Annotated in this window: 45 protein-coding genes, 3 tRNA genes and 1 pseudogene (1 of these 49 cut by a window edge); 29 read left to right on the forward strand and 20 right to left on the reverse strand. The window is 64.9% G+C overall.

Annotation, left to right across the window (positions count from 1 at the left end):
* Together F1654_RS13470 and F1654_RS13955 are read right to left on the reverse strand one after the other, a co-directional pair.
* Positions 1-184, reverse strand: the start of a protein-coding gene (locus tag F1654_RS13470) for an STY4851/ECs_5259 family protein (protein WP_233205314.1). The gene continues 3,050 nt to the left of window position 1, outside the view; 184 of the gene's 3,234 nt are visible here — the first part of the coding sequence; the start codon lies at positions 182-184; its stop codon lies off the left edge, out of view.
* A 78-nt stretch (positions 185-262) separates the two neighbouring features.
* Entirely contained in the window at positions 263-439 is a 177-nt protein-coding gene (locus F1654_RS13955) for a hypothetical protein (protein ID WP_199200588.1), read from the reverse strand.
* A gap of 223 nt (positions 440-662) precedes the next feature.
* Here F1654_RS13955 and F1654_RS13475 point away from each other — a divergent pair, with 223 nt between their 5' ends.
* Genes F1654_RS13475 through F1654_RS13490 form a run of 4 tightly spaced genes read left to right on the forward strand, consistent with a single transcriptional unit; the run spans position 663 to position 7,154 of the window.
* A complete protein-coding gene (locus F1654_RS13475) occupies positions 663-3,422 on the forward strand; it encodes a type I restriction endonuclease subunit R (RefSeq protein ID WP_150024081.1) in 2,760 nt (919 codons plus the stop codon).
* Positions 3,422-4,795: a restriction endonuclease subunit S gene (locus F1654_RS13480; protein WP_150024082.1), complete on the forward strand. Its 1,374-nt coding sequence runs from the start codon at positions 3,422-3,424 to the stop codon at positions 4,793-4,795. The genes F1654_RS13475 and F1654_RS13480 overlap by 1 nt, the downstream gene beginning before the upstream one ends.
* Positions 4,792-5,703 (forward strand): GIY-YIG nuclease family protein, encoded by a 912-nt coding sequence (locus F1654_RS13485; protein WP_150024083.1) that lies wholly within the window; start codon positions 4,792-4,794, stop codon positions 5,701-5,703. The genes F1654_RS13480 and F1654_RS13485 overlap by 4 nt, the downstream gene beginning before the upstream one ends.
* Positions 5,703-7,154, forward strand: coding sequence for a type I restriction-modification system subunit M (locus F1654_RS13490; RefSeq protein WP_150024084.1), 1,452 nt, complete (start codon positions 5,703-5,705; stop codon positions 7,152-7,154). The genes F1654_RS13485 and F1654_RS13490 overlap by 1 nt, the downstream gene beginning before the upstream one ends.
* Here the strand turns inward: F1654_RS13490 and F1654_RS13495 are convergent.
* From F1654_RS13495 to lpdA, 6 genes are all read right to left on the reverse strand, one after another.
* Complete coding sequence (locus tag F1654_RS13495) at positions 7,106-7,681, reverse strand: recombinase family protein (protein WP_150024085.1); 576 nt, start codon at positions 7,679-7,681, stop codon at positions 7,106-7,108. The two genes, F1654_RS13490 and F1654_RS13495, sit on opposite strands and share 49 nt — an antisense overlap.
* Before the next feature lie 1,332 nt (positions 7,682-9,013).
* Positions 9,014-9,142 (reverse strand): hypothetical protein, encoded by a 129-nt coding sequence (locus F1654_RS14135; protein ID WP_269844619.1) that lies wholly within the window; start codon positions 9,140-9,142, stop codon positions 9,014-9,016.
* Between the two features lie 314 nt (positions 9,143-9,456).
* Positions 9,457-9,533: transfer RNA gene (locus F1654_RS13500), tRNA-Met, on the reverse strand.
* 104 nt (positions 9,534-9,637) lie between these two features.
* Positions 9,638-11,677 (reverse strand): methyl-accepting chemotaxis protein, encoded by a 2,040-nt coding sequence (locus F1654_RS13505; RefSeq protein WP_150024086.1) that lies wholly within the window; start codon positions 11,675-11,677, stop codon positions 9,638-9,640.
* 80 nt (positions 11,678-11,757) lie between these two features.
* Positions 11,758-12,090: an energy transducer TonB gene (locus F1654_RS13510; protein WP_150024087.1), complete on the reverse strand. Its 333-nt coding sequence runs from the start codon at positions 12,088-12,090 to the stop codon at positions 11,758-11,760.
* Positions 12,091-12,335: 245 nt separating this feature from the next.
* The gene (gene lpdA, locus F1654_RS13515; protein ID WP_150024088.1) at positions 12,336-13,763 is read right to left on the reverse strand and encodes a dihydrolipoyl dehydrogenase; all 1,428 of its coding nucleotides are present in this window, start codon (positions 13,761-13,763) and stop codon (positions 12,336-12,338) included.
* 182 nt (positions 13,764-13,945) lie between these two features.
* Here lpdA and F1654_RS13520 point away from each other — a divergent pair, with 182 nt between their 5' ends.
* Positions 13,946-15,319 carry a glutamate--cysteine ligase gene (locus F1654_RS13520; protein WP_150024089.1) on the forward strand — a complete coding sequence of 458 codons (1,374 nt, stop codon included), beginning with the start codon at positions 13,946-13,948 and terminating at the stop codon, positions 15,317-15,319.
* A gap of 6 nt (positions 15,320-15,325) precedes the next feature.
* Here the strand turns inward: F1654_RS13520 and F1654_RS13525 are convergent, their stop codons facing one another.
* Positions 15,326-15,769 carry a YcgN family cysteine cluster protein gene (locus tag F1654_RS13525; protein ID WP_150024090.1) on the reverse strand — a complete coding sequence of 148 codons (444 nt, stop codon included), beginning with the start codon at positions 15,767-15,769 and terminating at the stop codon, positions 15,326-15,328.
* A gap of 160 nt (positions 15,770-15,929) precedes the next feature.
* Here F1654_RS13525 and F1654_RS13530 point away from each other — a divergent pair, with 160 nt between their 5' ends.
* Entirely contained in the window at positions 15,930-17,807 is a 1,878-nt protein-coding gene (locus F1654_RS13530; RefSeq protein ID WP_269844620.1) for a transglycosylase domain-containing protein, read from the forward strand.
* On the opposite strand, the gene F1654_RS13535 is transcribed toward F1654_RS13530, so the two are convergent.
* The 5 genes from F1654_RS13535 to F1654_RS13555 all read right to left on the reverse strand — a co-directional run bounded on the left by F1654_RS13535 (position 17,753) and on the right by F1654_RS13555 (position 22,644).
* Positions 17,753-18,622, reverse strand: coding sequence for an ion transporter (locus F1654_RS13535; protein ID WP_150024091.1), 870 nt, complete (start codon positions 18,620-18,622; stop codon positions 17,753-17,755). The genes F1654_RS13530 and F1654_RS13535 overlap by 55 nt on opposite strands.
* Before the next feature lie 72 nt (positions 18,623-18,694).
* Entirely contained in the window at positions 18,695-19,753 is a 1,059-nt protein-coding gene (locus F1654_RS13540; protein WP_233205307.1) for an ABC transporter ATP-binding protein, read from the reverse strand.
* Entirely contained in the window at positions 19,750-21,345 is a 1,596-nt protein-coding gene (locus tag F1654_RS13545; protein ID WP_150024092.1) for an ABC transporter permease, read from the reverse strand. The genes F1654_RS13540 and F1654_RS13545 overlap by 4 nt, the downstream gene beginning before the upstream one ends.
* Complete coding sequence (locus F1654_RS13550; RefSeq protein WP_150024093.1) at positions 21,336-22,373, reverse strand: extracellular solute-binding protein; 1,038 nt, start codon at positions 22,371-22,373, stop codon at positions 21,336-21,338. Before F1654_RS13550 ends, F1654_RS13545 begins: the two co-directional genes overlap by 10 nt.
* Positions 22,374-22,569: 196 nt before the next feature.
* Positions 22,570-22,644, reverse strand: a tRNA-Val gene (locus F1654_RS13555).
* A 235-nt stretch (positions 22,645-22,879) separates the two neighbouring features.
* Here F1654_RS13555 and F1654_RS13560 point away from each other — a divergent pair.
* On the forward strand, positions 22,880-23,098 hold the full coding sequence (locus F1654_RS13560; protein WP_150024094.1) for a phosphoglycolate phosphatase: 219 nt from the start codon (positions 22,880-22,882) through the stop codon (positions 23,096-23,098).
* On the opposite strand, the gene F1654_RS13565 is transcribed toward F1654_RS13560, so the two are convergent.
* Positions 23,077-23,787 (reverse strand): HAD hydrolase-like protein, encoded by a 711-nt coding sequence (locus F1654_RS13565; RefSeq protein ID WP_233205309.1) that lies wholly within the window; start codon positions 23,785-23,787, stop codon positions 23,077-23,079. The genes F1654_RS13560 and F1654_RS13565 overlap by 22 nt on opposite strands.
* A 139-nt stretch (positions 23,788-23,926) precedes the next feature.
* Here F1654_RS13565 and glmU point away from each other — a divergent pair, with 139 nt between their 5' ends.
* Genes glmU through rpiA form a run of 3 tightly spaced genes read left to right on the forward strand, consistent with a single transcriptional unit; the run spans position 23,927 to position 27,464 of the window.
* Entirely contained in the window at positions 23,927-25,279 is a 1,353-nt protein-coding gene (gene glmU, locus F1654_RS13570) for a bifunctional UDP-N-acetylglucosamine diphosphorylase/glucosamine-1-phosphate N-acetyltransferase GlmU (RefSeq protein ID WP_150024096.1), read from the forward strand.
* Between the two features lie 2 nt (positions 25,280-25,281).
* On the forward strand, positions 25,282-26,760 hold the full coding sequence (locus F1654_RS13575; RefSeq protein WP_150024097.1) for an NAD-dependent succinate-semialdehyde dehydrogenase: 1,479 nt from the start codon (positions 25,282-25,284) through the stop codon (positions 26,758-26,760).
* Entirely contained in the window at positions 26,757-27,464 is a 708-nt protein-coding gene (gene rpiA / locus F1654_RS13580) for a ribose-5-phosphate isomerase RpiA (protein ID WP_233205310.1), read from the forward strand. Before F1654_RS13575 ends, rpiA begins: the two co-directional genes overlap by 4 nt.
* Before the next feature lie 233 nt (positions 27,465-27,697).
* Here rpiA and F1654_RS13585 read toward each other — a convergent pair whose 3' ends face one another.
* Together F1654_RS13585 and F1654_RS13590 are read right to left on the reverse strand one after the other, a co-directional pair.
* On the reverse strand, positions 27,698-28,822 hold the full coding sequence (locus F1654_RS13585) for a PQQ-dependent sugar dehydrogenase (RefSeq protein WP_150024098.1): 1,125 nt from the start codon (positions 28,820-28,822) through the stop codon (positions 27,698-27,700).
* Between the two features lie 81 nt (positions 28,823-28,903).
* Positions 28,904-30,040 (reverse strand): GNAT family N-acetyltransferase, encoded by a 1,137-nt coding sequence (locus F1654_RS13590; protein WP_199200589.1) that lies wholly within the window; start codon positions 30,038-30,040, stop codon positions 28,904-28,906.
* An 86-nt stretch (positions 30,041-30,126) separates the two neighbouring features.
* Here F1654_RS13590 and def point away from each other — a divergent pair, with 86 nt between their 5' ends.
* Both def and F1654_RS13600 read left to right on the forward strand, forming a co-directional pair.
* Positions 30,127-30,642 (forward strand): peptide deformylase, encoded by a 516-nt coding sequence (def, locus tag F1654_RS13595; RefSeq protein WP_150024100.1) that lies wholly within the window; start codon positions 30,127-30,129, stop codon positions 30,640-30,642.
* 1 nt (position 30,643) lies between these two features.
* Entirely contained in the window at positions 30,644-31,366 is a 723-nt protein-coding gene (locus F1654_RS13600) for a hypothetical protein (RefSeq protein ID WP_150024101.1), read from the forward strand.
* 62 nt (positions 31,367-31,428) lie between these two features.
* Here F1654_RS13600 and F1654_RS13605 read toward each other — a convergent pair whose 3' ends face one another.
* Positions 31,429-32,049 (reverse strand): DUF3299 domain-containing protein, encoded by a 621-nt coding sequence (locus F1654_RS13605; RefSeq protein WP_233205311.1) that lies wholly within the window; start codon positions 32,047-32,049, stop codon positions 31,429-31,431.
* 90 nt (positions 32,050-32,139) lie between these two features.
* On the opposite strand from F1654_RS13605, the gene F1654_RS13610 reads away from it, so the two are divergent.
* Complete coding sequence (locus tag F1654_RS13610; RefSeq protein ID WP_199200590.1) at positions 32,140-33,987, forward strand: ATP-binding protein; 1,848 nt, start codon at positions 32,140-32,142, stop codon at positions 33,985-33,987.
* 15 nt (positions 33,988-34,002) lie between these two features.
* Here F1654_RS13610 and cutA read toward each other — a convergent pair whose 3' ends face one another.
* A complete protein-coding gene (gene cutA / locus F1654_RS13615) occupies positions 34,003-34,344 on the reverse strand; it encodes a divalent-cation tolerance protein CutA (protein WP_199200591.1) in 342 nt (113 codons plus the stop codon).
* A 62-nt stretch (positions 34,345-34,406) separates the two neighbouring features.
* Between cutA and queC the strand changes: the two genes are divergently transcribed.
* From queC to lon, 3 genes are all read left to right on the forward strand, one after another.
* Positions 34,407-35,117, forward strand: coding sequence for a 7-cyano-7-deazaguanine synthase QueC (queC, locus tag F1654_RS13620; RefSeq protein WP_150024104.1), 711 nt, complete (start codon positions 34,407-34,409; stop codon positions 35,115-35,117).
* Entirely contained in the window at positions 35,114-35,743 is a 630-nt protein-coding gene (queE, locus tag F1654_RS13625; RefSeq protein WP_150024130.1) for a 7-carboxy-7-deazaguanine synthase, read from the forward strand. The genes queC and queE overlap by 4 nt, the downstream gene beginning before the upstream one ends.
* Before the next feature lie 161 nt (positions 35,744-35,904).
* Positions 35,905-38,304, forward strand: coding sequence for an endopeptidase La (gene lon, locus F1654_RS13630; RefSeq protein ID WP_150024105.1), 2,400 nt, complete (start codon positions 35,905-35,907; stop codon positions 38,302-38,304).
* 91 nt (positions 38,305-38,395) lie between these two features.
* Here the strand turns inward: lon and F1654_RS13635 are convergent, their stop codons facing one another.
* Complete coding sequence (locus F1654_RS13635; RefSeq protein WP_150024106.1) at positions 38,396-39,616, reverse strand: dipeptidase; 1,221 nt, start codon at positions 39,614-39,616, stop codon at positions 38,396-38,398.
* 643 nt (positions 39,617-40,259) lie between these two features.
* On the opposite strand from F1654_RS13635, the gene F1654_RS13640 reads away from it, so the two are divergent.
* From F1654_RS13640 to F1654_RS13700, 13 genes and pseudogenes are all read left to right on the forward strand, one after another.
* Positions 40,260-40,335: transfer RNA gene (locus F1654_RS13640), tRNA-Trp, on the forward strand.
* 56 nt (positions 40,336-40,391) lie between these two features.
* Positions 40,392-40,682, forward strand: a complete 291-nt coding sequence (gene secE / locus F1654_RS13645) for a preprotein translocase subunit SecE (protein WP_150024107.1) — start codon at positions 40,392-40,394, stop codon at positions 40,680-40,682.
* 7 nt (positions 40,683-40,689) lie between these two features.
* Entirely contained in the window at positions 40,690-41,223 is a 534-nt protein-coding gene (gene nusG, locus F1654_RS13650) for a transcription termination/antitermination protein NusG (RefSeq protein ID WP_150024108.1), read from the forward strand.
* Between the two features lie 129 nt (positions 41,224-41,352).
* Positions 41,353-41,784 carry a 50S ribosomal protein L11 gene (gene rplK / locus F1654_RS13655; protein WP_150024109.1) on the forward strand — a complete coding sequence of 144 codons (432 nt, stop codon included), beginning with the start codon at positions 41,353-41,355 and terminating at the stop codon, positions 41,782-41,784.
* A gap of 5 nt (positions 41,785-41,789) precedes the next feature.
* On the forward strand, positions 41,790-42,509 hold the full coding sequence (rplA, locus tag F1654_RS13660) for a 50S ribosomal protein L1 (RefSeq protein ID WP_150024110.1): 720 nt from the start codon (positions 41,790-41,792) through the stop codon (positions 42,507-42,509).
* Between the two features lie 323 nt (positions 42,510-42,832).
* Positions 42,833-43,351: a 50S ribosomal protein L10 gene (rplJ, locus tag F1654_RS13665; RefSeq protein WP_150024111.1), complete on the forward strand. Its 519-nt coding sequence runs from the start codon at positions 42,833-42,835 to the stop codon at positions 43,349-43,351.
* A gap of 54 nt (positions 43,352-43,405) precedes the next feature.
* Positions 43,406-43,783, forward strand: a complete 378-nt coding sequence (gene rplL, locus F1654_RS13670) for a 50S ribosomal protein L7/L12 (protein ID WP_150024112.1) — start codon at positions 43,406-43,408, stop codon at positions 43,781-43,783.
* Between the two features lie 267 nt (positions 43,784-44,050).
* The gene (rpoB, locus tag F1654_RS13675) at positions 44,051-48,130 is read left to right on the forward strand and encodes a DNA-directed RNA polymerase subunit beta (RefSeq protein ID WP_150024113.1); all 4,080 of its coding nucleotides are present in this window, start codon (positions 44,051-44,053) and stop codon (positions 48,128-48,130) included.
* Positions 48,131-48,226: 96 nt separating this feature from the next.
* Positions 48,227-52,438 carry a DNA-directed RNA polymerase subunit beta' gene (gene rpoC / locus F1654_RS13680; protein ID WP_150024114.1) on the forward strand — a complete coding sequence of 1,404 codons (4,212 nt, stop codon included), beginning with the start codon at positions 48,227-48,229 and terminating at the stop codon, positions 52,436-52,438.
* A gap of 327 nt (positions 52,439-52,765) precedes the next feature.
* Positions 52,766-53,137 carry a 30S ribosomal protein S12 gene (gene rpsL, locus F1654_RS13685; protein ID WP_144254309.1) on the forward strand — a complete coding sequence of 124 codons (372 nt, stop codon included), beginning with the start codon at positions 52,766-52,768 and terminating at the stop codon, positions 53,135-53,137.
* 12 nt (positions 53,138-53,149) lie between these two features.
* A complete protein-coding gene (rpsG, locus tag F1654_RS13690; protein WP_150024115.1) occupies positions 53,150-53,620 on the forward strand; it encodes a 30S ribosomal protein S7 in 471 nt (156 codons plus the stop codon).
* A 36-nt stretch (positions 53,621-53,656) separates the two neighbouring features.
* Positions 53,657-55,732: an elongation factor G gene (gene fusA, locus F1654_RS13695; RefSeq protein WP_150024116.1), complete on the forward strand. Its 2,076-nt coding sequence runs from the start codon at positions 53,657-53,659 to the stop codon at positions 55,730-55,732.
* Between the two features lie 49 nt (positions 55,733-55,781).
* A pseudogene (locus tag F1654_RS13700) lies at positions 55,782-55,858 on the forward strand (GTP-binding protein); the annotation flags it as partial.

The raw sequence follows: 55,858 nt of genomic DNA on the forward strand, positions 1-55,858 counted from the left end.
CGCGGTCACGGCGGAACCACTCCGCAAGCGCCATCACGAACAGCGCGCAGCCCTCAGGCTCGTCAAGCGCCCGCTTTCCGTCGCTCTCAAGCTTGGCGCAGGCGCGCTGATACTCCTGTGAAGTGAAACGGTACCGATATAAAGGACGTCCGTCCGGCCTTGCAATTCGATGACGAAAAAGCATCGCCTTCAAGGCTATCGAGTATCGATTATCCAATCAGCCCCCCACTTCCGACCAACTAACACAACCCCGCAATCCGAATCATGAGTTATTATATGCAGTTCGTTTTTGTTTCTGGGTTGACGTTTTTGGCCAAGTCCGTCCCGCAAAGAGTGTGCGCAGTTCAATCGAAGCTGATCCGCCCAGCGCCTGCAGCCCCTCAATGACCAGCGGCATCAGCTCGGAGAATTTCGGCAGATCGTTCGGCTTTCCTGTCATCACTCAGCGTGTCCTCTCAACGTCCTCGACCTTCCCGATCAAGCCCTGCACACGCTAGCGCGGGCGCCAGGCCCAACGCCAGAGCGTAAAGCGCCTGGAAAAGGCGCTAATGCGGAATGCGCATGCCACCCTCATCGGCGCTGCGGGACGCAATACGCACGGCGCTTGTACTCAGCCTGTAGCGAGCTTTAAAGTTACATCCTGATCAATCCCGGGGGGTTAGGTGACATCGCCTGAAGCGCTGGCGCGCGTACAGATCGACGCTTTGCTGGCCGCCGCCGGATGGGTGGTGCAGGACCGGGCCGCGTTTGACCGGCAGGCCGCGCTTGGTGTTGCCGTGCGCGAGTTTCAGCTGCCGTCCGGGCCTTGCGACTATCTCCTGTTTGTGGCGGGCAAGGCGTGCGGCGTCATCGAGGCCAAGAAAGAGGGCGTCACGCTCAGCGGCGTGGCCGAGCAATCAGAAAAATACATGGGCGCGCTGCCCGAGCATCTGGCGCGCTGGGCCGACACGCTGCGCTTTGACTATGAAAGCACCGGCGCCGAGACCTTCTTCCGGGACCTTGACGACCCGAGGCCGCGCTCGCGCCGGGTGTTCGCCTTTCATCGGCCCGAAACCCTTCATCACTGGCTGCAGACGCCCGGCACGCTGCGCGGCAGGCTGCAGAGCCTGCCGCCGCTAGACACAAAAGGGCTGCGGGACTGTCAGATCGAAGCCATTACGGGGCTGGAGACATCCTTTGCGGAAGATCGCCCGCGCGCCCTGATCCAGCTGGCCACAGGCGCGGGCAAGACGTTCACGGCCTGCTCCTTCTCCTACCGCCTGATCCGCTATGCAGAGGCCAGGCGCATCCTGTTCCTGGTCGACCGCAAGAATCTGGGTGACCAGACCCTCAAGGAATTCCAGCAATTCCAGCCGCCCGGAGCGGCCAACCGCTTTACCGACACCTATATCGTTCAGCACCTCAGTTCCCACCGGATCGATCCGGACGCCAAGGTCGTCATCACCACCATACAGCGCCTCTATTCCATGCTGCGCGGCGAGGAGCTGGACCCGGACGCGGAAGAGGCCTCGGGCTTCGAGAGCCCTCTGGCCGAAGGCGAGCTGCCGCCGCTGGCCTATAACGCCGATTTCCCCATCGAGCTGTTCGACTTCATCGTCACGGACGAGTGTCACCGCTCGATCTATGGGCTCTGGCGCCAGGTGCTGGAGTATTTCGACGCCTCGATCATCGGGCTGACGGCGACGCCGTCCAAGCACACGCTGGGCTTCTTCAACCAGAACCTCGTCGCCGAATACCCCTATGAGCGCTCTGTCGCAGACGGCGTGAACGTGGGCTACGAGATTTACCGCATCCGCACGCGCGTCACCGAGCAGGGCGGACTTGTGGAGACAGAGGAGGCCGGCTTCCAGGTGCCTGTGCGCGACAAGCGCACGCGCAAGGTCCGCTATCAGCAGCTCGACGCCGATCTGGAATACGCCGCCAGGGAGCTTGACCGCTCCGTCGTCAACCCGAACCAGATCAGGACCGTGCTGCAGACCTACAAGGACCGGGTCTTCACAGAGCTCTTCCCCGACCGTACCGGCGAATGGCTGCCCAAGACGCTGATCTTCGCCAAGGACGACAACCACGCCGAAGAGATCGTCCATGCCGTGCGCGAGGTGTTCGGCGAAGGCAATGACTTCGCCAAGAAGATCACCTATCGCAATACCGGCGAGGATCCCAAGGCGCTGATCAAGGCGTTCCGGGTCGACCCTTTTCCGCGCGTCGCCGTCACCGTCGACATGATCGCCACCGGCACCGATATCAAGCCGGTCGAGGTGCTGATCTTCATGCGCGATGTGAAATCCGAGGGCTATTACGAGCAGATGAAGGGGCGCGGCGTGCGCACCATTCCGGACGCGGACCTGAAGGCCGTCACACCGGACGCGAAGACCAAGACCCGCTTCATCCTGATCGACGCCGTGGGCGTCTCGGAGACCAGGAAGAACGCTTCCCAGCCCCTGGAGCGCAAGAAGACGGTCAGTTTCGAGGCCCTGATCGAACAGATCGCCATGGGGCGGCGCGACGAGGACGCGCTGTCCTCTCTGGCCGCCCGTCTCGCCGTGCTCGACCGCAAGCTGGCGGACGAGGACCGCGTGCGCATCGCCGATATCACGGGCGGCAAGACCCCGCGTGATCTGGCCAACGCCCTCCTGGACGCCATCGACGCCGACCGGCAGGCGGCCGCTATCGATGCGCATCATGGCGCCATGGCCACGCCCGAACAGGAAGAGGCGGTGATCGGGGGGCTCGCCGAAACCGCCTGCCGCCCCTTTGACAATCCGGCGGTGCGCACCCTTTTGAAGGACATCAAGCAGAAGACCGATATCGTCATTGACGAGTTTACCACCGACAAGGTGATGAGCGCGGGCTTCGACATGAAGCGGGCCGAAGAGACCATCACCAGCTTCCGCACCTTCATCGACGACAACCGCGATGAGCTGACCGCGCTGCAAATCCTCTATAACCAGCCCTATGGCGCACAGCGCCTGACCTATGGCGCCATCCGCGACCTGGTCCAGCGCCTGACCGACCCGCCGTACTACCTGACCACCGCCAATGTCTGGCAGGCCTACCGGCGGCTGGACGCGGCGAAAGTACGCGGCGCGCCGGTGGATGAGCAATTGACCGAGGTGGTCAGCCTGGTCCGCTTCGCGCTGGGCCAGACCGATACGCTGGAGCCCTTCGCCGCCGTCGTGGAGCAGCGCTTTAACCTGTGGATGGGACGCGAAAAGCGCGCCGGACGTCTCTATACGCCTGAGCAGGAGGACTGGCTGCGCGCCATCGCGGCCTTCATCGCCGCCAATGCCGAAATCGCGCCGCGTGATTTCCAGGAGGCGCCGGGCTTTGCTGACCGGGGCGGGATATTGCAGGCACGCAAGGTATTAGGGCCGGGGCTGAACGACATGCTGGATGAGTTGCAGGGGGCGCTGGTCGCGTAATGGACGGAGACGCGCAAAGCATTCCGAGAGGATGGGCAATCGCAAGATTAGGAGATGTAATCCCGAAGGCGCGCCCGAAAATTCAAGCCGACCCAAAGAGTTCACTTCCATTCATCGGGATGGATCATATTGAGCCGGAGTCTTTTCATCTGATTGGGCAAGATAGCTTCGCGAAGATGAAGAGCGCAGGCAGCTACTTTCGACCAGGTGATGTTCTCTATGGCCGCCTTCGCCCTTACCTGAACAAGATTCATCGCGCGAAATTTGAGGGCGTGGCCTCTGCTGAGTTCATCGTCTTGCCTTCGTCGGAGTTCTATGACGGCGACTTCGTGAAGTATCTATTGCATCAAAGGAAGTTTGTTGACTTCGCGATGAGCCGGTCATCGGGTGATCGCCCAAGGGTGAAGTTCGATGGTATTTCGGATTTTGAATTCCCCCTCCCACCCCTCAATGAACAATGTCGCATTGTCGAGAAGATCGAGACGCTGTTCGCCCGGCTGGACAAGGGCGAAGAGGCGCTGCGCGACGTGCAGAGACTGCTCGCCCGCTATCGCCAGTCCGTCCTGAAGGCCGCCGTCACCGGCCAGCTCACCGCCGATTGGCGCGCCGAGAACGCCGACCGCCTCGAACACGGCCGCGACCTGCTCGCCCGCATCCTGCAAACCCGCCGCGAAACCTGGGACGGCCGGGGCAAATACAAGGAACCCACCGCCCCCGACACCACGGACCTGCCTGAACTCCCGGAGGGCTGGGTGTGGGCGTCTGGGAACCAGCTCTTTTCATGGTCAAGCGGCAAGTTTCTTCCGACCAAGAAGCAGGCAGGCGGAGAAATCCCAGTTTACGGCGGGAACGGTGTGAACGGATTTCACGACGATTACCTCATCGCTGAGCCAACAATGGTGATTGGGCGCGTCGGAGCCCATTGCGGAAACGTCCATCTCACTACTGGCCCCGCGTGGGTCACTGACAATGCCATCTATGCCACGCTTTTACCCAGCGAATGCGATCTGCGCTTCCTGACTATGCTATTTCGTCGGGCTAAACTTGGGGAAAGCTCGAAGGGCGGGGCACAGCCCTTCGTGAACCAGGAGGCTTTGAATTCGACGCTTGTTCCCTTGTCGCCGGTCGCTGAACAGCTTGAAATCATGGCTCGTTTAGATGCGGATTCCTCAAACTCCAATGCAATTGAGGCCGCCTGCAAGACCGAACTCGTCCGCTCCGCCGCCCTGCGCCAGTCCATCCTGAAGGACGCCTTCGCAGGCCGCCTCGTCGCCCAGGACCCCGCCGACGAGCCCGCCGCCGCCCTGCTCGCGCGGATCAAGGAAACCCGCGCCGCCGCGCCCGGACAGTCCAGAAGAAGGGCTCGCGCATGATGACTTTGAATCGAGAAAGAGGGCGAAACCCTAATCTTGGTTTTGGAATGGTTCCGCCGAGCCCAACGACACTGAACAGATACTTGCGAGCCGCAAGCGAGGTTCACGATCTGCTCTTTGGAGCATCGTCGAACGAAAGATCGTTGGACGCCATAAGCGAAGTCAAAGGGCTATGCAATCGCGTCCTCCGAGAAGATCAACCCGATTGGGTCGTCGTCTGGCTTCGCCTAGGGTTGCCGAGCAAGCGTCGATTGAAGTGGATAGCGTCCGACCTCCCTAGATTGCGAAAAGCCGCTATGGAAGAGGAAAGAGGTGCTTTAGACGGGGTCGCGGAGCAACTGGTAAGGGCCGGGTTGGGGACGGCCCTCAATTTCTTCATAAGCGGAGAGGAACCGCCGGCAGAAGATGGTCGAGGATACCTCTACCTCCTGAGCACAAGATCAGATCGCAACCTGGTGAAGATTGGTCAGACCCAACGCAGCGTGCTGAAACGAGTTGAAGAGATCAACCGAGCAACCGGTGTGGTCGAGCCATTCAGCCCCCGAAACATTTGGTATGTCCGCGACCCAAGCCTCTGTGAACGGGCGGCGCATGACCTTCTCAAACAGCACCGAGTGCGAGCTGATAGGGAGTTCTTCCGAGTGGAGTTTCACGAGGCATCAAAGAAGATCACTGAACTCCTTAGAACGATGGGGATCGAAGCCCGTGATTCCGGACGCGTCAAGGCAGTTCTTTTGGAAAAGCGCTTTGGCTTCATTGAATCCCGTGGCGCGGATCATTTTTTCCACTTCTCCGAGTTGAGGGGCATCGAACCGAAGATGCTACGGATTGGAGACGACGTGCAGTTTCTACGACTTGATACCCGGCTTGGGCTCGCGGCTGCGGAAATTCAGAGGGTCGCATCCTGATGACCAACGAACAGCTCGTCTCCAAGGTCTGGAACTATGCCCACATCCTGCGCGATCAGGGGGTGTCCTATGGCGATTATATCGAGCAGATCACCTATCTCCTGTTCCTGAAGATGGACGCCGAGCGCGAGGAGCTGCTGGGCGAGGCTTCGGCCCTGCCGCCCAAATGGAGCTGGTCAAACCTGGCGGGCCGCGACGGCGAGGACCTGGAGCGCCAGTACCGCGAGACGCTGGATAATCTGGGCCGCGAGGCGGGACTGATCGGCGTCATCTTCCGCAAGGCGCAAAACAAGCTATCCGACCCGGCCAAGCTCAAACGTATTGTCAGCCTGATCGAGAAGGAGGGCCCCTGGGTGGGCCTGTCCGTCGATGTGAAGGGCGAGATTTATGAAGGCCTGCTAGAACGCAACGCCTCGGAGGTGAAATCCGGCGCCGGGCAGTATTTCACGCCCCGCCCGGTGATTGAGGCCATCGTCCAGTGCGTGGACCCGAAGATCGGGGAGTCAGTGTGCGACCCCGCGTGCGGCACGGGGGGCTTCCTGCTGGCCGCCTATGATCACATGAAGGGGCAGACGCAGGACCGCGAGAAGCTGCGCTCGCTGCGCCATACCGCCTTCACCGGCGTGGATATCGTCGATGAAGTAGTGCGCCTGTGCGCCATGAATCTCTATCTCCATGGCGTGGGTAATGGCGGCAGCCCGGTGCTCCAGGGCGACGCCCTGGCCAGTGACGCCGGCCAGCGCTACGACGTGGTGCTGACCAATCCGCCCTTTGGCAAGAAGTCCAGCTACAAGGTTGTGGGCGAGGACGGAGCCGTGTCCACCGAGCGCGAGAATTACGAGCGCGAGGATTTCAAGTTCACCACCTCGAACAAGCAGTTCAATTTTCTCCAGCACATCATGACGATCCTGGAGGCCAACGGGCGCGCGGGCGTGGTGCTCCCCGACAACGTGCTGTTCGAGGCGGGCCGCGCCGGGGAAGGCATCCGCAAGCGCCTGCTGGAGGGGTTCAACTTCCACACCCTGCTGCGCCTGCCCACCGGCATCTGGTACAGCCCCGGCGTGAAGGCGAACGTCCTGTTCTTCGACAAGCGCCCCGCCTCCCGCGACGTCCAGACCAAGGAGCTCTGGGTCTATGACTACCGCACCAACATCCACAAGACACTAAAGACCAAGCGGCTCACCTCGGCGGATTTCGATGATTTCGTGCGCTGCTACCACGAGCGTAAGGAGACCGAACGCTTTCGCCGGTTCGGCTACGATGAGCTCGCCCAGCGTGACAAGCTCAACCTCGACATCTTCTGGCTGAAGGACGACAGCCTGGAGGATATCGACAGCCTGCCTGAGCCTGATGTCCTCGCCGCCGAGATCGTGGAGAACCTGCAGGCCGCGCTGGAGCAATTTCAGAGCGTGAGCGAGGCGCTATCAGAAGAAGCCCCCAGCACCCGATAGAGCGTCGCCCGCGACACCCCCAGCTGCCTGGCGATCTGGGGCATGGAGTGGTTGCCCGCCTGTTTGAGCGCGCGGGCCATTTCGATCTGATCCGGCGTCAGCGCCGCCGGACGCCCGAGCCTGCGGCCTCGCGCCTTGGCGGCCTGCAGGCCCGCCTTTGTACGCTCCCGGATCATCTCGCGCTCGAACTCGGCCAGCGCGCCGAAGACGTGGAAGACAAGCTTGCCGCCGGGCGATGTCGTATCGATGCCCTCGGTGAGGGAGACAAAGCCGATGCCCTTCTCCTGAAGCCCCTCCACGGTCTCGATGAGCTGGCGCAGCGAACGCGCCAGGCGGTCGAGCTTCCACACCACCAGCACGTCGCCGGGACGCAGATACTCTATCGCGGCCTTGAGCTCGGGCCGGTCACGCTGGGCGCCGGACGCCTTCTCCTCGTATATCCGCTCGCAGCCGATCCCCTTGAGGGCGTCGATCTGCAGATGGGTTTCCTGGTCGCGGGTGCTGACCCGCGCGTAACCGACTTTCATGGCCCTATCCGTCTCAAAAACCTGACGGAATCTTATCGAGATGCCAGAGACTTTCAAGACTATTTTTGATACACCATGAGAGGTTCTGCAGCGGGCTTGGGAGACACAAATTGCGCTGTCTCAAAAACCTGCGTTTTTGGGCGCTAAAGTTGATGGCTTCCATTTGGTTCGACGGCATGTTTTGCGATGAAATGGGTCATCACAATACCTAATGGACTCAGACGAGGCGCAAAGCATCATGCCTGCTTGGTTCGATCAGTCCAGTTTTGCGGTCACAGGAAGAGCTCGCCATGGCACACCCTCAGAGATCTCGAGCCCTGGGACACCCGTAAAACGTGTAGCTATTTGGGGGCAGGTTCAAACAAGTGGGTGGGGGTGATATCCCGACCGGTAACTGATAGCACCAGATGGCGAAGGGCGCTAACAACTCTGGTGCTGTTGCTGCAGTATAGGTCGAAAACCCGGTCACGCCCCTGGATAACATCTCCGCTTGTGTTTCGGAGATTTCTTAAGTCTAAATCCGACTCTACAACGTATCTATATTGAATTTGTGGTGAGCTGCTAATTACCTTTATAACGCTACTGTTGCGCTCATCAACAAAAACCTCTGATATATCGGCAAGCGAAACTTCACTCCAACCTCGAGTTCGCCTCGCACCGAACGACGGCTCCCCAGGCGCTAGAGGATAGCGGATTACGATCAGAGAGCGCTCTTGTCGGATCGTCGAGCTGTCGATCTCCAGTCCGTTAATCTCTACAGCAATTTCTTCACGAGTGGTTCCCCAGCTTTGTTCGTACGATGCAATGGTGCCTGGGCCACAATTGCCCCTTATATAATGAAGGGTTTCACCTACACTCTGAGCATTGACTGGGGCGGCTATTAAAAGATAAGCGCTTATTGACGCAACCATACACAGCTTGTGAATCATAAATGACCCTCCTCGAATCCAAATCCAAAGAGCATGTTTCTTTGATTCTGGCAATAGGTTGGTGCATTCTGCGCAATAAAGTTTTTCAGAGGTGCGGCTGACGTACGGACCAGCGAAGTATCGAGATTAGCAGAATTATATTTTGGTCCGAGCGCCTTGCGCTGTGGATACAAATAAAGCTGCATTCCGAATGTCTATGTGCCAATATGAAATCCTTGCTAAATTGCGGACTTCACGTTTGAGCTTCAACGCCAGCCAAATATTTGCGTAGATACCCCCATAGGTGTGACTTTTACTCCAGCATACTCCACGAGAAACGCCATATCTATTTGGGTGGTGGCTAAAAAATCCGACTGATTTTACATCATAAGGGGAATGTTGGGGGAAAGTGTGGGGTTCCCCGTCAGATATAGAAATGCGACCGGTCCACGCCGTCATACCGCACCTGTTGAATCGCATCACGCAGCGGCGCCACCTCAAGCCGGTCCACGTGATGACGCGCCGAACTGCCCAGTGCGCGCCCCGTAAGCATAAGAGCGATCCGCTCCGAGATATTTGGTGAGCTGGAAGCTGCCGATTTGAAAGTCGAACGGAACGTAACGTCGTCCGTCTCCTATCATGTGGTGGCAGTTCGTGACCGGACGGCGCCAGATCATCGTGAAATGCCACTCTGATCATCAGCTTTGTGGGTACATCGCGTGCAGCGTCCGTGCAGCATGGAGCTGCCAGGGGTGCGCGTAACGCATTGTAATTGCTTGTGCCTGTGTCGCATCCTGCAGCGTATTCAAAAGGCACCTAGCGCACCGCCGCGCGCCTATCAAGTTATTGTTTTTAATAGAGAAAAATTGGTAGCGGGGGAGAGACTCGAACTCTCGACCTCAGGATTATGAGTCCTGCGCTCTAACCGGCTGAGCTACCCCGCCAGGGGATGGCGGCCCCGTACGGGCCGGAGGCAGGCGTATACCCGCGCCGGACCTGGCGTGCAAGCGTCCGGCGCGGGTGTTGTGACGCCTGACGGCCGTACGGCTCAGGCCGCGCGCACGCCGGTGAGGAATTGCGAGACCGCGCCGCGCAGCGTGCCTGATTCCCGGTTCAGGGCCTCGGAGGCTGCACTGACCTGGGCGGCGCACTGGCCGGTCTCGGAGGCGGCGGCGTCCACCCGCGAGATGGACTGGGACACGTCGCGCGTGCCGCTGGCGGCGTCCTGGGCGGCGCGGGTGATCTCGCTGGCCGCAGCGCGCTGCTCTTCCATGGCCGCGGCGATGGCCGCGGAGATGGCGTTCATTTCGCTAATCACCTCGCCGATATTGCCGATGGCGGTGACCGCCTTGCCGGTGGCCGACTGAATGCCGCCGACCTGGTCGGAAATGGAGGATGTGGCTTTGCTGGTCTGTTCGGCCAGGGATTTGACCTCGCTGGCCACCACCGCAAAGCCCTTGCCGGCCTCGCCGGCCCGCGCCGCCTCAATGGTGGCGTTCAGGGCCAGAAGATTGGTCTGCTCGGCGATGTCATTGATCAGGCGCACGATATCACCAATGCGCGAGGCGGCCTCGTTGAGGGCGGCCACGTCGGTATTGGTCTCCGTCACCCGCTCGGCGGCGGTCTGGGCGATCTCGGTGGAACGTGCGATCTGCTGGGCGATCTCGGAGATGGAGCCGGTCATTTCCTCGGCGGCCGCGGCCACGGTGTCCACATTTTCCGCCGCGCGCGCGCCGGACTGGTTGACCTGGGCGGTGGTCTCGCCTGCGCTGCGCGATGATTCGGTGAGGGCGAGGGCGGCGGAGTCCATTTCCTGGGCCGCCTCGCTCACCGCCGTCAGGGCGCGCTGGGACACGGTCTCGAACTCGGCGATCAGCGTTTCGATGGCCTCGGCGCGGGCCTTGCGCGCGGCCTCGTCGCTCTCGCGCTCCGACGCCAGGCGCTGGCGCTCGATGGCGTTCTGGCGGAAGACGGCGACGGCGCGGGCCATGCCCGCGATCTCGTCACGCCCGTCATCGGTGAGCTCCTCGCCAATCTCACCGCCGGCCAGGCCGGTCATGGTCTGGCTGATGCGCTTCAGGCGGCGCAGGAGATTGCGTGAAATATAGAACCAGATCACGCCCGCGCCGAACGCCAGGCCGGCCAGGGCGAAAACGATCATGATCGCCGCGCCCGCCGTGATGGCGGCCCGGCCGGCCTCGCTGGCCGCGCCTTGCTGGGCCAGCGCATCCTCGCGCGTGGCGCGCACCAGTTCGGCCAGTTCTGCATCGGCGATGCGCGCCTCCTCGACCAGATCCTCGGCCGTGGCCGCCGCCTCAAGCTCGGACCGGCGCAAGGTGAACAGGCTGGACGCGCCCTCGCCAAAGCCCAGCAACGCATCGACCGGCGCGGTCACCTGCGCGCCTGCCGCCTCACCCAGAATGGCCAGATTGATGCGCACCTCGTCGGCAGCGATTTCGAAGGCGTCTTCCACAGCCGCTATATCGGAGGCAGACGCGGCTGCGCCCAGCTCGGCATAGCGCGTGGCGGCCAGATTGACCGCCATGGACGCGCGCAACAGGGTTTCGATCACCCCTTCATCATTACTGGTGTCCAGCGCCGCTTCCAGCGCTTCCGCCGCGCGCGCGCGCTCGCGCAGCGCTTCGTTCAGGGCGGTTTCGCGCGCGTTCTGGGCGTCCAGGCGCTGACCCACAGGGCCGGCGGCGGCGTCGACCGCCTCGCGTACATCATTGAGGGCCTGATAAAGGGCGTCGACAGCGCTTGCGTCCAGGCCAGCGGTGCGCAGATCGGCCACAGCGCCCGAAGCTTCCTCCATCAGCGCGTCCAGGCGCGAGGCCGAAACCGTGCGGTCGACCGCATCGCGTGCGCGCGAGAAGGCCGCGAATTCACCGGTCAGAGCAGCTGAGGCCGCCTGAAGGCTCTGGGCCGCAGCGGCACGGGGCGCGGTGCGCTCCACGACATCGTCCAGTGCGCCGCCCGCCTGTGTAAAGGCGATCAGCCCGGCTGCGATCACGGCCAGCATGATGGCGATGGTGGCGCCAAAGGCTGCAATCAGGCGCGTCTGAACCGAGTGGAGTGCGATTTTCATGGCAAGGCCCCGTTAAGGTTAACTCGTCCGGTCAAAGAAAAGGCGGCGCAGCCATCGCTGCGCCGCCTGATCAGGAAAGTTTAGTCGGAGAAGGCGAAATCGAAACGCCGCTCCATGTTTTCATTGCGATCGCCCGCCGCATAGCGCCAGGCTTCCAGAGCGCGCATCACAGCGCGTTCGAACACGCCGGCGGGGGTGGCTTCCACCACTTCCACGTCGGATACTTCACCGTCCTCGTTCACGGTGTAGCGCACCGTGACATGGCCCTCGAGATTGCGGCGCTGAGCCGCGCGCGGATATTCCGGGGCCTCGAAGGAGACCAGCTCACGCTCGGCCGAAACCGCCATCGCCGGCGCCGTGCCCAGGCCAGCGGTCAGAGCCAGCGCAGCCGCCATTGCATAGAATTTTTTCATCGTCACACCCAACCCATTGCTGAAAGACCGCGCCGCAGCGCCGGTCCGGATCTACCCAATTCCCAAGCGTCCGGGCGCGTTGATCCGCCCTTGGCCACTTCGGACAGGCATGTTTATGGGGCAAAGCCGTTGCCGTTCACTTAACGCAGCGCTTGATTGCAGCATTTCACTGAACCTGCCTCATTGAACGAGGTCAGCATAAGCTTTTACGGCCTTGAAAAGGCTGGGGTTTTCTTCGGCGCAGATCAGGCGGAAATATGGATCGGATGGCCCAGCGCGGCCATGGCGCTTTCGGCGAACGCTTCCGAAAGGGTCGGGTGGACGTGAATCGTGCCCGCCACATCCTCCAGCCGCGCCCCCATTTCCAGCGCCAGGGCGAACTCGCCCGATAGCTCGGACACGTGCTGGCCGGCTGCGTGAATGCCCAGGATCACATGATCGCTCTCGCGCGCGGTGATGCGCACGAAACCGCCATCGCCGCCCGCCTCCATGGTCAGCGCCCGGCCCGAAGCCGCCAGCGGGAATTTGCCGGTGATCACGCGCTCGCCTTTGGCCCTGGCCTCATCCGGCGTCAGGCCCGCGCCCACCAGTTCAGGCTCGGTGAAACACACCGCCGCGATGGCGGCGGGGTCGAAGCGGCGCGTCTTGCCGGCGATGATCTCGGCTACGGCTTCACCTTGCGCCGTGGCGCGGTGGGCCAAGAGCGGCTCGCCGGTCAGATCGCCGATGGCGTAGACCCCGCGCATGGCGGTGCGGCACTGTTCGTCGATTTTCACGAACGGACCATCCATGTCCACGCCCATGGCCTCCAGCCCCCAGCCATCGGTCAGGGGTTTGCGCCCGACAGCCACCAGGATCCGGTCCGCCTCCAGCCGCTTGCTGTCGCCGTCCTTGGTCTCGACCTCCAGGAAGGTCTTGTCCCCCTCCTCAACCACGCCCTTGGCGCGGGTGTTGAGGTGAAGGCCGACCTTGTTCTTTTTCAGCCACTGGACGACGGGGCGGGTCATTTCCGCGTCATAGAGCGGCACGATGCGATCGAGCGCCTCCACGATGGTAACCGCGCTGCCCAGCTTGGCGAACGCAATGCCCAGCTCCAGCCCGATATAGCCCGCGCCCACCACCACCAGTTTTTCCGGCAGTTCGGCCAGCTCCAGCGCCTGCGTCGAGCCGATCACCTTGCCGCCGAAGGGCATGAAGGGCAGCTCGGTTTCTTTTGACCCGGTCGCCAGGATCACATGCTCGGCGGTGATCTCCAGCTCGCCGCCTTCGGCAAGTTCAACGACGCAGGTCTTGGCGTTCTTGAACACCGCCCAGCCATTGACCGCCTCGACCTTGGCGGCCTTGAGCAGCTGGCCCACGCCTTTGGTCAGTTTGGACACGATGGTGTCTTTCCAGGCCGTGAGTCCGGCCATGTCCAGCTGCGGCGGGGCGCTCAGCGATAATCCCATGTGCGATTTGTCCGCCAGATGGCGCATGGCCTCGTATTGGGTGGCGGCGTGGATGAAAGCTTTGGACGGGATGCAGCCGCGATTGAGGCAGGTTCCGCCCAGGCCGTGCTTGTCCACGATCACGGTATCGAGGCCCAGCTGCCCGGCCCGGATCGCGGCCGGGTAGCCCCCCGGTCCGCCGCCCACGACCAGAACCTGACAATGACGGGTCTTGCGATCAGCCATGGGCTTTCCTCCGGATATGTTTTCTTGCGCCCGATCTAGACGCTCCGCGCGCCAAGGGGAACCCGGCAGGTGCGGGGGCGCGCTGCGTCGCCTGTCATGGCCTGGCGCCGCAGCGCCCTTGCCGGGCAGGGCGCATGCGCCTAACTGTGCGCTGGCGCGGACGCGGCCTGGAGGCGCTAAACATGAGCGGAACCTATAATCCCGGCGGCGAGGGCGATCCCATTGAGAGCAAGGCCCAGCTGATCGCCCATTCTGCCTCGGGCGAGAAGCCGCGCGAGCGCTGGCGCATCGGCACCGAGCACGAGAAATTCGGCTTTGACCGCGCTGCCCGCCAGCCTCTGCCCTATGAGGGCGAAGGGCCGGGCGTGCGCAAAATGCTCGAAGGCCTCACCCGCTTTGGCTGGGAACCCATCGAGGAAGAGGGCAAGCCGGTGGCGCTCAAGCGCCAGGGCGGGTCGATCACGCTGGAGCCGGGCGGCCAGTTCGAGCTGTCCGGCGCGCCGCTCGAAACCCTGCACGAGACCTGCCGGGAGGTGAACGGGCATCTGCGCGAGGTGCGCGAGGTCGCTGACGAGATCGGGGCGGGGTTTCTGGGTCTGGGCTTCTCGCCAAAATGGGCGCTGGCCGACACCCCCATGATGCCCAAGGCGCGCTATCAGATCATGCGCGACTACATGCCGAAAGTGGGCGGGCTCGGCCATCAGATGATGTTCCGCTCGTGCACCGTGCAGACCAATCTCGATTTCAGCTGCGAAGCCGACATGGTCAAAAAGATGCGCGTCTCGCTGGCGCTGCAGCCGGTGGCCACGGCCCTGTTCGCCAACTCGCCCTTCGCCGACGGGCGGCCCAACGGCTATCTGTCCTACCGCGCCCATGTGTGGACCGATGTGGACCCCAACCGCACCGGCATGCTGCCCTTCGCCTTCGAGGAGGGCTTCGGCTACGAGCAATACGTGGACTGGGCCCTCGACGCGCCGATGTATTTCGTCAAGCGGCAGGGGCGGTATCTGGACGCCTCGGGCCAGTCCTTCCGCGACTTCCTCAAAGGCAAGCTGCCCGCCCTGCCCGGCGCCGTCCCGGTGATGAGCGACTGGGAGGATCACCTCTCCACCCTGTTCCCCGAAGTGCGCCTGAAAACCTTCCTGGAGCAGCGCGGCGCCGATGGCGGCCCATGGAGCCGGCTGTGCGCCCTGCCGGCCTTCTGGGTGGGCCTGCTCTATGATGACGCGGCGCTGGACGCGGCCTGGGACTATGTGAAGGACTGGACGCGCGAGGAGCGCGCCTGCCTGCGCATCGGCGCGGCGCGCTTTGCGCTGAAGACCCCGTTCCGCACCCGCACCCTGCAGGATGTGGCCAAAGACATCCTCGCCATCTCGCGCTCAGGCCTGAAGGCGCGCGCCCGCCTCAACGCCCATGGCGAGAACGAGGCGCTGTTCCTCGACGATCTCGACGAGATCGCCCGCACAGGGATCAGCCCCGCCGAACGCCTGCTGGAGCGCTATCACACCGCCTGGAATGAAAGCGTGGAGCCGGCGTTTGAAGAGGCGGCGTATTAGCTCCCCTCACACCACCCGCCCGGTGATGTGATCTTCCTGATCCTCTTCGGCGACCAGGGATTCGCTGATCAGCTTGCCCTTGACGCTGATCCCGGCGGTGATGACGCTGTGCGGGTCGCCGGTGCGCAAGGGGTGCCAGCCGGGCAGGGGCCGGCCTTCGGACAGGAGGCGGTAGGCGCAGGTGTCCGGCATCCAGGTGAGCGAGGCGATTGTATCGGGCGTCAGCTTCACGCACCCCGGCACGCGCGCATGGCGGTTGGCGTAATCGCGGCAGCGCACGGTTTTCAGGTTCAGCAGCTTGCAGGCCAGGCGCGTGCGCCACACCGCCCCGTCCTCATCCTCCAAGAGAAGCATGCAGCACTTGCCGCAGCCATCGCACAGGGATTCCCACTCCGCGCGCGTCATTTGCGCCAGCGTCTTCGTCTCGTAAAAGGGAGGTTCAGCGGCCATCGCCCGAATTTAGCCGCGATGGGGCGCTGAAAACAGCGCGCATCTGCGCACAGGCGCAAACACAGGGGAGCGGGCTATCACCTTCCGGGCGGACGAGAGCGAACCGATAGCTGCGCGCCTGCGCCGGCGCTGGCCCCTGATCGCAGGCGGCGTGCTGGCCGTGCTGGTTGCCGCAGGCGCGATCGCGGGCGCGCTAGCCTGGCGCTGGGCGTTTCATGACCTGCCCGAACTGCCCGCGCACGTGGACGCCCTCTGGGAGGTGCGCCTTGAGCCTTCGGTTACTGTCATGGCCGATGACGGCACGGTGCTGGGCGTGCGCGGCCCGCTTTATGGCCGCCGGGTGCGGCTCGAAGAGATGCCCGCCCATCTGCCCCAGGCGTTTCTGGCCATCGAGGACCGGCGGTTTTTCGAGCATGACGGGGTGGATTATCGCGGGCTGGCGCGGGCCTTCTGGGTCAATGTGCGCGCCGGGCGCACGGTGCAGGGCGGGTCCACCCTGACCATGCAGCTGGTCAAAAACCTGGTCCTCACGCCCGAGCGCAGCCTGCGCCGCAAGATCCAGGAAATCCGCCTGGCGCTGGCGCTGGAGCGCGCGCTGAGTAAGCAGGAGATCCTCGAGCTCTATCTCAACCGGGTCTATCTGGGCGAACAGGCCTTCGGGGTGGAAGCCGCCGCGCGGCGCTATTTCAACACCACCACGTCTGAACTCAGCTTGCAGGAATCAGCCCTGCTGGCGGCCCTGCCCAAGGCGCCCACGCGCCTTGCGCCCACCGAGAACATGGCCGAGGCGCTGGCGCGCGCGCGGCGCGTGCTGTCGGCCATGCAGGAGGCGGGCTTTATCGATCCCATCGCCTATCTCACCGCCGCCTCCATCCCGGCCGAGCTGGCCGAAGGCCTGATCGCGCCGGAAGAGGCGCAAGGCTGGGGCCATGTGTTCGACGCCGCCCAGGCCGAGGCCCTGCGGATACTGGGCGAAAACGGCGGTGCGCCGGACCTGGTGATCATCACCACGATTGATCCGCGCCTGCAGCGCGCGGCACAGCTGGCGGTCAATGGCGTGCTCGACGAGCAGGGCGCGGCCCGGCGGGCGGGCGAGGGCGCGCTGGCGGCCATCGCCCCGGACGGCGCTGTGCGCGCGCTGGTGGGCGGGCGCGATTACCGCGCCAGCCAGTTCAACCGCGCCACCCAGGCCCGGCGCCAGCCCGGCTCGGCCTTCAAGCCCATCGTCTACGCCGCCGCCTTCGAGGCGGGCATGGACCCGGCCAGCCCCTTTGAAGACCGCGCCATCGATATCGAGGGCTGGAGCCCGGGCAATTTCGGCGGCGGCTTCCGCGGCCGCATCACGCTGGCCGATGCGCTCAAGCGCTCCATCAACACCGTGGCGGCCCAGGCGGGCGTGCGCGCAGGCCTGCCCAACGTCACCGCCATGGCGGGCAGGCTGGGCGTTGTGACACCCCTCAATCCGGTGCCGGCGGTGACGCTGGGTTCAGGCGAGGTGCGCCTTCTGGAGCTGACCGGCGCCTATAACGTGTTCGCCCGGGACGGGCGCCGGTTCGAGCCCTTTCTGGTGCGCGAGATTCGCAGCGCCCGCGGTGAGCTGATCTGGCAGGCGCCCGAGACCGGGTCTGGCGAGGAGGCGATCTCGGTGGAGCATGCGCGCTGGATGAGCACCATGCTGCAAAGCGTCGTGATTGACGGCACGGGCACGCGCGCGCGCATTCCCGGCCACCGGGCGGCGGGCAAGACCGGCACCAGCCAGAGCAGCCGCGACGCCTGGTTCGTGGGCTATAGCGCCCATCTCACCGCCGGGGTGTGGGTGGGCAATGATGATGACTCCCCCATGAACAATGTCACCGGCGGCCAGCTGCCCGCCGAGATCTGGCGCCGCTTCATGGTGGAGGCCCATACCGGCGTGCGCCCGGCGCCCCTGAGCGCGCCCGAACCGCGCCAGCGCAGCGAGCGCGACGAGCGCCTGGCGGCGTTCTACGCCTCGCTGTCGGAGCGGTTTGACGCAATGCTGCCCGGCTCGGGTGGCTGATCTTTCAGCTCGGCGCGCAGTTCGGCGACTTCCGAACGCAGGGCGCGCAGCTCGATGAGCAGCTGGGCGCGCTCGTCATGGGCGACCTGCTGGCGCTCGTCCTCGGCGGCGAAATGCTTGGACTGCATGGAGTCCACGATCACCGCGATGAACAGATTGAGCACCGCAAAACTGGTCAGCACGATAAAGCCCACAAAGAACACCCAGGCGTAAGGGTGCTCGGCGATGACGGGGCGGGCCACGCCCATGGACCAGCTCTCCAGCGTCATCACCTGGAACAGGGTGAAGGCCGAGGCGCCCAGATTTTCGAAGAACTGGGGATGGGTGCCGGAGAACAGCTTGGCGCCCATCACCGCGCCCACATAGAAGATTACGCTCAGCACCAGCAGGATGGCGCCCATGCCGGGTATGGCCTTGCCCAGGGCCTCCACCACCCGGCGCATTTCCGGCACCACCGAGAACAGGCGGAACAGGCGCAGCACGCGCAGTGCGCGCAGCACAGTGAAGGCGCCCGCATCCGGGATCAGCGACAGGGCGACCACGGTGAAGTCAAACCAGTTCCAGCCCGATCTGAAAAACCGCCAGCGCTGCACGATGAGCTTGAGCGCGATCTCCACCACGAACACCGCAATGATCGCCCGGTCCGCCCAGTCCAGCGCCACAATCGCGGCTTCAGGCAGGTCATAGGTCAACAGGCCCAGGATCGCGGCGTTGATCAGGATCAGCGTGGTGATGGTGTGGCGAAAGGCGCCGGACTCGATCAGCCGGGCGATGGGTCCGCGCGGTTCAGGGGCAGGCTCGAGGGCGAGGGTCATGGCGCGGACCTTGGGCGGAAGCGGGATCACATCTGGCCTAGCGTGCAGCGCGCGCGGCTGCAATCGCGCTCTTTAGCCCGCTTCGGCGGGAATCACATGGGTATTGTCCGGGTCGAGCGCCAGGCGCACGGCGTCGCCGGGCCGGTGGGGCGCGGTCAGGGCGGTGCGCGCGCTGATCTCTCGTCCGTCTTCCAGCTGGCAGATCAGGCGCTGCTGGCCCGCGCCGGGCCGGCGTCCGGTGATGACCGCCGGCGCGCCCTGGGCGTCGGCGCGGCGCACTTCGATGGTTTCGGGCCGGGCCAGCACGCACACCCGCGCCCCGTCCTCAAAGCCTGATGCGGGCGCCTCGCCCAGCACGGTCAGGGCGCGGCCGCTTTCGGCCACCGCCTCGAACGCCTCCACCTCGCCCAGAAGCCGGGCTGCGGTGAGGCTCGCCGGGCGCAGATAGACTGCGTCGGGCGCGCCGGTCTGGATGATCCGGCCCTGGCTCATCAGGGCGATGGTGTCGGCCAGCGCCAGCGCCTCCTCGGCGTCGTGAGTGACCAGCAGCGTCGCCGCATCGCTGTCGCGCAAGGCCCGCGCCGTGGTCTCGCGCAGCTCGCCGCGGAGGCGCCGGTCCAGGCCGGAGAACGGCTCGTCCATGAGCACCACATCGGGGTCCGGCGCCAGGGCGCGCGCCAGCGCCACGCGCTGCTGCTCGCCGCCGGAGAGCTGGTGGGGGAAGGCGTGGGCGCGCGGCTCCAGTTCGACCGATTTCAGGCGTTCGAGCGCTTTGGCGCGGCGCGTGCCGCGATCGCCGCCGCGCAGGCCGAAGGCGGTGTTGTTCAGCGCCGAGAGGTGAGGAAACAGGGCGTAATCCTGAAACACCACGCCGCAGCGGCGCTGTTCGGGCGCCAGATGGATTCCCGGCCCGCTCCAGACCCGGTTCTCAAAGCGGATCTCCCCGCCATCAAGCTTTTCGAGGCCCGCGATGGCGCGCAGGAGCGAGGACTTGCCCGAGCCCGACGGCCCCAGCAGCGCTGTCACCCGCCCGCAGGTCAGGCGCAGATCAGCCCCGTCCACGGCTGGCCGGCCCGGCGCGTAGCGCACGGTGGCCGCGCGTACATCGAGAACCCGGTCATCGAGGATCACGGCGCCGCCTCCGCCCGGATGATGCGCCGTGCGATCCAGACCATGGCGGGCAGTGCAGCCAGTGCGATCAGCAGGGCGGGCAGAGCGGCTTCTCCCAGGCGTTCGTCGGAGGCGTAATTGTGCGCGATCACGGCCAGAGTGTCGAAATTGAAGGGACGAAGGATCATGGTGGCGGGCAATTCCTTAAGCACTTCGACGAAAACCAGAAGCGCGGCCAGCAGCGCGCCTCTCGAGATCAGGGGCCGGTGCACGCGCCAGGCGGTCTCTCGCCCGTTAGCCCCAAGCGTGCGCGCCGCCGCGTCCAGAGTGAGCGTCACGCGCGCCAGGGCGCTTTCGCTGGGACCGATGGCGGCGGCGGCGAAACGCGAGAGATAGGCGAAGATCAGCGCTGCGATCCCGCCCGTGACCAATAGCGGAAATTGTGTCCCGAACAGGTTCGTCCACATGGCGTCTAGCCCCCCTTGCAGCGCGCTGAGGATCGCCAGCACGCCCAGCGCCGCCACCGCGCCGGGTACGGCATAGCCCAGGCCCGCCGTGCGCGCGGCGAAGACGCCGCGCATTTTGCCGGTGCGCAGGGCGTAGGCGGCGGCCAGGCCGATGATGGCGGCGAGAACGCCTGCGATAACCGCCAGCAGCACCGCGTTTTGCGCCGCGCTCACCAGGTCGCGCGTCACCGGTGCATGCAGGGCGCGATAGCTCAGCCGCGCCAGCGGGATCACCATGCCCAGAAGCACCGGCGTGAGACACAGCGCGACCGCGCCGAGGCCCGCCGCCCAGCCCAGCTGGACCCGGCGCGCAGGCTTTCGCCGGCCCGAAGCGTTGGTCTGGCGCGCGCGCGCGCGCTGGGTGCGCTCGAGGGCGAAGATCAGGAACGCGAAGGCCACCAGCATGAGCGCCAGGCGCGCGGCTTCCGCCGTGGCGCCTTCACCTGCCCAGGCCCGGATGAGGCCAACCGTAAGGGTGGGCGCGCCCAGATGCGCCACGGCGCCGAAATCGGCCAGCGTCTCCATGATCACCAGCGCCATGCCCGCCGCAATGGCGGGGCGCGCCAGAGGCAGGGCGGCGCGGCGGAAGGCCTCGAACGGCCGTGCGCCGAGCGTGCGCGCCGCCTCATAGGCGTCCGATGACTGGCCGGAAAAGGCTTCGCGCGCCAGGAGATAGACATAAGGATAAAGCGTCAGGCCCAGGATCAGCCCGGCCCCTGCAGGCCCGCGCACGGTAGGCAAGAAGCCTAGCGGGCCGGCGCCCTGGGTCAGGTCATACCAGCCATAGGCCGCCGCATAGGCGGGCACGGCCAGCGGCACCGCCAGCAGCCATTCAAACACGCCGCGCCCGGTGAAGTCATAACGCGCCACCAGCCAGGCCAGCCCCGCCCCCGTTACCGCCGCCACGGCGCCTGACAGGGCGGTCACCTGCAGGGTGACCCAGAGATAGTCGGGCAGGCGCGTGGCCCATAAATGCGCGAGATACCCCGTCCATTCCCCGGAAACGGCCAGCGCCGCCACCGCAACGAGCGGGGCGGCGCAGATCAGGGCGGCGAAGAGGGCGGGCCAGACCGGATAGGCCTGGCGCAAGGCGGGACTTAAGGCCATCCGACGCGGTCAAACATGCGTTGGGCCGCCGGGGCGTTTTCACCGAGCACATTCACATTGACAGGCACGGCGAGGATCTCGGGATAACTGTCGAGCACCTCATTGTCATAGGCGGCGCCTTCAATCACCGGGAATTCATTGGTCAGTTCGGCGAACTGGCGCTGGCCGGTCTCGCTCAGGAGGAAGGTCAGGAAGGCGATGGCGTTCTCCCGGTTGGGCGCGTTGGCGGCCAAGCCCGCGCCGGACACGTTGAAGGGCGAACCCTGCCCGGCCAGGCTCGGGAACGCCATATCCACCGCGTCAGCCACGGCGCGGTCAGCGGAATCGCCCGAACGCTGCAAGCGCGCAAGATAATAGTGATTGACGATGGCTGCGTCACATTCGCCCGCCGCCACGGCGCGGATCTGGTCGGTGTCGCCGCCCTGGGGCGCGCGGGCCATGTTGGCGGCGATGCCCGCCGCCCAGGCTTCGGCGCGCTCAGCGCCGGCGGCGTCGATCAGGCCAGCCAGCAGGGACTGGTTATAGACATTGTTGGACGAGCGCACGCACAGTCGTCCGCGCCAGCTTTCATCGGCCAGATCGAGGAAATCGGTGATCTGTGATCCATCGGCGCGCTCGCGCGAGAACACCACCACCCGCACCCGGCTGGCGAAGCCGAACCAGTGGCCTTCGGGATGACGCAGATTGTCCGGCACGTTCTCTAGTACGCCTGCCAGTTCCGGCGCAGGCTGGAACAGTCCGGCCTGTTCGGCGCGCCATAGCCGGCCCGCATCCACCGTAATCACCACATCGGCTTGAGAGCGCGCGCCTTCCGCGCGCAGGCGCTCGATCAGCTGGTCGGCGGGCGCTTCGAGCACATTGACGCGAATGCCGGTCTCTTCGGTAAACGCCGCATAGACGGCCTGGTCGGAGGCGTAATGGCGCGCGGTGAAGAGATTGATTTCACCGGCTTCGCCCGGCTGTGGGCTGCAGGCGGACAGGGCGAGCGCGCCTATAGCGGCGGCGCAGGATGCGAAACGGAAGGACATCAGCGGCGTTCCCTTCAGGTGGCAGGGCGGTGTCAGATCAGGCAATGACCTGAACGGAGCGCTTGTCTGCCACTTCTGAGAACGCTTCGCAAGAGCAGTTTGTGACTCTGCGGCGCCCGGCCGCGGCCCGCCAGAGCCCGGGCTCTGGCGGTACTAAGCTTCACAATCGTGTGAGAAGCCCCCTGAATGGGGGAAATGGTGGGCGGTACTAGGATCGAACTAGTGACCCCTTCGGTGTGAACGAAGTGCTCTACCGCTGAGCTAACCGCCCGAAAAGAGAAGAGGGCGTATACGGTGGCCCCGGCGCCCGGTCAAGCGTCCGGGCGCAGGAACAGGCGGGGATAAAAAAATTTGCCGCCATGGCCCCGTCACACTTCCGTCAAGAAGAAATATCACCTATAGAGCCGTGCAGAGCCTGCAGGACAAAGGTTCAGACAGGCCGTTTCCGATCCAACAACGAACCCGCCGCGCGATACTGGTGGCGCGCGGACAAGGAGGTGCTCCCCATGGCCAGCAATGATTTTTGCACCCGCGAAGGCGCCCTGCGCCTGAAAGAACGTATCGAAGCTTACTGGAAAGAGCGCGGCTATGACGTGTCCGTCGAGCTGCAGGAAGCCGGCTTCATGCCCGCCATGCGTTCGGCGCGCACCGATGTGCGCTCCAACATGGTCAACGGCATGCCGCGTCCGGCCAATGATCGTGGTCAGGAACGCCGCAGCGCCTGACGCGCAGTGACCAGCCCGTCCAGCAGGGCGGGCAGACTTCCATACGCATCGAACAACCGGTCTGCGCCCAGGGTGCTGACCGGTTTTTCGTTATAGCCCAGCTCAAACAGGACGATACCGGCCCCCGCTGCGCGCGCGGTGTCGTAATCGACGCTGGAATCGCCCACCAGGATATCGCCCGCCCCGGCCGGGCCGCCGCCCACGGCGGTGAAGAAATGGGCCGGATCGGGCTTTTTCGCCGGCGCATCCTCCGCCCCGGTGATGCGCTCGAAGCGCCCGGCCATGGCAAGCGCCTCGAGCAAGGGAACCGCCAGCCAGCCAGGCTTGTTGGTGCACACCGACAGCCGCGCGCCCGCGCCCGCCAGCGTCTCCAGCGCCTCTTCCACGCCGGGGAAGGGCCGGGAGAGATCGGCGATGCCGTCGCGGTAGACCGCCAGAAACAGCTCAAGCGCGTCTGTGAGTTCCTGTTCCGGCGGGTGAGGCCGCCCGGCCCGCTCGAAGGCGCGTTCGATGAGCGCGCGCGCCCCGCGGCCGACCATGGCGCGCACATCATCAAGCGGCACGGGGTCCAGCCCGAAGGGCGTGATGGAGGCGTTCAGCGCGCGCACAAGATCGGGCGCGGTGTCCACCAGCGTGCCGTCGAGATCAAACGCGAGACGCGCGCCGGACAGGGCTGGGTATAGGCTCAACTCTTGTCCTCCCGGACGTAGGCTGGGCGCGCTTGCGCCTTGGGCATGCAAAAGGATGGTTTGTGTTCTATAGGGCCGTTCTGGCGCCCGTGCGTATCGTTTATACAGAGGGCGCGCCGATTCCGGCACAGGAGCCGCCATGACCCGCCGACCCCGCGCCGCCGTGATCCTCGCCGCCGGCCAGGGCACGCGCATGAAGTCCGCTCTGGCCAAACCGCTTCATGCGGTGGGCGGACGGGCCATGCTGGACTGGAGCCTGGATCTGGCCCGCGCCGCCGGCGCGGAGCGGGTCGTCACCATCTGGGGCGCTCACAGCCCGGCCGTGCGCGAACGCGCCGAAGCAGCCGGCGCCCTGACCGCTCTGCAGGACCCGCCGCTGGGCACCGGCCATGCGGTTCAGCAGGCGCAAGAGGCGCTTGAAGGGTTTGAGGGCGATGTAGTGGTGCTCTATGCCGACACGCCGCTGATCAGGGCTGAAACTGTCGAGGCGGTGTTCGCCGCGCTGGATGATGCGGCGGTGGCGGTCCTGGGCTTCGAGCCGGACGCGCCGGGCGGTTATGGCCGCCTGATCGAATCGGCGCCCGGCGTGCTGGACGCCATTGTCGAGGCCAAGGACGCCAGCGACGCCCAGCGTGCGGTGCGCCTGTGCAATTCAGGCGTCATGGCGTGCTGGTCCGAGACGCTCTGGGGCTGGCTGTCGCGTCTGACCAATGACAACGCCAAGGGCGAGTATTACCTCACCGACATTGTGGCGCTGGCGCGCGGCGACGGACTGCAAGCGCGCACGGTGCGCGCGGACGCGTCCGAAGTACTTGGCGTCAATGACCGGGCCGATCTCGCCGCCGCCGAAGCCGCCTTCCAGACCCGGCGCCGGGCTGAAGCCATGGCCGCAGGGGTGACGCTCACCGCGCCGGAGACGGTCTGGTTCAGCCATGACACCCAGATCGCCGCCGACGTGGAGATCGAGCCCCATGTGGTGTTCGGCCCCGGGGTCACCATCGCTTCGGGCGCGCGCATCCGGGCGTTCAGCCATCTGGAAGGCGCGCGCGTGGGCGAGGCTTGCGAGGTGGGTCCCTATGCGCGACTGCGCCCGGGCGCGGTGCTGGAGACGGGCGCGAAAATCGGAAATTTCGTCGAGGTGAAGAAATCGCGCCTTGGCGCCGGGGCCAAGGCGAACCATCTGGCCTATATCGGAGACAGCGATGTGGGGGCCAAGGCCAATATCGGCGCCGGGACGATCACCTGCAATTATGACGGCTATTTCAAGCACAGGACGGTGATCGGGGAGGGCGCCTTCATCGGCTCGAACTCCTCGCTCGTCGCTCCCGTGACCATCGGGCGCGGGGCCATGACCGGCTCGGGCGCGGTGATCACCTCTGACGTGCCCGATGACGCGCTGGGTCTGGCCCGCGCGCGTCAGGAGACCAAGCCCGGCTGGGCCGCCCGCTTCCGCGCCGCCATGAGCGCGAAAAAATCGAAAGCCACGGAGTGAGTATGACCACTGACCTCAAGGACCGCCTGAAAGACCCGTCGCTCCTGAAGACCGCTTCCTTTGTGGATGGCGGCTGGCTGGATTCCTCGGACTTTTTCGAGGTGCGAAACCCCGCTGACCGCTCGCTGGTGGCCAAGGTGGCTGATGTTGGCGCGGGCGGAGCGCACCGGGCGGTGGACGCTGCCGCGCGCGCCTTCGCCAGCTGGAAACAGGTCTCGGTCTATGAGCGTGCGCGGCTGGTGCGGCGCTGGCACGATCTGATCGTGGAGCACGCGGCCGATCTGGGCGCCATCATCACCGCTGAGATGGGCAAGCCTTTGAAGGAAGCGCGCGGCGAGGTGGTCTATGGCGCGGGCTTTGTCAGCTGGTCGGCGGAAGAAGCCATGCGCGTGCATGGCGAAACGCTGAGCACGCCATTTCCCGGCTCGCGCGGATGGACGCTGCGCCAGCCGGTGGGGGTGGTGGCCTGCATCACGCCGTGGAATTTCCCCTCCGCCATGATCACCCGCAAATGCGCCCCGGCGCTGGCGGCGGGCTGTACGGTGGTGGTCAAGCCGGCCCCGGAAACACCGCTCTCTGCGCTGGCGCTGGCAGAGCTGGCCAAGCGGGCCGGTTTCCCGGCGGGTGTCTTCAATGTGATCTGTGGCGAGGCCGAAACGCTCGGCCCCGTCATGACCAAGGCTGACGCCGTGCGCATGATCGGCTTCACCGGCTCGACCGAGGTCGGCAAGCTGCTGATGCGCCAGGCGGCAGACGGGGTGAAGCGCGTCTCTCTGGAGCTGGGCGGCAATGCGCCCTTCCTGATCATGGACGACGCTGATGTGGAGGCCGCCGCCGACGGGGTGATGGCCAGCAAGTTCCGCGCGGCGGGTCAGACCTGCGTGTCAGCCAACCGCATCATCGCCCAGGAGGGCGTGGCCGACGCCCTGATCAAGGCGCTCAGGGTTCGGGTGGAGAAGCTGAAAGTAGGCTCCGGCTTTGAAGAGCGCACCGATATCGGCCCGCTGATCCATGATGAAGCGGTCGAGCGGGTCGCGGCCCTGGTGGACGATGCGCGCGAGCGCGGCGCCAAAATCATCACCGGCGGCCAGTCGCTGGCGGGCAAGATGGGCGGCGCCTTCTACGCGCCGACCCTGATCGAGGGCGGAAGCGATGTCTCTCTGTCCATGGCTTCCAACGAGATTTTCGGTCCCGTGGCCTCGGTCTACCGCGCCGCGGACGAGGCGGAGATGATCAGGCTCGCCAATGATACGCGCTATGGTCTGGCGGCCTATCTCTACACCCGCGATGTGGGCCGGGTGCACCGCATGAGCGAGGCGCTGGAATTTGGCATGGTGGGCGTCAACGCCCCCATGGTCGGCTCGCCCGCCACGCCCTTTGGCGGCATGAAGGAATCGGGCATTGGCCGCGAGGGCGGCAAGTGGGGGGTGGAGGAATTCACCGAGCTGAAATTCGTGCTACTGGGCGGGGTGGACAAGTGAGCGCCGCCGCCATGAAGGCCCATGCGGCCGAGGCCGCTCTGGACTATGCCGAGAGCGGCATGATCCTGGGCCTGGGCTCGGGCTCCACGGCGGAAATTTTCATCGATCGGCTGGGCAAGGCGCTCAAGGCGGGCTTGCTCAGCGATATTCGCGGCGTGCCCACTTCATCCATGACCGAGCGCGCCGCCCAAGCTGCAGGCGTGCCGCTGATCCCGGCGGATCAGGCCAGCCGCATCGACCTTACCGTGGATGGCGCTGACGAGGTGGACGGGCGTTTCCGCCTGATCAAGGGCGGGGGCGGGTGCCTGTTGCGCGAGAAGATCATCGCCCACGCCTCGGACCGCATGATCGTGGTCATTGACGAGACCAAGCTGGTGGAGACGCTGGGCGCCTTCCCGCTGCCGGTGGAGGTCGACCCGTTCGCCTTCACCATCACCGCCAAGAAGGTGTTTGACGCCCTGCGCGCTTCGGGCGCGCCGCGCGCGGACGTGGCCCTGAGACGGCGCGGAGACGGTCCAGCGCCCTTCGTGACCGATGGCGGTCATTTCATCCTGGACTGCGAATGCGGCGAGCTGCCCAATCCAGAAGACACCGCCCGGCGCCTTGCAGCGATCCCCGGCGTGATGGAGCACGGCCTGTTCATAGGCCTGGCCCGCACCGTCATCGTTGGCGAGGAAGACGGTGCAGAGGTGCTGGAGATTTAGGGGCGGCTTCGCCGGAATTTTCATCCCGCATCGTTTCCTCCCTTCCCGGCCAGCCTTCGGACTTGATGCGCAGGAGAGCGGGGCTCCATCCACCGGACATCAGCTACCGCTGAGGCGGTTGGATACCATGGGGGATGGGTTCCTGTGTTTGCCGATTGTGCGACGGTTATTGCGGGAAGGCGAAGTGCGGCGCTCTCTCCCCCTCGACAGGAAAAGAGCGCCGCCGCCTCGTGCTACTGCGCCGGGACCAGGCGCAGTACTTCGCCTTCGACGTCGTCGACCAGGATGTAGAGGAAGCCGTCCGGGCCGGTGCGCACATCGCGGAAGCGCTGTTCGCGATCGGTGAGCAGGTCCTCAATGCCGATCACCCGGTCGCCATGAACTTCCATGCGCTGGATCGTCATGCCGGCCAGCGCTGCGTGGAACAGATCGCCGCGCCAGTGCTCGAAGGCCTCGCCGGTATAGAAGGCCATGCCGCCCGGCGCGATGGAGGGCGTCCAGTACCAGATCGGCTGGACAAACTCGGGGCGCTCGCGCTCCTCGGTGATGATCGAGCCGTCATAATTGATGCCATAGGTCACCACCGGCCAGCCGAAATTGTTTCCCGGCTCCAGGATATGGATCTCGTCCCCGCCGCGCGGGCCGTGCTCGCTGGTCCATATCGAGCCGGTGGCCGGATTGCGCGCAATGCCCTGCACATTGCGGTGGCCGAAGGTGAACACGCCCGGCGCGCCATTCTCGATGGCCGGATTATCCGCCGGGATGGAACCGTCGCGGTTCAGGCGCACGACCGTGCCCAGATGATTTTCAGGGTTCTGGGCCTCGTCCTGATAGCGTCCGCCATCACCCAGAGTCAGGAACAGCGTGCCGTCGTCATTAAACAGGATGCGCCCGCCGAAATGGAAGCCGCGGCTCTTGTCGAAATTGGCGCGGAACAGCACCTCGACGTCCTCCAGCGCGCTCATGTCAGAGCTGAGCACGCCGCGCGCCAGAGCGGTGCCGTTGGCGTCATCGGTTCCCTGCGCATAGCTGAAATAGACCTGGCGGGTATCCGCGAAGTCGGGGGCGATCTGTACGTCCATCAGGCCGCCCTGACGAATGACGATAAGGTCATCGGGAAGGCCCTCCACAGGTTCGGCGCGCAGGGTTCCGTCCGCTTCGATCACGCGCAGGCGGCCATCGCGCTCGGTCACCAGCTTGGATCCGTCCGGCAGGAAATCGATGGCCCAGGGAAAGGCGAGGCCCTGCGCTATGGTCTCAACAGTGAAATTGGCCTGTTCGGTTTCATGGACCTGATCAGCCAGGGCCGGGGCGGTCAGGGCGGCGGCCATCAGGGTGGCGGCGCTCAATCTCATCATAACGGGTCTCCTTCTGCCAGAAACGGACACCCCCCTACATAGGCGCCCGCGGGCAAAAGGAAACTGACGCTTGCGTGAGGATCAACCGGTATGGGCCAGACGCCGGGGCGCGCTGGCGAAAGCGCTGGCCATGCGTTTCACGCGCGACGGGAAGGCCGGTTCGGCAGCCGCTGTATGCGACCAGCGCCGGCGCAGCTTGACCGGCGCGCTGGACAGCGGTTCGGGCAGAACCCCGCCTGCAGCCTCGGCCAGGGACCAGAAGCCCGCGCCGGCCGCCGCCATGCACGGGCGCATGAGCCGTCCGGCGCTCAGTGGCGCGGCGTAGTCGGCGTAATAGCGCTTGTAGTCTTGCTCACCCTTGCCCAGATCGATTCGAGTCAGGCCCAGCGCCTCAGAATTGGCGATGATGCCGTTGAGAAGCAGCAGCCCTGGCGAGACCGATGCAAATCGAGGGTCATAGGCGGGTATCCAGGAATGATACACGCTTCCGGCGCAAAGACCGATTTCAACGGCCGCCAGTTCCTCGCCCAGATAAAGCGAGGCGACCATGCCGCGGAAGGGACCGAAAGCGCGCGCGGCAGTGCGGGCGAACACCCCCTCGATCCAGGGCACATCAAACAGGTCGAGCAGGCCCGAGGTGCGGTATTGCGCGCTCTTCCATGCCTTGAGCGCCTCATAGCGCTCTCCATTCGGGTCGCCAAAGACAATTTGCGCCGGCCCGAACTCGCGCCCGGCCTTGCGGGCGCGTTGGTCCAGTTTCTTGAAATGAGCGCGGTGCAAATTGCGGCGATTGCACAGCCATGCGTCCGGACCGGCGGTGAGATCGATAATCTGGGAGCCTTCGCGCGTGCGCACCTTGCCCGGCGCGGCGCCGGTCCAATTGTCATAAACCAGGGCATGGGCGCCCAGCACATTCATTATGGCGCGTTCGTCCAGCTCAAGTCCGGGCCGGCCAACAAAGCCCTGATAGTCTGACAGCGGCGCCCCCACCGGGCGGATGACGCCATCCGGCCCGCAATGGCAGGCGAAAAAGCCCGCCGGGCGGGCGGCGTCACCGGCGATCACCACACGCACATCACCGCGTTCGGCATCAACCAGATCAGCAAATTCGGGCAGGAGATAGGGGCTGACAAGGCGTCCGTCTGGCGCAGCATAAGCGCGCCAGAGTTCGCGGTCGCGCGCACACAACGCAGCCATGGATGTCTCAAACAGGCGCATGAGGGGCCTCCTTCGCCTAGCCGGAGCCATGTCCTGCAAGGGCCGGACCGCTTGAATGCCAAGCTTAATGGCTTTACGTGTAAAGCATGACTGTACGCACGATCCTCACAGTGCCTGATCCGCGCCTGAAGCTGGTGTCCAAGCCGGTCGAGCGCGTGGACGAGGCCTTGCGCGTGCTGATGGATGACATGGCCGAGACCATGTATGCGGCTGACGGCATTGGGCTGGCCGCCATCCAGATCGGCGTGGACAAGCGCGTGATCGTCATGGATCTTTCTGACACGCGCGACCAGCCGCGCTTTTTCGTCAATCCGCAGATCACGCCGCTGACCGAGGAGCTCAAGCCCTACTCGGAAGGCTGCCTGTCCGTGCCGGAAATCTATGACGAGGTCGACCGGCCCGCCCGGGTGCGCGTCACTTATCTCGATTATGACGGCGAGCCTCGTGAGGAAATCGCCGAGGGTTTGTTTGCGGTGTGCATCCAGCACGAGATGGACCATCTCGAAGGCGTGGTGTTCATTGATTATCTTTCTCGCCTGAAGCGTGACCGCGCGGTCAGGCGTGTCCAGAAACTCGTGAAGTCCAAAGGGGAGGCTGCCTGATATGAAATATGCGGTACTGATGGCGGGCGCATGCGCGCTGGCTTTGACGGCGTGCAATGGCGCGCCGGATTCCGATCCGGTTGAAGACGAGGCCGCAGGCCTCGCCGAGCAGGCCGAAGAGGCCATTGAAGGCGCTGATGAGGCGCTGGACGATGCGGTGTCTGATGTCGCCGATGCGGCTGACGATGCTGTCGATGAACTCACCGGGCCTGCTGGCCTGATCGAAGGGCTCAGCGCGCTTTGCGGCCAGTCCTTCGCCGGCTCCATCACCAGCCCGGACGATCCGCGCGATGAGGCCTTCGCCGGGCGCGATCTGGTGATGCATGTGCGCGAGTGCTTCGAGGACGAGGTGCGCGTGCCCTTCCATGTGGGCGATGACCATTCGCGCACCTGGCTGATCACCCGCCTGGACGATGGCCGGCTGCGCCTGAAGCATGATCATCGCAAGGAAGACGGCTCTGAAGACGTGCTGACCCAGTATGGCGGCGAGACTGTCATGCCCCCGGCCGGCGCGCGCGCCGACTTCGTGGTCGATACGTTCAGCCAGGAGCTGTTCGTGCGCGAAGGCATTCCCGAATCGGCCACCAATATCTGGATCATGGAACTGACCGAGACGGCCTTCTATTACCGGCTGACCCGTGAGAACCGCTTCTTCGAGGTCACGTTCGACCTGACCGAAGAGGTCGACACGCCGCCCACGCCTTGGGGCTGGGAAGACGAATAAGTCCTGACTGGACGCCGATTGAAGTGATGACCCCCGGCGCATGGCGCCGGGGGTTTGTCATGTCAGCGCGGCCGTCCGCCGCGATAGGGCTCCACCGAGCGCACGGTCATGGAGGAGGGGATGGGCGCCCCGTTGGTGTCGGCCCCCCCGCTTTGCCTTGGGCCCCCCCCCCCCCCCGGATCCCACAGCGCGTTGAACCGGATCGGATCGATGGAGCGCAGATAGACGATCTGGTTGGGCGGCGGGGCGGGATAGTGGATGCAGGCCCCATGATAGGGCAGGAACAGGAATTCGCGTGCGGATCCGCGCTCCTCATATTCCAGCGGCAACAGATAGCCGGGCATGCGCACGATGAGCCCTTCGAGCTCCTCCACCACATTGAACGTGCCCGTCTGGCCGTCGACCAGGCCTTCCTGATTGAGGAAACGGCTCATCAAGGAGGGGTCGCGCCGTCCCTCATTGAGCGCCAGCATGGCTTCCAGTTCGTCATCGGGGATGAGATCCTGCCAGCTGAGCAGTTCAGCTGAAGCGGACGGGTCGACCGGAGTCAGGTCGGCCGCACGGGTCGAGGGCGGCCTTTCAGGCGCGTCCGAGCACCCGGCAAGCGCCAGGGCGCCAAGGCAGGCGGCGGCCAAAAGTGTGCGGATCATGGACGGGCGCTCCATAGCGTCTTGCCAGATCATAAACGTCTCATGCACCGCGTTTTAAGACCTCTCTGGCAGATATGGCGTCAGAAAACCGCACACAGAGGCGGTGCAGACAGGGTTGATGGCATGGGCGAGCAAGCCGCAGGCGCGAGTGTGCGCCAGGACGATATTTCCCAACGTGTACGTGATGCGCGCCTGAGACTGATTGCGCGCAGCGGGCTGACGTCCGGACCAGTAAACGTGCTCAATGCTGCTGTGATGGCGGTGTTCCTGGCTGGCGGGGTCAGCCCTCTTGTGCTGGCCGCATGGCTGGCGGCTGTGGTGGTCGTATCCGGGCTGCGCCTGGCGGTGCTGATGCCGGCCCGCAAACCTGGCCAGGCGCTCAGCCGGCGGATGATGGGAGCCTTCCTGGCCCTGTCTTTTGTAATGGGCTCGCTGTGGGGCGTGACCCCCTGGATGGTGGGCGAGGGCGCCTCGGCCTTTGCGCTGACGGCGGCGATCGTGATGATTGGCGGCATGACGGCGGGCTCGGCCCTGACCTCTGCGGCGGCGCCCCAGGCGGTGCTCGCCTACAACGCTCCGGCCATGCTGATCAGCGCCAGCTATATGGCCTATCAGGGCGGGCTGTACGGATATCTCTTCGCAGGCTTGATGGTTCTGTTCCTGGTGGTGACCTGCAAGCTGGCGCGCGGCTTTTCGGCCACGCTGACCGATGCTGTGCGCTCCAATTTCGAACTGGAGGAGGTGCGCCGCCAGACCGAGGCTCAGGCCAGCGCCATGATGCGCCTGGCCGAGCACAATGATCTGGCCGCCCGCCGCGCCGAAGATCAGGCGCGCGCCAATGCTGCTGTGCTGGCCAATATGAGCCATGAGTTGCGCACGCCCCTCAATGGCGTGCTGGGCATGGCCCATCTTCTTGAGGAGGCGGGGCTTGAAGGCGAGCCCGCTCGCATGGCCAAGCGCGTGCGCGAATCCGGCCAGTCGCTGGCTTGCATGTTGTCGGATGTGGTGGATGTGGCGCGCATCGAGGCGGGCCGCCTTGAGCTCAATCTGGAAGACGTCACCGCGGCGGCGCTGGCGGAAAAGACCCGGCGCATGTTCGAGCCCCAGGCCGCACTCAAGGGGTTGCGTCTCGACGTGGAGCTGGAAGGCGAGAGCAGCCGCGCTTTGCGCGCCGATGAGGGCCGGGTTTTCCAGATGACCCGTATTTTCGTGGCTAACGCCATCCGCTTCACCGAAGAGGGCTCCATCAAGGTCACCCTGCGCACACAGCTGGACAATGCCGGTGCGGCGCGCCTGCATGTCATCGTGCGGGACACCGGTTCGGGCGTGCCTGAAAGCGCACGCCCGCGCTTGTTCGACAGCCTGACCCAGGATGTCGTGGATCCGTCCATCCGTGAACATGGCACCGGGCTTGGCCTCCATCTGACCAAGCGCCTGGCGGGCCTGATGCAGGGCCGGGTGGGCTATGAGCCCGGTCCGGCGGATGAGGGCTCTGTGTTCTGGTTCGACATCACCTTGCCGGTCTCGGTCAAGGCGGACCGATATGCGGATGGCGAGACGCTCAGCCTGACCCTGCGCCGTCTGCGCATGCTGGTGGCGGAAAGCGACCCGGCCCGCCGCTCGGTGCTGCTGGGCTATCTCAAATCCTTCAACTGCGCGGTGACCTGTGTAGGCTCCAGCCCGGAACTGGTCTCGGCTTTGGGGGCGGCGGCCTATGATGCGGTCGTGGTGGGCCTCGCCATTGAGGATTGCGAACCCGAAGAGGCTGCGGATGATGTGCGCTCATTGCCGTCCACCGCGTCCATGACGCCGGTGGTGCGCCTGGTGCATGATCTTGACGAGCCGGTGCGCCAGATAGCCAATGAGACCCAGGTGCGCGCGCCTGTCTCGGCCGATCACCTGAAGTCCGCACTGGAGCAGGCGCTGGCCGGCGACGTGGCCGCCGCCGCCTCGCTGCGCCGCATAGCCTGATCCAGATAGCTGTGATCAGCCCGGCCGCGCGCCTGCTTCGCCGCGCACCCAGGCCAGAAATCCGTCCGAGCTGCCTTCCGGGCTGACGGCTAGGTCGATAATGCACGGTTCGTCATACGGGTGCAGGCGCGCGATCCGGTCGCTGAGCGCTGACGCCTTCCCCGCAGATGTCTTGAACAGGGCGATGATTTCGCGTTCGCTGCGCATTTCGCCTTCCCAGCGGAACAGCGAGCGACTCTCGCCGAGTATGTTCACACAGGCGCACAAGCCCTCGGCCAGCACCGCCTCGGCAGCGGTTTCGGCGCTCTGAGCGTCCGGCCAGGTGGTGTAGAGCAGGCCCATCGCACTGGCGGTCATGACGCATCTCCTTGCAGACATCGTTCAGCAACCGGATATACACGGGCGCGATGGAGTATGCGATGGATCATGATGCGCGCGCCCTGGTGCTGTTGTCGGGCGGACAGGATTCGGCCACCTGCTTGGCCTGGGCGCTGGCGCGGTATGGCCATGTGGAGACCATTGGCTTCACATACGGCCAGCGCCACGGCGTGGAAATGGAAGCGCGCATGGCGGTGCGCGAGGCGATAGCGACGCATTTTCCTCGGTGGGCGCCGCGACTGGGTCCTGACATCGTGGTGGATATCACCGGCTATGGCGCTCTGGCCGAAAGCGCGCTGACGCGCGACATGGCCTTCGAGATGGATGCGCGCGGCCTGCCCAATACCTTCGTGCCGGGACGCAACCTGGTGTTCCTGACCCTGGCCGCCGCCCATGGCTGGCGCCGGGGCCTGCCAGTGCTGGTCACCGGCGTGTGCCAGACGGACTATTCAGGCTATCCCGATTGCCGGCAGGACACTATCGACGCTCAGGCGCGCGCCCTGTCGCTGGGTCTGGACAGCCCCGTCACCATCGACACCCCGCTCATGCATCTGACCAAGGGCGAGACCTGGGCGCTGGCCCATGAGCTGGGCGGGGACGCGCTGGTCGATCTGACCGTGGAGCATAGCCACACCTGCTATCGCGGCGATCGTGAGACGCGTCACGACTGGGGCTATGGCTGCGGTGACTGTCCGGCCTGCGGGCTGCGTGCGGGCGGCTGGGCGGCATGGCGGGGGCCGGGCGCGACATGACCTATTCGGTCAAGGAGATGTTCCTCACCGTGCAGGGCGAGGGCGGCCAGGCCGGGCGCCCGGCGGTGTTCCTGCGCTTCGCCGGCTGCAATCTGTGGAGCGGGCTGGAGCGTGACCGCATGAGCGCCGTATGCCGCTTCTGCGATACCGATTTTGTTGGAACCGACGGCCCTGGCGGGGGCAAGTTCGCGACCCCCGAAGCGCTCGCAGGCGCCGTCCGCAAGCTGTGGCCGGACGGGGGTGAGCCTTATGTGGTGTGCACGGGCGGCGAGCCGCTCCTGCAGCTGGATGAGGCGCTGATCAGCGCCCTGCACAAGGCCGGCTTCGAAATCGCGGTGGAGACCAATGGCACGATCAAAGCCCCCGCGGGCATTGACTGGATCTGCGTCAGTCCCAAATCCACCGCGCCTTTGCGCCAGACCTCGGGCCACGAGCTCAAGCTGGTCTACCCCCAGGCTGACGCCCCGCCTGAGCGCTTCGCTCATCTTGATTTTGAACAGTTCCGCCTGCAGCCCATGGATGGCCCGGACCAGATGGCCAACGCGCAAGCCGCCTATGAATACTGCCTCAAACATCCCCAATGGCGCCTCAGCTTGCAGACCCACAAATGGATCGGCGCCCCGTAGCGTGCTTCGCACCGGTATGCTGCAGCTGTCCGGGCCAGGTGTCTTGAAGGGGCGGGTGCGGGGCTCCACTTGTTTGATCAGCCAAAGCGGGCGACCCTGCCTGCCTGACACATGACAGAGCGCCAGCGCCTTGTGTGCGCCCGGCGTGGAGACCTGAACGGATGACCGAAACCCGCACCCTGCCGCTTCTGCCCCTGCGCGATATTGTGGTGTTCCCCCACATGATTGTGCCGCTTTTCGTGGGGCGTGAAAAATCCGTACGCGCACTGGAAGAAGTGATGCGCGGGGACAAGCAGATCCTGCTGGCCACCCAGATCAGCGCCGCCGATGACGATCCTGCGCCTGACGCCATCTATCCTGAAGGCGTGGTGGCCTCAGTGCTTCAGCTCCTGAAACTGCCCGATGGCACGGTGAAGGTGTTGGTCGAGGGCGGGCGGCGCATGGCTGTGACCGGCTATCTCGACAATCAGGCCTATTTCGAGGCCGAGGCGCGCATTGTGGACGAGAGCGTGCGCGACGCCGCCGAGGTGGAGGCGCTGATGCGCGCGGCCGCCGACAAATTCGATGACTATGTCAAGCTGAACAAGAAAGTGCCGCCCGAGGCGCTGGCGGCGGTTAGCGAGATCGCGGATCCGGCCAAGATGTCCGACACCATAGCGGCGCATCTGGCGGTGAAGATCACCGACAAGCAGGAGCTTCTGGCCAATCCGGACGTGGCTTCGCGTCTGGAGAGCGTGTTTGCGCTGATGGAGGGGGAGATTTCCGTCCTCCAGGTCGAAACCAAAATCCGAAACCGCGTGAAGCGGCAGATGGAGAAAACCCAGCGCGAATATTATCTCAATGAGCAGATGAAGGCGATCCAGCGCGAGCTGGGTGAAGGCGATGACGGGCGCGAGGAGCTGGCCGAGCTCGAAGAGCGCATCGAAGCGACCAAGCTCTCCAAGGAGGCGCGCGCCAAGGTCGACGCCGAGATGAAGAAGCTGCGCCAGATGAGCCCCATGTCCGCTGAGGCCACGGTGGTGCGCAATTATCTCGACTGGATTCTCTCCATCCCCTGGAACAAGCGCAAGAAAGTGCGCAACGACCTGAAAAAGGCCGAGGACACGCTCGAGCGCGACCATTACGGGCTGGAGAAGGTCAAGGAGCGCATTATCGAGCACCTGGCCGTGCAGGCGCGTACGCGCAAGCTGCGCGGGCCGATCCTGTGCCTGGTCGGGCCGCCGGGCGTGGGCAAGACCTCGCTGGGCCGCTCCATCGCCGAGGCCACGGGACGCGAGTTCGTGCGCATGTCGCTGGGCGGCGTGCGCGACGAAGCCGAGATTCGCGGCCACCGGCGCACTTACATCGGCTCCATGCCCGGGCGCGTCATCCAGTCCATGAAGAAGGCCAAGAGCTCCAATCCGCTCTTCCTGCTGGACGAGATCGACAAGCTGGGCGCGGACTATCGCGGCGATCCGGCGGCGGCGCTGCTCGAAGTGCTCGATCCCGAACAGAACAGCACGTTCAACGACCATTATCTGGAAGTCGATTACGACCTGTCGGACGTGATGTTCATCACCACGGCCAACACGCTCAACATGCCCCAGCCCTTGCTGGACCGCATGGAGATCATCCGCATCGCCGGTTACACTGAGGACGAGAAGGTGGAGATCGCACGCCGCCACCTCATCCCCAAGGTGATGAAGGCCCATGCCCTCAAAGAGGGAGAGTGGACCCTGACCGAGACGGGGCTGCGCGATCTGATCCGCTACTACACGCGCGAATCCGGCGTGCGCAATCTGGAGCGCGAGATCTCCGGCCTGGCGCGCAAGGCGGTGCGCAAGCTGGTGGCGGGCGAAGCCGAGACCATCACCGTCACGCCTGAAAATCTCAATGATTTCGCTGGCGTGCGCAAACACCGCTTCGGCGAGACCGAGCATGAGGACCGGGTGGGCCTGGTCACGGGGCTGGCCTGGACCGAGGTGGGCGGCGATCTTCTGACCATCGAGGCGGTCAAGATGCCCGGGCGCGGCAAGATGACGGTCACGGGCAATCTGCGCGATGTGATGAAGGAATCCATCTCCGCGGCCAATTCCTATGTCCAGTCCCGCGCGCCAGCGCTGGGCGTGAAGCCGCCCGTGTTCCGCTCCACCGACATTCACGTCCACGTGCCCGAAGGCGCCACGCCCAAGGATGGCCCGTCAGCGGGCGGCGCCATGATCACGGCCATCGTTTCGGCGCTCACCGGCATCCCGGTGCGCAAGGATGTGGCCATGACCGGCGAGATCACGCTGCGCGGCCGGGTGCTGCCGATTGGCGGCCTGAAGGAGAAGCTGCTGGCGGCCCTGCGCGGCGGGGTGAAGACGGTGCTGATCCCGCGCGACAATGAAAAGGATCTCGCCGAGATCCCCGACAATGTGAAACAGGGCCTTGAGATCATCCCGGTCGACACCGTCGATCAGGTGCTCGAGCACGCGCTGGCGGGCCGGGTCGAACCGGTGGAGTGGAGCGAAGCGGATGAAGCCGCCTTCGCCGCCGCCGCCCGCGCCGAGGCCTCTACCGGCGAAGCGCGCGCACACTAATCTTGCGGCGGCCCCGCTATCCCTCCCATCTGAGGTGGGGGCAGCGGGGCTGCCATCATGTCCTTGTCTTCAAAGAGAGGCAGGGCGGCGCTTACTGCGCCGCCGCTTCGGCCGCGCGCAGGATGCGCAGGACATTGCCGCCCCACAGGGCGCGAATCTCGTCCTCGCTATAGCCGCGGCGCAGGAGCTCCCAGGTGACGTTGAGGGTTTCGGAGGCGTCGTCCCAGCCCTCGACCCCGCCGCCGCCATCGAAATCGGACGAGATGCCCACATGCTCGATGCCGATGCGCGCCACGGCGTAGTCGATATGGTCGGCGAACTGGGCGAGCGTGACGTCGTCATAACGCGCCCGCAAGCCCGCCACGCCGTCCTGGTAAGCGATCAGATCGGCCTGTGAGGCGCCCGCCCAGCCTTCTGACAGATAGCGCTCGCGCAGGGCGGTGATGCCTTCGAGGATGCGCGGGTCCACATCGGCCACATAGGAGCGGAAGGCGACCATCTGGGCGACGCCGCCATTATCGCGGATCGCGTCCAGCTGCTCGTCATCGAGATTGCGCGCATTCTCGTAATAGCCGGAGGCGCCCGAATGGGAGGCGATAATGGGCGCGCGCGACAGGGCGACGGCCTCCATCATGGAGCGCTTGCCCACGTGGGACACGTCCACAAGGATGCCGTGATCATTGAGCGCGGGGATCAGGGCGCGGCCGAGCTCTGACAGGCCCGGATCCTCGTCTGAATCCCCCAGCCGCTCGAGCGGGTTGGAGCTGCCGGCGAACTGGTTATGGCCGAAATGGGTCAGGCCCACATAGCGCACGCCGCGTTCCGCCCACAGGGGCAGATCATCCAGCGACGGGCCCAGAAGATAGCCGTTCTCGATGCCGATGAGCGCCACCAGCCGGCCTTCGGCATGGATGGCCTCCACCTCGTCGGCCGTGCGCGCCAGGGCGATCTGATCGGGATAGGCCCGCGTCATGCGCATGATGGCCTGATAGGTGTTTTCAGCCGTCGCGCGCGCGCTGGCGTAGCCGTCATCATCCAGCGGCCCCTGGCCGGCATAGACAATCAGGAAGGCCGCATCGAGCCCGCCCGCGCGCATCTTGGGCAGGTCATTCTGCAGCCGGGTGAAGCCGCCCGGATCGATGGCGTGAGTGGCGTAGCCGCGCGGGATGTCGATATGGGTGTCCAGGGTGAGCACGCGCGCGTGGACGGCGCGCGCCTCGGCCTCGGAAACCTCGCGGGCCTGCCGGTCTGCGGCGGCTGCGCCCGCCATCAGGGCGAAGGCGGCGAGGGCGGCGAGACAGGTGCGGATCATGGCAGGACTCCTGGGGGCTGATGACGGGCAGGGGGCAAGGCTAGAGGCGGGGCGGGGGCGGATCAATACGCAGGGGGGCTACTTCTCCCTTCCCTGGGTGGAAAGGGTGGGCCGGAGCTTTGCTCCGGTCCGGGTGGGGTGGGGCGGCAGGCGCGACATGATCTCCCGCACCCCCTCACCTTTATCCTCTCCCCCATGGCCATGGGGGAGAGGGGGCGTCCACGCCGCGCTTGATCCTTTGAGCCAGGCGCCAGGCATTTTCCGAAAACACGCAGCATCAAAGCCTCCTCTCCCCTCCCTGAGGGGAGAGGTAAGGTGAGGGGTGCGGCGCTCAGCTTTCCGAACGTCAGCGCCTTCACCCCCTTTCGTCCCTCACTGCGTTCGGGACACCTCCCCCATCGAGGGGGAGGGAAGGGTATGGCGCTGATTGTCCCTCATCTGGATGGGGAGGCCAGACCGCGCGCTTGAGCCGGTCTCACCGCTTTCCCATATGGGTGGATGCAGACGATCCGCGCGGAGTGAAGAATTTTTGCAGCGCCCTGTTTGCATCGCGCGCCGGGCGATGTACAAGCACCGGCTCTGGCAAGGCGGGCGGCGACGTTCCGCCTGTCGGCTTGTGTGCGGCGCAACGGTGCAGCTCAACAGGGGTGTAGCTCAGCTGGTAGAGCGGCGGTCTCCAAAACCGCAGGTCGGGGGTTCGAGCCCCTCCGCCCCTGCCAGGCGCTCCAGCCCTGAGCGCCTGGCGCCGGTGAATTGAGAAAGATGACTTGACGCGATGGCGCGAGAGACGAAAAACCGCCCGCCGGCGAAACCGGCCGCCAGCGGCCGAAGCGGGTCTTCGGACAACGCAGCCTCTGCGCCTGCCCGCAAGAAACCGTTCAACCCGCTGCGCTTTTTCTCCGAAGTGCGCCAGGAAGGCCGCAAGGTCACCTGGACGGGCCGGCGTGAGACCCTGATCTCCACCATCATGGTGGTGATCATGTCGATCATCGCCATGATCTTCTTCTTTGCCGTGGACACCGTGCTGGGCTGGATCGTCAACGCGCTTCTGAGTCTGGGAGGCTGACGCCGCCATGTCCGCCAAGTGGTATATCGTCAACGCCTTTTCCAACTTCGAGAAGAAGGTGGCCGAGGCCATCCGCTCCGAAGCCGTGCTGAAGGGGCTGGAGGACAAGTTCGAGGAAGTCCTCGTGCCGACCGAAGAGGTCACCGAGGTGCGCCGCGGCCGCAAGGTGAACGCCGAGCGCAAATATTTCCCCGGCTATGTTCTGGTGAAGATGGACATGACCGACGAGGCCTATCACCTCGTCAAGAACACCCCGCGCGTGACCGGCTTCCTGGGCTCGGGCAAGCGCCCGCTGCCGGTGCCGGAAAGCGAAATCCGCCGCATCATGGGCCAGATGGAGGACGACGCGGAGCGTCCGCGCTCCACCATCAGCTATGAGATCGGCGAGAGCGTGCGCGTGACGGATGGCTCCTTCATGGGCTTTGTCGGCGTGGTCGAGGATGTCGACGACGGCAAGGAGACCTTGAAGGTCGCGATCAATATTTTCGGCCGGGCCACCCCGGTCGAGCTGGAGTTCAGCCAGGTCGAAAAATCGACCTGACTGGCGTGAGGGTGCGGGAGGTTCCGGCGCAAGACCATGCCGGGGCCGTGACCGCGCCACCCTTGCGGGGGTCCGCCCCCGCGCAAAGCAAGGGCGTGGAACGGTTCCGCGTCTTATGGAGGAAGGGCCATGGCGAAAAAGATTACAGGTTATATCAACCTGCAAGTTCCCGCCGGCGCAGCCAACCCCTCGCCGCCCATCGGGCCGGCGCTGGGTCAGCGCGGCGTGAACATCATGGAATTCTGCAAGGCGTTCAACGCCAAGACGCAAGAGATGGAAAAAGGGATTCCGATCCCCACCACCATCACCGTCTATCAGGACAAGTCGTTCACCTTCATCACCAAGACCCCGCCGGCGAGCTTCTTCCTGAAGAAGGCCGCCAAGGTGCAAAAGGGGTCTGGCGAGGCGGGCAAGGCTGCGCCCATCGCCTCGGTGACCCGCGCCCAGTGCCGCGAGATCGCCGAAACCAAGATGGCTGACCTGAACGCAAACGACCTGGACGCCGCCACCCGCATCATCGAGGGTTCAGCGCGCTCCATGGGTCTGGAAGTGGTGGAGTAGGCGTCATGGCGAAGATTGCAAAACGGACCGCCGCTGCGCGCAATGGCATTGATCGCGACAAGCTTTACAGCCTCGACGATGCGGTGAAGCTGGTGAAAGAGCGCGCTACGGCCAAGTTTGACGAGACCATCGAGGTCGCCGTCAATCTGGGCGTCGACCCGCGTCACGCCGATCAGATGGTGCGCGGCGTCGTGTCCCTGCCCAATGGCACGGGCCGCTCTGTGCGCGTGGCCGTGTTCGCCAAGGGCCCCAAGGCTGACGAAGCCAAAAAGGCCGGCGCGGACGTGGTGGGCGCTGAAGACCTGTTCGAGACCGTCTCGGCGGGCCAGATCGATTTCGACAAGGTGATCGCCACCCCGGACATGATGCCGCTGGTCGGCCGTCTGGGCAAAGTGCTCGGCCCGCGCGGCATGATGCCGAACCCGAAGGTCGGCACCGTGACCATGGACGTGGCCAAGGCGGTTGCGGACTCCAAGGGCGGCGCGGTGGAATTCCGCGTGGAGAAGGCGGGCATCGTGCACGCCGGCGTTGGCAAGGCCAGCTTCTCCGAAGCCGCGCTGGGCGAAAACATTCGCGCCCTGCTGGGGGCTCTGGTGAAGGCCAAGCCGTCCGGCGCCAAAGGCCAATATGTCAAACGCATCGCGCTGAGCTCCACCATGGGGCCGGGCGTGAAAATCGATGTCGCCGAGGCGTCCGCCTTGGCGCCGGCTGAAGCTGCTGCCTAGAAGCAGCTGAAGCGAGAGTTACCCGCCTGGCCGTTGATGCGGCGGGGCGGGGGTCCGGACTGGTTTTGGCGGCGCAGCCGTCCTGATCCGGTCCGGCCTGTCCGAGATCCCGGGGGAGGGGCGTTCGCGCCGCTCTTAATCCAGACGGCCCCGGGTGAGACAGAGCGAAAACCGTTTTAACCGGCGCGAGCCGGGGTGGCGGTTCGAGCCCTGGGGCAGGCAAGTCCGCGCTGGCGCGCCTGTCCCGGTCTGACCGGACGGCGTTATGGCGCGGCGGCTTGAGGGCCGCCCGCGGTGGGCGGTCCGAACGAAGGGAGACCGCAATGGATCGTACGACCAAAGTGGCGGCGGTCGAGGAGCTCACGGAGATTTTCTCCGCCTCCGGATCTGTCGTCCTGGCCCGTTATTCGGGTCTGACTGTTGCGGAAATGACCAAGCTGCGCGGTGATCTGCGGGCCAAGGGCGGACGTCTGAAAGTCGTCCGCAACCGCCTGGCGAAGATCGCTCTGAAGGGTCAGAAAGGCGAGGGCGCCGCGGACATGTTTCAAGGTCCGATCGCCATTGCCTTTTCTGAAGACTTCACCGCAGCGCCGAAGGTGGCGATCGAGTTCGCCAAATCGAACCCCAAGTTCGAGATCATCGGCGGCTTCATGGAAGAGAATGTCTTTGGCGACGCCAAAGGCGTTGAAGAGCTCTCCAAGATGCCGTCGCGTGAAGAACTCATCGGCGCCATCGTGGGCCGTCTCATGGGCCAGGCCAGCGAGATCGTCTCGCGGCTCAACGCGCCGGGGTCCACCCTGGCCGGCCAGATCGAGGCGATCCGCGAACAAGCGGCCAGCTGACGTCGTCTCCGCAACTCGAACCCATAACCCTGACGAACGCGAAGGAACAAAACCATGGCTGATGTGGCCAAACTTGCTGAAGACCTCCTGGGCCTGACCATTCTGGAAGCCAAGGAGCTTAACGACATCCTGGAATCCAAAGGCATCAAGGCGGCTGCGGCCGCTGTCGCCGTCGCCGCTCCGGCGGGCGGTGACGCTGGTGGCGCTGCGGCGGAAGAGAAAGACGAGTTTGACGTCATTCTCGTCACTGCCGGGGACAAGAAGATCAACGTGATCAAGGAAGTCCGCGCGATTACCGGCCTGGGCCTGAAAGAAGCCAAGGACCTGGTTGAAGCCGGTGGCAAAGCCGTCAAGGAAGGCGCCGCCAAGGCCGAGGCCGAGGAAATCAAGAAGAAGCTCGAAGAGGCTGGCGCCACTGTCGAGCTGAAGTAAGGACCTCCGGGGCCGCCGCAGCGCTCGCGCCGCGGCAGTCCCGGTGATCCGGCGAACGCCCTTGCGGGCGCATGGGGCTTGCCCGTGCGCCCGTAACGGCGTCGCACCAGACGCATACCGCTGCATGGCCATTTCCGTCCCGGAGCCGCGCAGCGCCGCACCGCAAGGGCCCCCTCAATGGCCGCCTTGCGGGGTTCGGGACGGGTGACGGGGGATGCGTCCCCCGGGAGCGCAAGACGCTGGCAAGGCCGGCGATAGGGAGCGAAAATGGGTCTGTCGTTCACGGGCAAGAAGCGCATCCGCAAAACTTTCGGCCGTATTCCCGAAGCCGTGGTGATGCCGAACCTGATCGAGGTTCAAAAGCACTCCTACGAGCAGTTCCTGATGAAGGACATGAGCACGTCCGGGCGCCCTGACGAGGGGTTGCAGGCCGTGTTCAAGTCGGTCTTCCCCGTCAAGGATTTCTCCGAGCGCGCGGTGCTGGAATTCGTCTCCTACGAATTCGAGGCGCCCAAGTTCGACGTCGAGGAATGCATCCAGCGCGATCTGACCTACGCTGCGCCGCTGAAAGTGAAGATGCGCCTCATCGTGTTCGATGTGGACGAGGAAACCGGCGCGCGCTCGGTCAAGGACATCAAGGAGCAGGATGTCTATATGGGCGATATCCCGCTCATGACCGACAAGGGCACCTTCATCGTCAACGGCACCGAGCGGGTGATCGTCTCCCAGATGCACCGCTCTCCGGGCGTGTTCTTCGACCATGACCGCGGCAAGACCCACGCCTCGGGCAAATACCTGTTCGCTGCGCGCATCATTCCCTACCGCGGCTCCTGGCTCGATCTGGAATTTGACGCCAAGGACATCCTGCACGTGCGCATCGACCGCCGGCGCAAGCTGCCCGCGACGACCCTTCTCTATGCGCTGGGCCTGGACAAGGAAGAGATCCTTGGCACGTTCTATGACCGCATCACCTATTCGCGCGCCAAGGACGGCTGGACGCTGCCCTATATCAAGGAACGCTGGCGCGGGGTGAAGCCCGTGCGCGACCTGGTGGACGCGCGTTCGGGCGAGGTGGTGGCGCCGGCCGGCAAGAAGATCGCCGCGCGCACCGCCAACAAGCTGGCCGAGGACGGGCTTCAGGCCCTGTTGGTCTCCGGTGACGACCTGATCGGGCGCTATGCGGCCGAGGATCTGGTCAATATGGAGACCGGCGAGATCTACGCCGAGGCCGGCGACGAACTGACCGAAGAGGTGCTGGAGGCCCTGTCCGAAGCCGGGGTGGAGGGCATTGACGTGCTCGACATCGACGGCGTGGCGGTGGGCGGCCATATGCGCACCACGCTGGCCGCTGACAAGAACGATACGCGCGACCAGGCGCTGGTGGACATCTACCGGGTCATGCGCCCGGGCGAGCCGCCCACGCCGGAGACCGCCGAGGCCCTGTTCAACGGCCTGTTCTTCGATTCCGAGCGCTATGATCTGTCGCCCGTGGGCCGGGTGAAGATGAATATGCGCCTGGATCTGGAATGCCCGGACGATGTGCGCACGCTGCGCCGCGAGGACATTATCGAGGTCCTGCGCGTGCTCTTGAACCTGCGCGACGGCAAGGGCGAGATCGACGATATCGACAATCTGGGCAATCGCCGGGTGCGTTCGGTCGGCGAGCTGATGGAGAACCAGTACCGCATCGGCCTGCTGCGCATGGAGCGCGCCATCAAGGAGCGCATGAGCTCGGTGGATATCGAGACCGTGATGCCCCACGATCTGGTCAACGCCAAACCGGCGGCGGCGGCGGTGCGCGAGTTCTTCGGCTCGTCCCAGCTGTCCCAGTTCATGGACCAGACCAACCCGCTCTCGGAAGTCACCCACAAGCGCCGCCTGTCGGCGCTGGGGCCGGGCGGCCTGACGCGCGAGCGCGCGGGCTTCGAGGTGCGCGACGTGCACCCGACCCATTACGGGCGCATCTGTCCCATCGAGACGCCGGAAGGCCCGAATATCGGTCTGATCAACTCGCTGTCCACCTTTGCGCGGGTCAACAAGTACGGCTTTATCGAGAGCCCCTACCGCAAGGTGGAGAAGGGCAAGCTCACCGACCAGGTGGACTATCTCTCGGCCATGCAGGAAGCGCGCTACGCCATCGCCCAGGCGAACGCCACGGTGGGCGATGACGGCATGCTGGCCAACGAGTTCGTCAACTGCCGCGTGGGTCCGAACCGTGACGCCACCCTGGTGCCGCGCGAGGATGTCGATTACATCGACGTGTCGCCCAAACAGGTGGTCTCGGTGGCCGCTGCGCTCATTCCCTTCCTGGAAAATGACGACGCCAACCGCGCCCTGATGGGCTCCAACATGCAGCGTCAGGCCGTTCCGCTCCTGCGCAACGAGGCGCCGCTGGTGGGCACGGGCATGGAAGGCGTGGTTGCGCGCGATTCCGGCGCGGCCGTGATCGCCCGCCGCGAAGGCGTGGTCGAACAGGTGGATTCGCGCCGCATCGTGGTGCGCGCCACCGGCGATATCGGCGCAGCGCAGTCGGGCGTGGACATCTACCGTCTGTCCAAGTTCCAGCGCTCCAACCAGTCCACCTCGATCAACCAGCGTCCCATCGTGAAGGTGGGCGACCGGGTGCAGGGCGGCGACATCATCGCTGACGGCCCGTCCACGGATCTGGGCGAGCTGGCGCTGGGCCGCAACGTGCTGGTCGCGTTCATGCCCTGGAACGGCTACAACTTCGAGGACTCCATCCTGGTCTCCGAGCGCATCGTGCGCGATGACGTGTTCACCTCGATCCATATCGAGGAGTTCGAGGTCATGGCCCGCGACACCAAGCTGGGCCCGGAAGAGATCACCCGCGACATCCCCAATGTCGGCGAGGAGGCCCTGCGCAATCTTGACGAGGCGGGCATCGTGGCCATCGGCGCTGAAGTCGAGGCCGGCGACATCCTGGTCGGCAAGGTCACCCCGAAAGGCGAAAGCCCGATGACGCCGGAGGAGAAACTCCTGCGCGCCATCTTCGGCGAGAAGGCGTCGGACGTGCGCGACACCTCGCTGCGCCTGCCGCCGGGCGCCACGGGCACCATCGTGGACGTGCGCGTGTTCAACCGCCACGGCGTGGACAAGGACGAGCGCGCCATCTCCATCGAGCGCGAGGAGATCGCGCGCCTGGGCGAGGACCGCGAGGACGAGCTGTCCATTCTGGAGCGCGACATCTTCTCGCGCCTGAAGGAAATCCTTGTGGGCATGACCGCCGTGTCCGGGCCGAAAGGCTTCAAGAAGGGCGCGGTCACCGAAGAGGCGCTGGAGGAAACCCCGCGCTCGCAATGGTGGAAGATCGGCCTTGAAGACGAGAAGGCCATGGCCGAGGTCGAGGCCCTCAAGAAGCAGTATGACGAGTCCAAGGCCCGCCTGGACCGCCGCTTCGAGGACAAGGTCGAGAAGGTCCAGCGCGGCGACGAGATGCCGCCGGGCGTGATGAAGATCGTGAAGGTCTTCGTGGCCATCAAGCGCAAGATCCAGCCCGGCGACAAGATGGCCGGCCGGCACGGCAACAAGGGCGTGATCTCCAAGATCATCCCCATCGAGGACATGCCGTTCATGGAAGACGGCACCCAGGTTGACGTGGTGCTTAATCCGCTGGGCGTGCCCTCGCGGATGAATGTCGGCCAGATCCTGGAGACCCATCTGGGCTTTGCCTGCAAAGGCCTGGGCAAGATGATCGGCGAGGCGCTGGAAGCCTATCAGCGTCACGGCAAGGCTGCGGAGCTGAGCAAGGCGATGCGCTATGCCTATGGCGAGGACCAGGACCTGCCCGAGGACGAGGGCGATCTGGCCGAGCTGGCGCGCAATCTCAAGGACGGGATCGCCATCGCGACCCCGGTCTTCGACGGCGCGCGCGAGCCGGACGTGGTGGAGTATCTGAAAAAGGCCGGGCTCGACGAAAGCGGCCAGTCGGTGCTCTATGACGGCCTCACTGGCGAGCCGTTCCGCCGCAAGGTCACTGTCGGCGTGAAGCATATCCTCAAGCTGCACCACCTGGTGGACGACAAGATCCACGCCCGCTCCATCGGCCCGTACTCGCTGGTCACCCAGCAGCCGCTGGGCGGCAAGGCGCAGTTCGGCGGCCAGCGCTTCGGCGAGATGGAAGTGTGGGCCCTGCAGGCCTATGGCGCGGCCTACACCCTGCAGGAAATGCTCACGGTGAAGTCCGACGACGTGGCCGGGCGCACCAAGGTCTATGAGGCCATCGTGCGCGGCGACAACGCCTTCGAAGCCGGGATTCCGGAGAGCTTCAACGTGCTGGTCAAGGAAATGCGTTCGCTGGGTCTGAATGTGGAGCTGGTCAACCAGTAAACCGCCAACAGCCCCTTACAGCGCGCAACCCGTATCAAGGCGGCGGGCCCCGGCCCCTACCGGCCCCGCCGCCGCCACCGTCAAGGAGACGGACCGATGAACCAAGAGGTCATGAACATCTTCAATCCGTCCGTGGAAGGCCCGACCTTCGACCGGATCCGGATCTCGCTGGCCAGCCCGGAGAAGATTCTCTCCTGGTCCTTTGGCGAGGTGAAGAAGCCCGAAACGATCAATTACCGCACGTTCAAGCCCGAGCGCGACGGCCTGTTCTGCGCGCGCATCTTCGGTCCGATCAAGGACTATGAGTGCCTGTGCGGCAAGTACAAGCGCATCAAGTACAAGGGCATTATCTGCGAGAAGTGCGGCGTCGAGGTGACCCTGGCGCGCGTGCGCCGCGAGCGCATGGGCCATATCGAGCTGGCCGCGCCGGTCGCCCATATCTGGTTCCTGAAATCGCTGCCCTCCCGGATCGCGCTGATCATGGACATGGCCCTCAAGGACGTGGAGCGCGTGCTCTATTTTGAGGCCTATATCGTGATGGAGCCGGGCCTCACCCCGCTGCAGAAGCACCAGCTTCTCACCGAGGAAGAGTATTATGAGGCGGTGGACGAGTATGGCGAGGACGCTTTCACCGCCGGCATCGGCGCCGAAGCGATCCGCGAAATCCTCATCGGCATGGACCTCGAAAAAGAGGTCGAGCGCATGCGCGAGGAGATGGGCGAGACTGGCTCCGAGCTGAAGCTGAAGAAGCTGTCCAAGCGCATCAAGCTGCTGGAATCCTTCATCCAGTCCAAGAACAAGCCCGAGTGGATGATCCTGACGGTCATCCCCGTGATTCCGCCCGAGCTGCGCCCGCTGGTGCCGCTGGATGGCGGCCGGTTCGCCACCTCGGACCTGAACGATCTCTACCGCCGTGTGATCAACCGTAATAACCGCCTCAAGCGCCTGATCGAGCTGCGCGCGCCGGACATCATCATCCGCAACGAAAAGCGCATGCTCCAGGAAGCGGTGGACGCGCTGTTCGACAACGGCCGGCGCGGACGGGTCATCACCGGCGCCAACAAGCGCCCGCTCAAGTCCCTGGCTGACATGCTCAAGGGCAAGCAGGGCCGGTTCCGCCAGAACCTCCTGGGCAAGCGCGTGGACTATTCGGGCCGCTCGGTGATCGTGGTGGGTCCCGAGCTGAAGCTGCACGAGTGCGGCCTGCCCAAGAAAATGGCGCTCGAACTGTTCAAGCCGTTCATCTATGCGCGTCTGGACGCCAAGGGCCTGTCGGGCACCGTCAAGCAGTCCAAGAAGCTGGTCGAGAAAGAGCGTCCCGAAGTGTGGGACGTGCTCGACGAGGTGATCCGCGAGCATCCGGTGCTGCTGAACCGCGCGCCGACCCTGCACCGCCTGGGCATCCAGGCGTTTGAGCCCAAGCTGATCGAGGGCAAGGCGATCCAGCTGCACCCGCTGGTCTGCGCGGCGTTCAACGCCGACTTTGACGGCGACCAGATGGCCGTGCACGTGCCGCTTAGCCTTGAGGCCCAGCTGGAAGCGCGCGTGCTGATGATGTCGACCAACAACATCCTCTCGCCGGCCAATGGCAAGCCGATCATCGTGCCGTCCCAGGATATCGTGCTGGGCCTGTACTATCTGTCCATCGCCAAGGATGGCGAGCCGGGCGAGGGCATGGCCTTCGCCACCATGGGCGAGATCGAGGCGGCTCTGGACGCCGGGGTGATCACGCTGCATTCGAAGATCAAGGCGCGCTACGCCTATATCGACGAGAACGGCGATGAGGTCACCCAGGTAATCGAGAGCACGCCGGGGCGGATGAAAATCCTCGAGCACATGCCGCGCCATCGCGAGTTGGGCCCGAAACTGCTCGATGACCTTCTCACCAAGAAGGCTATCGGGATGATCATCGACGAGGTCTATCGTCACACCGGCCAGAAGGCGACGGTGATCTTCTGCGACCGCATCATGCAGCTGGGCTTCCGCGAAGCGGCCCGGGCGGGCATCTCGTTCGGCAAGGACGACATGCTGATCCCGGAGGCCAAGGCCATCCTGGTGGGCGAGACCCGCAAGCTGGTCGCCGAGTACGAGCAGCAATACGTGGACGGCCTGATCACCAAGGGTGAGAAGTACAACAAGGTCGTGGACGCCTGGGCCAAGTGCACCGACAAGGTGGCCGACGCCATGATGGAGGAGATCTCCAACCCGGCCAAAGGCGTGCCGGGCGAGGTCAACTCGGTCTATATGATGGCCCACTCCGGCGCCCGGGGTTCGAAGAACCAGATGAAACAGCTGGCAGGCATGCGCGGCCTGATGGCCCGTCCCGACGGCTCGATCATCGAGACGCCGATCATCTCCAACTTCAAGGAGGGGCTGACGGTTCTGGAATACTTCAACTCCACCCACGGCGCGCGTAAGGGCCTGGCCGACACGGCGCTGAAAACCGCCAACTCGGGCTATCTCACCCGGCGCCTGGTGGACGTGGCCCAGGACTGCATCATCACCGAGGCCGATTGCGGCACCTCGCAGGGCATCAAGCTCGGCGCGGTGATCGAGGGTGGCGAGGTGGTGGTCTCCCTGGCCCAGCGCCTGCTGGGACGCACCACGGCTGAAGACGTGAAGAACCCCGCCACCGGCGAGGTGATCGCCCCGGCCGACAGCTATCTGGACGAGGATCTGTGCGCCGCGCTCGAAGCGGCCGGCGTGACCTCGGTCAAGGCGCGCTCGCCGCTGACCTGCGAAACGCGGGTGGGCGTGTGCGCGGCCTGTTACGGCCGGGATCTGGCGCGCGGCACCAAGGTGAATATGGGCGAGGCGATCGGCGTGATCGCGGCCCAGTCCATCGGCGAGCCGGGCACCCAGCTGACCATGCGGACCTTCCACATCGGCGGCACCGCTCAGGTCTCCGAGCAGTCCTTCATCGAAGCCAGCCATGACGGCAAGATGACCTTCACCGAGCGCTCCACCGTGAAGACCGCCGATGGCGACTTCATCGTGATGACGCGCAATATGCAGATCGCGGTGACGGGCCCGGACGGCCAGGAGATGGAGAGCTACAAGCTGCCTTACGGCGCGCGCCTGCGCGTGGACGCCGGCAAGGCCGTCAAGCGCGGCGACCGGCTGGCCGAGTGGGATCCCTACACCATGCCGGTGGTCACCGAGGTGGCCGGCAAGGTGAAATTCATCGACGTGATCGACGGGCTGTCGGTCAAGGACGACACCGACGAAGCCACCGGCATCTCCTCGAAAGTGGTGATCGACTGGCGCGGCACGGGCGCGAAGTCCAAGGACATCCAGCCCGCCATGGTGATCACCGACGCCAAGGGCGATCCGGTCAAGCTGCCCAACGGGCAGGCGGCCAGCTATATGCTGTCGGTGGGCGCGATCCTGTCGATCAGCGATGGCGACGAGGTCAGCCCCGGCGACGTGCTGGCCCGCGTGCCCACCGAGGGCGCCAAGACGCGCGACATCACCGGCGGCCTGCCGCGTGTGGCCGAGCTGTTCGAGGCGCGCCGTCCCAAGGACCACGCCATCATCGCTGAAACCACGGGCCGGGTTGAGTTCGGGCGCGACTACAAGAACAAGCGCCGCATCTCCATCCATCCCGAAGGCGAGGGCGCCGAGCCGGTGGAATACCTGGTGCCCAAGGGCAAGCACCTGACCGTGCAGGAAGGCGATGTCATCCAGCGCGGCGAATATCTGATGGACGGCAATCCGGCGCCGCACGACATCCTGCGCATTCTGGGCGTCGAGGCGCTGGCCAGCTATCTGGTCAACGAGATCCAGGAGGTCTACCGCCTGCAGGGCGTGCCGATCAACGACAAGCACATCGAAGTGATCGTGCGCCAGATGCTGCAGAAAATCGAAATCTCCCAGCCGGGCGATTCGGGTTATCTGGCCGGCGAGCACGTCGACAAGATCGAGTTCATCGAGACCAATGAACGCCTGGAAGCCGAGAAGAAGAAGCCCGCTGAAGGCGAGCCGGTCCTTCTGGGCATCACCAAGGCCAGCCTGCAGACCCGCTCCTTCATCTCCGCGGCCTCCTTCCAGGAGACCACGCGGGTGCTCACCGAGGCGGCCATCCAGGGCAAGGTCGACATGCTCGAAGGCCTCAAGGAGAACGTCATCGTCGGGCGTCTGATCCCGGCGGGTACGGGCGGCACCATGCGTCAGTTCCAGGTGTCGGCCGATCAGCGCGACCAGGTGCGCATCGCCGAGCAGGAAGCGGCCGCTGAAGCGGACGCCGAGGCGCTGCCCGCCGAAATCGCCGAGGCCGCCGAAGCCGAGGCCGCCGGCGGGGCCAGCTAGGCCTCAGCCGGTCAGGCGAAATGAGTCAACGCGCGCCCGTCAGGCCAGCCCTGGCGGGCGCGTGCTTGTCCGCCGCGGGGACCCTGAAAATATCGGGTGCGGGCGTCTTGACGCGGACAGGGGTGATGAGTAGGTTCCGCGCTCGATTTCCGGGGGTGAGCCGTAGCCGGTCTGCAAAGCCCGTCTAGACGTCGCCCGGATACTGGACACAACGCCTTCACGACCGTCCGCGGACGAACGGCAAACGCCGTCGCGCCCGCAGACGGGCTTTTCGCGTGGCGCCGCTGGGCGCATGCGATGCTGCGAACAGGAACGGACAAGGGCCTTATGCCGACGATCAACCAGCTCATCCGCAAGCCGCGGAAAGACAAGCCCAAGCGCAACAAGGTGCCGGCCCTGCAGGCTTGCCCGCAGCGCCGCGGCGTTTGCACCCGCGTTTACACCACCACCCCGAAAAAGCCGAACTCGGCCCTGCGGAAGGTCGCCAAGGTGCGCCTGACCAATGGTTATGAGGTGGTGAGCTATATCCCCGGTGAAGGCCATAACCTGCAGGAGCACTCGGTGGTGCTGATCCGCGGCGGGCGCGTGAAGGACCTTCCCGGCGTGCGTTACCACATTCTGCGCGGCGTTCTGGACACCCAGGGCGTCAAGGACCGCCGCCAGCGCCGTTCGAAATACGGCGCCAAGCGTCCGAAATAAGGAGACACGGCCATGTCACGCCGTCACCGCGCAGAGAAGCGCGAGATTCAGCCCGATCCGAAATTCGGCGATCGCGATCTGACCAAGTTCATGAACTACATCATGGTGGACGGTAAGAAATCCGCCGCCGAGGCCATCATCTATGGCGCGCTGGAAATCGTCGAGACGAAAGCCAAGCGCGAGCCGGTGCGCGTGTTCCACGAGGCGCTGGACAATGTGGCTCCCGAGATCGAGGTGCGCTCGCGCCGGGTCGGCGGCGCCACCTACCAGGTGCCGGTGGACGTGCGTCCTGACCGCCGCAAGGCGCTGGCCATCCGCTGGCTGGCCGCCGCCGCGCGTTCGCGCAACGAGAACACCATGCGCGAGCGGCTCGCCGCCGAGCTCATGGACGCGGCCTCCAATCGCGGCACCGCGGTGAAAAAGCGTGAAGACACGCACCGCATGGCCGAAGCGAACCGCGCGTTCGCCCATTACCGCTGGTAAGCCAGCAAGCCTCCTGCTCCTAAAAGGACCCTCCCCATGCCCCGCGAGTACAAGATCGAGGACTACCGCAATTTCGGCATCATGGCCCATATCGATGCGGGCAAGACCACGACGACCGAGCGGATCCTTTATTACACCGGCAAGTCCCACAAGATCGGCGAAGTCCATGACGGCGCCGCGACCATGGACTGGATGGAGCAGGAGCAGGAGCGCGGCATCACGATCACATCCGCGGCCACCACGTGCTTCTGGAAAGACAAGCGTCTGAACATCATCGACACGCCCGGCCACGTGGACTTCACCATCGAGGTGGAGCGTTCCTTGCGTGTGCTCGACGGCGCGGTGGCGCTGCTGGACGCCAATGCCGGCGTGGAGCCCCAGACCGAGACCGTCTGGCGCCAGGGCGACAAGTACAAAGTGCCGCGCATGGTGTTCGTCAACAAGATGGACAAGCTGGGCGCGGACTTCTACCGCTGCGTGGAGATGATCATCGACCGGCTGGCGGCCAAGCCGCTCTGCCTGCAGCTGCCCATCGGCGCAGAGAGCGAGTATGAAGGCTGTATCGATCTTCTGACCATGAAGGCGCTGATCTGGGAATCTGAAAACCTGGGCGCTACCTGGCGCGAGGAAGAGATTCCGGCTGATCTGGCTGACAAGGCCGCCGAATACCGTGAGAAGCTTGTCGAGACCGTCGTCGAGCTCGATGAGGCGGTGATGGAGGCTTATCTCGAAGGCGAGGAGCCGGACATCGCCACCCTCAAGCGGCTGATCCGCCAGGGCACCATCCAGCTGGCTTTCAACCCGGTGCTGTGCGGCACGGCGTTCAAGAACAAGGGCGTGCAGCCCCTGCTGGACGCGGTGGTGGACTATCTGCCCTCGCCGGTGGACGTTCTGAACATTCGCGGCATCGATCCCAAGACCGAAGCCGAAGTGGAGCGCAAGTCCTCTGACGCCTCTCCGCTGTCCATGCTGGCGTTCAAGATCATGAACGACCCGTTCGTGGGCTCGCTGACCTTCTGCCGCATCTATTCGGGCTCCATCACCACGGGCACCTCGGTGCTCAACACGGTGAAGGACAAGAAGGAGCGCGTGGGCCGCATGCTGCTCATGCACTCCAACTCGCGCGAGGACATCAAGGAAGCCTATGCCGGCGACATCGTCGCCATTGCGGGCCTGAAAGACACCACCACGGGCGATACGCTGTGTGATCCGGCCGCGCCGGTCATCCTGGAGCGGATGGAGTTCCCCGAGCCGGTGATCGAGATCGCCATCGAGCCCAAGTCCAAGGGCGACCAGGAAAAGCTGGGCATGGCGCTGTCGCGCCTGGCCGCCGAGGACCCGTCCTTCCGCGTGAAGACCGACGAGGAATCGGGCCAGACCATCATTGCGGGCATGGGTGAGTTGCACCTGGACATCATCGTTGACCGCATGCGCCGCGAGTTCAAGGTCGAGGCCAATATCGGCCAGCCCAAAGTGGCCTATCGCGAGACCCTGGGCCAGGCTTACGAGATCGACTACACCCACAAGAAGCAGACCGGCGGTACGGGCCAGTTCGCCCGCGTCAAGATCCAGTTTGCTCCGGGCGAGCCGGGTTCGGGCTATCAGTTCGAATCCAAGATCGTCGGCGGCTCGGTGCCCAAGGAATACGTGCCGGGCGTGGAAAAGGGCATCAATTCGGTGCGCGAGAACGGCCTGATGGCCGGCTTCCCGGTGATCGATTTCACCGCCACCCTGGTCGACGGCGCCTATCACGACGTGGACTCCAGCGTGCTGGCGTTCGAGATCGCATCGCGCGCCGCCATGCGTGAAGCCAAATCCAGCTTGCGCATGAAGCTGCTCGAGCCGATCATGAAGGTCGAAGTGGTCACCCCGGATGAATACACCGGCTCGGTGATCGGCGACCTGAACTCGCGCCGGGGCCAGATCCAGGGCCAGGAAATGCGCGGCAACGCCACCGTGGTGAACGCCATGGTGCCGCTGGCGAACATGTTCGGCTATGTGAACAATCTGCGCTCGGCCACTCAGGGGCGCGCCCAGTTCACCATGCAATTCGATCACTACGAGCCCGTGCCGCAGGCCGTGGCCGAGGACGTGATCTCCAAGATCGCCTGACGGACGCCGGGCGCCGTCAAGAGCAACACGAGAAGAACAGGACAAGACAATGGCCAAGGGTAAGTTTGAGCGTAACAAGCCGCACGTCAACATTGGCACGATTGGTCACGTTGACCATGGCAAGAC

Source organism: Alkalicaulis satelles, assembly GCF_008630495.1.
Taxonomy (GTDB): domain Bacteria; phylum Pseudomonadota; class Alphaproteobacteria; order Caulobacterales; family Maricaulaceae; genus Oceanicaulis; species Oceanicaulis satelles.

Coding starts and splice junctions, on each gene's coding strand:
- F1654_RS13600 (WP_150024101.1), top strand. CDS start 30,644: ATGAAATATGCGGTACTGATGGCGGGCGCATGCGCGCTGGCTTTGACG.
- rpsL (WP_144254309.1), top strand. CDS start 52,766: ATGCCGACGATCAACCAGCTCATCCGCAAGCCGCGGAAAGACAAGCCC.
- F1654_RS13610 (WP_199200590.1), top strand. CDS start 32,140: ATGGGCGAGCAAGCCGCAGGCGCGAGTGTGCGCCAGGACGATATTTCC.
- queE (WP_150024130.1), top strand. CDS start 35,114: ATGACCTATTCGGTCAAGGAGATGTTCCTCACCGTGCAGGGCGAGGGC.
- F1654_RS14135 (WP_269844619.1), bottom strand. CDS start 9,142: ATGCTTACGGGGCGCGCACTGGGCAGTTCGGCGCGTCATCACGTGGAC.
- cutA (WP_199200591.1), bottom strand. CDS start 34,344: ATGACCGCCAGTGCGATGGGCCTGCTCTACACCACCTGGCCGGACGCT.
- F1654_RS13560 (WP_150024094.1), top strand. CDS start 22,880: ATGGCCAGCAATGATTTTTGCACCCGCGAAGGCGCCCTGCGCCTGAAA.
- F1654_RS13590 (WP_199200589.1), bottom strand. CDS start 30,040: ATGCGCCTGTTTGAGACATCCATGGCTGCGTTGTGTGCGCGCGACCGC.
- F1654_RS13545 (WP_150024092.1), bottom strand. CDS start 21,345: ATGGCCTTAAGTCCCGCCTTGCGCCAGGCCTATCCGGTCTGGCCCGCC.
- queC (WP_150024104.1), top strand. CDS start 34,407: ATGGATCATGATGCGCGCGCCCTGGTGCTGTTGTCGGGCGGACAGGAT.
- rplJ (WP_150024111.1), top strand. CDS start 42,833: ATGGATCGTACGACCAAAGTGGCGGCGGTCGAGGAGCTCACGGAGATT.
- secE (WP_150024107.1), top strand. CDS start 40,392: ATGGCGCGAGAGACGAAAAACCGCCCGCCGGCGAAACCGGCCGCCAGC.
- rplL (WP_150024112.1), top strand. CDS start 43,406: ATGGCTGATGTGGCCAAACTTGCTGAAGACCTCCTGGGCCTGACCATT.
- F1654_RS13480 (WP_150024082.1), top strand. CDS start 3,422: ATGGACGGAGACGCGCAAAGCATTCCGAGAGGATGGGCAATCGCAAGA.
- rplK (WP_150024109.1), top strand. CDS start 41,353: ATGGCGAAAAAGATTACAGGTTATATCAACCTGCAAGTTCCCGCCGGC.
- nusG (WP_150024108.1), top strand. CDS start 40,690: ATGTCCGCCAAGTGGTATATCGTCAACGCCTTTTCCAACTTCGAGAAG.
- def (WP_150024100.1), top strand. CDS start 30,127: ATGACTGTACGCACGATCCTCACAGTGCCTGATCCGCGCCTGAAGCTG.
- F1654_RS13585 (WP_150024098.1), bottom strand. CDS start 28,822: ATGATGAGATTGAGCGCCGCCACCCTGATGGCCGCCGCCCTGACCGCC.
- F1654_RS13495 (WP_150024085.1), bottom strand. CDS start 7,681: ATGAAAGTCGGTTACGCGCGGGTCAGCACCCGCGACCAGGAAACCCAT.
- F1654_RS13510 (WP_150024087.1), bottom strand. CDS start 12,090: ATGAAAAAATTCTATGCAATGGCGGCTGCGCTGGCTCTGACCGCTGGC.
- F1654_RS13550 (WP_150024093.1), bottom strand. CDS start 22,373: ATGTCCTTCCGTTTCGCATCCTGCGCCGCCGCTATAGGCGCGCTCGCC.
- F1654_RS13520 (WP_150024089.1), top strand. CDS start 13,946: ATGAGCGGAACCTATAATCCCGGCGGCGAGGGCGATCCCATTGAGAGC.
- glmU (WP_150024096.1), top strand. CDS start 23,927: ATGACCCGCCGACCCCGCGCCGCCGTGATCCTCGCCGCCGGCCAGGGC.
- rplA (WP_150024110.1), top strand. CDS start 41,790: ATGGCGAAGATTGCAAAACGGACCGCCGCTGCGCGCAATGGCATTGAT.
- rpsG (WP_150024115.1), top strand. CDS start 53,150: ATGTCACGCCGTCACCGCGCAGAGAAGCGCGAGATTCAGCCCGATCCG.
- fusA (WP_150024116.1), top strand. CDS start 53,657: ATGCCCCGCGAGTACAAGATCGAGGACTACCGCAATTTCGGCATCATG.
- lpdA (WP_150024088.1), bottom strand. CDS start 13,763: ATGGCTGATCGCAAGACCCGTCATTGTCAGGTTCTGGTCGTGGGCGGC.
- F1654_RS13505 (WP_150024086.1), bottom strand. CDS start 11,677: ATGAAAATCGCACTCCACTCGGTTCAGACGCGCCTGATTGCAGCCTTT.
- F1654_RS13955 (WP_199200588.1), bottom strand. CDS start 439: ATGACAGGAAAGCCGAACGATCTGCCGAAATTCTCCGAGCTGATGCCG.
- F1654_RS13490 (WP_150024084.1), top strand. CDS start 5,703: ATGACCAACGAACAGCTCGTCTCCAAGGTCTGGAACTATGCCCACATC.
- rpoB (WP_150024113.1), top strand. CDS start 44,051: ATGGGTCTGTCGTTCACGGGCAAGAAGCGCATCCGCAAAACTTTCGGC.
- F1654_RS13605 (WP_233205311.1), bottom strand. CDS start 32,049: ATGATCTGGCAAGACGCTATGGAGCGCCCGTCCATGATCCGCACACTT.
- F1654_RS13485 (WP_150024083.1), top strand. CDS start 4,792: ATGATGACTTTGAATCGAGAAAGAGGGCGAAACCCTAATCTTGGTTTT.
- F1654_RS13525 (WP_150024090.1), bottom strand. CDS start 15,769: ATGGCCGCTGAACCTCCCTTTTACGAGACGAAGACGCTGGCGCAAATG.
- F1654_RS13575 (WP_150024097.1), top strand. CDS start 25,282: ATGACCACTGACCTCAAGGACCGCCTGAAAGACCCGTCGCTCCTGAAG.
- lon (WP_150024105.1), top strand. CDS start 35,905: ATGACCGAAACCCGCACCCTGCCGCTTCTGCCCCTGCGCGATATTGTG.
- rpoC (WP_150024114.1), top strand. CDS start 48,227: ATGAACCAAGAGGTCATGAACATCTTCAATCCGTCCGTGGAAGGCCCG.
- F1654_RS13635 (WP_150024106.1), bottom strand. CDS start 39,616: ATGATCCGCACCTGTCTCGCCGCCCTCGCCGCCTTCGCCCTGATGGCG.
- F1654_RS13535 (WP_150024091.1), bottom strand. CDS start 18,622: ATGACCCTCGCCCTCGAGCCTGCCCCTGAACCGCGCGGACCCATCGCC.